Annotated in this window: 53 protein-coding genes and 1 pseudogene (2 of these 54 cut by a window edge); 4 read left to right on the forward strand and 50 right to left on the reverse strand. The window is 71.4% G+C overall.

All coding sequences use genetic code 11. The annotated features are described in order from the left end of the window. From gltB to MXD64_RS09895, 16 genes are all read right to left on the reverse strand, one after another. Nucleotides 1–2,497: the 5' portion of a glutamate synthase large subunit gene (gltB, locus tag MXD64_RS09820; protein WP_396127154.1), read on the reverse strand. The gene continues 2,108 nt to the left of window position 1, outside the view; 2,497 of the gene's 4,605 nt are visible here — the first part of the coding sequence; the start codon lies at nt 2,495–2,497; its stop codon lies beyond the left edge, outside the window. A gap of 160 nt (nt 2,498–2,657) precedes the next feature. Further along, on the reverse strand, nt 2,658–3,644 hold the full coding sequence (gene lgt, locus MXD64_RS09825; RefSeq protein WP_175470759.1) for a prolipoprotein diacylglyceryl transferase: 987 nt from the start codon (nt 3,642–3,644) through the stop codon (nt 2,658–2,660). A gap of 96 nt (nt 3,645–3,740) precedes the next feature. Beyond that, nucleotides 3,741–4,535: a tryptophan synthase subunit alpha gene (trpA, locus tag MXD64_RS09830; protein WP_263136364.1), complete on the reverse strand. Its 795-nt coding sequence runs from the start codon at nt 4,533–4,535 to the stop codon at nt 3,741–3,743. Next, the gene (gene trpB / locus MXD64_RS09835; RefSeq protein WP_017887202.1) at nt 4,532–5,746 is read right to left on the reverse strand and encodes a tryptophan synthase subunit beta; all 1,215 of its coding nucleotides are present in this window, start codon (nt 5,744–5,746) and stop codon (nt 4,532–4,534) included. The genes trpA and trpB overlap by 4 nt, the downstream gene beginning before the upstream one ends. Nucleotides 5,747–5,874: 128 nt before the next feature. After that, entirely contained in the window at nt 5,875–6,660 is a 786-nt protein-coding gene (gene trpC, locus MXD64_RS09840; protein ID WP_042540281.1) for an indole-3-glycerol phosphate synthase TrpC, read from the reverse strand. 19 nt (nt 6,661–6,679) lie between these two features. Continuing rightward, a complete protein-coding gene (locus MXD64_RS09845; RefSeq protein WP_017887200.1) occupies nt 6,680–6,919 on the reverse strand; it encodes an HGxxPAAW family protein in 240 nt (79 codons plus the stop codon). After that, nucleotides 6,916–7,614 (reverse strand): Trp biosynthesis-associated membrane protein, encoded by a 699-nt coding sequence (locus tag MXD64_RS09850; RefSeq protein ID WP_017887199.1) that lies wholly within the window; start codon nt 7,612–7,614, stop codon nt 6,916–6,918. Before MXD64_RS09850 ends, MXD64_RS09845 begins: the two co-directional genes overlap by 4 nt. Continuing rightward, nucleotides 7,611–9,155 carry an anthranilate synthase component I gene (locus MXD64_RS09855; RefSeq protein ID WP_017887198.1) on the reverse strand — a complete coding sequence of 515 codons (1,545 nt, stop codon included), beginning with the start codon at nt 9,153–9,155 and terminating at the stop codon, nt 7,611–7,613. Before MXD64_RS09855 ends, MXD64_RS09850 begins: the two co-directional genes overlap by 4 nt. After that, on the reverse strand, nt 9,152–9,550 hold the full coding sequence (hisI, locus tag MXD64_RS09860; RefSeq protein ID WP_017887197.1) for a phosphoribosyl-AMP cyclohydrolase: 399 nt from the start codon (nt 9,548–9,550) through the stop codon (nt 9,152–9,154). Before hisI ends, MXD64_RS09855 begins: the two co-directional genes overlap by 4 nt. Nucleotides 9,551–9,575: 25 nt before the next feature. Further along, nucleotides 9,576–10,346 (reverse strand): imidazole glycerol phosphate synthase subunit HisF, encoded by a 771-nt coding sequence (hisF, locus tag MXD64_RS09865; protein ID WP_263136365.1) that lies wholly within the window; start codon nt 10,344–10,346, stop codon nt 9,576–9,578. Further along, nucleotides 10,343–11,182 carry an ATP phosphoribosyltransferase gene (gene hisG / locus MXD64_RS09870; protein WP_017887195.1) on the reverse strand — a complete coding sequence of 280 codons (840 nt, stop codon included), beginning with the start codon at nt 11,180–11,182 and terminating at the stop codon, nt 10,343–10,345. The genes hisF and hisG overlap by 4 nt, the downstream gene beginning before the upstream one ends. 70 nt (nt 11,183–11,252) lie before the next feature. Continuing rightward, on the reverse strand, nt 11,253–11,516 hold the full coding sequence (locus MXD64_RS09875) for a phosphoribosyl-ATP diphosphatase (protein WP_031259753.1): 264 nt from the start codon (nt 11,514–11,516) through the stop codon (nt 11,253–11,255). Nucleotides 11,517–11,617: 101 nt separating this feature from the next. Further along, complete coding sequence (rpe, locus tag MXD64_RS09880) at nt 11,618–12,277, reverse strand: ribulose-phosphate 3-epimerase (protein WP_017887193.1); 660 nt, start codon at nt 12,275–12,277, stop codon at nt 11,618–11,620. 35 nt (nt 12,278–12,312) lie between these two features. Then, nucleotides 12,313–13,881, reverse strand: coding sequence for an RsmB/NOP family class I SAM-dependent RNA methyltransferase (locus MXD64_RS09885; RefSeq protein WP_263136366.1), 1,569 nt, complete (start codon nt 13,879–13,881; stop codon nt 12,313–12,315). Next, nucleotides 13,878–14,813: a methionyl-tRNA formyltransferase gene (gene fmt / locus MXD64_RS09890; protein WP_214585015.1), complete on the reverse strand. Its 936-nt coding sequence runs from the start codon at nt 14,811–14,813 to the stop codon at nt 13,878–13,880. Before fmt ends, MXD64_RS09885 begins: the two co-directional genes overlap by 4 nt. A gap of 67 nt (nt 14,814–14,880) precedes the next feature. Next, nucleotides 14,881–17,835 carry a DEAD/DEAH box helicase family protein gene (locus MXD64_RS09895; RefSeq protein ID WP_263136367.1) on the reverse strand — a complete coding sequence of 985 codons (2,955 nt, stop codon included), beginning with the start codon at nt 17,833–17,835 and terminating at the stop codon, nt 14,881–14,883. Between the two features lie 111 nt (nt 17,836–17,946). On the opposite strand from MXD64_RS09895, the gene MXD64_RS09900 reads away from it, so the two are divergent. Beyond that, nucleotides 17,947–18,402, forward strand: coding sequence for a DUF4383 domain-containing protein (locus tag MXD64_RS09900; RefSeq protein WP_017887189.1), 456 nt, complete (start codon nt 17,947–17,949; stop codon nt 18,400–18,402). A gap of 124 nt (nt 18,403–18,526) precedes the next feature. Here MXD64_RS09900 and MXD64_RS09905 read toward each other — a convergent pair whose 3' ends face one another. The 23 genes from MXD64_RS09905 to MXD64_RS10015 form a co-directional block, all read right to left on the reverse strand. Then, nucleotides 18,527–20,509, reverse strand: coding sequence for a primosomal protein N' (locus MXD64_RS09905; protein ID WP_159558025.1), 1,983 nt, complete (start codon nt 20,507–20,509; stop codon nt 18,527–18,529). Between the two features lie 8 nt (nt 20,510–20,517). Further along, a complete protein-coding gene (metK, locus tag MXD64_RS09910; RefSeq protein ID WP_214519318.1) occupies nt 20,518–21,729 on the reverse strand; it encodes a methionine adenosyltransferase in 1,212 nt (403 codons plus the stop codon). 5 nt (nt 21,730–21,734) lie between these two features. Next, entirely contained in the window at nt 21,735–21,998 is a 264-nt protein-coding gene (gene rpoZ, locus MXD64_RS09915; protein WP_017887186.1) for a DNA-directed RNA polymerase subunit omega, read from the reverse strand. 27 nt (nt 21,999–22,025) lie between these two features. Then, nucleotides 22,026–22,949, reverse strand: coding sequence for a guanylate kinase (gene gmk / locus MXD64_RS09920; RefSeq protein WP_017887185.1), 924 nt, complete (start codon nt 22,947–22,949; stop codon nt 22,026–22,028). Continuing rightward, nucleotides 22,946–23,830: an orotidine-5'-phosphate decarboxylase gene (gene pyrF, locus MXD64_RS09925; RefSeq protein ID WP_235517503.1), complete on the reverse strand. Its 885-nt coding sequence runs from the start codon at nt 23,828–23,830 to the stop codon at nt 22,946–22,948. Before pyrF ends, gmk begins: the two co-directional genes overlap by 4 nt. Nucleotides 23,831–23,841: 11 nt before the next feature. Further along, the gene (gene carB, locus MXD64_RS09930) at nt 23,842–27,135 is read right to left on the reverse strand and encodes a carbamoyl-phosphate synthase large subunit (protein ID WP_263136368.1); all 3,294 of its coding nucleotides are present in this window, start codon (nt 27,133–27,135) and stop codon (nt 23,842–23,844) included. Continuing rightward, the gene (gene carA, locus MXD64_RS09935) at nt 27,135–28,334 is read right to left on the reverse strand and encodes a glutamine-hydrolyzing carbamoyl-phosphate synthase small subunit (RefSeq protein WP_263136369.1); all 1,200 of its coding nucleotides are present in this window, start codon (nt 28,332–28,334) and stop codon (nt 27,135–27,137) included. The genes carB and carA overlap by 1 nt, the downstream gene beginning before the upstream one ends. Continuing rightward, the gene (locus tag MXD64_RS09940) at nt 28,331–28,894 is read right to left on the reverse strand and encodes a PH-like domain-containing protein (RefSeq protein ID WP_042540296.1); all 564 of its coding nucleotides are present in this window, start codon (nt 28,892–28,894) and stop codon (nt 28,331–28,333) included. Before MXD64_RS09940 ends, carA begins: the two co-directional genes overlap by 4 nt. Further along, nucleotides 28,891–30,249, reverse strand: coding sequence for a dihydroorotase (locus tag MXD64_RS09945; RefSeq protein ID WP_017887179.1), 1,359 nt, complete (start codon nt 30,247–30,249; stop codon nt 28,891–28,893). The genes MXD64_RS09940 and MXD64_RS09945 overlap by 4 nt, the downstream gene beginning before the upstream one ends. Continuing rightward, nucleotides 30,246–31,220: an aspartate carbamoyltransferase catalytic subunit gene (locus MXD64_RS09950; RefSeq protein ID WP_071251702.1), complete on the reverse strand. Its 975-nt coding sequence runs from the start codon at nt 31,218–31,220 to the stop codon at nt 30,246–30,248. The genes MXD64_RS09945 and MXD64_RS09950 overlap by 4 nt, the downstream gene beginning before the upstream one ends. Next, nucleotides 31,220–31,819: a bifunctional pyr operon transcriptional regulator/uracil phosphoribosyltransferase PyrR gene (pyrR, locus tag MXD64_RS09955; protein ID WP_017887177.1), complete on the reverse strand. Its 600-nt coding sequence runs from the start codon at nt 31,817–31,819 to the stop codon at nt 31,220–31,222. Before pyrR ends, MXD64_RS09950 begins: the two co-directional genes overlap by 1 nt. A gap of 24 nt (nt 31,820–31,843) precedes the next feature. Next, nucleotides 31,844–32,296, reverse strand: a complete 453-nt coding sequence (gene nusB, locus MXD64_RS09960) for a transcription antitermination factor NusB (RefSeq protein WP_017887176.1) — start codon at nt 32,294–32,296, stop codon at nt 31,844–31,846. 11 nt (nt 32,297–32,307) lie between these two features. Next, on the reverse strand, nt 32,308–32,871 hold the full coding sequence (efp, locus tag MXD64_RS09965; protein ID WP_017887175.1) for an elongation factor P: 564 nt from the start codon (nt 32,869–32,871) through the stop codon (nt 32,308–32,310). Between the two features lie 110 nt (nt 32,872–32,981). Then, the gene (locus MXD64_RS09970; RefSeq protein ID WP_159558021.1) at nt 32,982–34,673 is read right to left on the reverse strand and encodes an ABC1 kinase family protein; all 1,692 of its coding nucleotides are present in this window, start codon (nt 34,671–34,673) and stop codon (nt 32,982–32,984) included. Nucleotides 34,674–34,851: 178 nt separating this feature from the next. After that, nucleotides 34,852–35,949, reverse strand: coding sequence for a 3-dehydroquinate synthase (gene aroB, locus MXD64_RS09975; protein WP_017887173.1), 1,098 nt, complete (start codon nt 35,947–35,949; stop codon nt 34,852–34,854). Further along, on the reverse strand, nt 35,946–36,527 hold the full coding sequence (locus MXD64_RS09980; RefSeq protein WP_263136370.1) for a shikimate kinase: 582 nt from the start codon (nt 36,525–36,527) through the stop codon (nt 35,946–35,948). The genes aroB and MXD64_RS09980 overlap by 4 nt, the downstream gene beginning before the upstream one ends. Continuing rightward, nucleotides 36,524–37,744 (reverse strand): chorismate synthase, encoded by a 1,221-nt coding sequence (gene aroC / locus MXD64_RS09985; protein ID WP_031259741.1) that lies wholly within the window; start codon nt 37,742–37,744, stop codon nt 36,524–36,526. The genes MXD64_RS09980 and aroC overlap by 4 nt, the downstream gene beginning before the upstream one ends. A gap of 42 nt (nt 37,745–37,786) precedes the next feature. Next, on the reverse strand, nt 37,787–39,367 hold the full coding sequence (gene mltG, locus MXD64_RS09990; protein ID WP_140448099.1) for an endolytic transglycosylase MltG: 1,581 nt from the start codon (nt 39,365–39,367) through the stop codon (nt 37,787–37,789). A gap of 92 nt (nt 39,368–39,459) precedes the next feature. Continuing rightward, nucleotides 39,460–39,903, reverse strand: a complete 444-nt coding sequence (ruvX, locus tag MXD64_RS09995; protein WP_175470762.1) for a Holliday junction resolvase RuvX — start codon at nt 39,901–39,903, stop codon at nt 39,460–39,462. Between the two features lie 8 nt (nt 39,904–39,911). Then, nucleotides 39,912–42,569, reverse strand: a complete 2,658-nt coding sequence (gene alaS, locus MXD64_RS10000; protein WP_263136371.1) for an alanine--tRNA ligase — start codon at nt 42,567–42,569, stop codon at nt 39,912–39,914. Nucleotides 42,570–42,629: 60 nt separating this feature from the next. Next, entirely contained in the window at nt 42,630–42,812 is a 183-nt protein-coding gene (locus tag MXD64_RS10005) for a hypothetical protein (RefSeq protein WP_017887167.1), read from the reverse strand. A gap of 123 nt (nt 42,813–42,935) precedes the next feature. Further along, nucleotides 42,936–43,565 carry a 30S ribosomal protein S4 gene (gene rpsD, locus MXD64_RS10010; RefSeq protein ID WP_263136372.1) on the reverse strand — a complete coding sequence of 210 codons (630 nt, stop codon included), beginning with the start codon at nt 43,563–43,565 and terminating at the stop codon, nt 42,936–42,938. A 249-nt stretch (nt 43,566–43,814) separates the two neighbouring features. Then, nucleotides 43,815–45,167 carry a replication-associated recombination protein A gene (locus tag MXD64_RS10015; RefSeq protein WP_017887165.1) on the reverse strand — a complete coding sequence of 451 codons (1,353 nt, stop codon included), beginning with the start codon at nt 45,165–45,167 and terminating at the stop codon, nt 43,815–43,817. A gap of 129 nt (nt 45,168–45,296) precedes the next feature. On the opposite strand from MXD64_RS10015, the gene MXD64_RS10020 reads away from it, so the two are divergent. Together MXD64_RS10020 and MXD64_RS10025 are read left to right on the forward strand one after the other, a co-directional pair. After that, a complete protein-coding gene (locus tag MXD64_RS10020) occupies nt 45,297–46,109 on the forward strand; it encodes a peptidylprolyl isomerase (RefSeq protein WP_017887164.1) in 813 nt (270 codons plus the stop codon). 113 nt (nt 46,110–46,222) lie between these two features. After that, a complete protein-coding gene (locus MXD64_RS10025) occupies nt 46,223–47,455 on the forward strand; it encodes a DUF349 domain-containing protein (RefSeq protein ID WP_017887163.1) in 1,233 nt (410 codons plus the stop codon). 152 nt (nt 47,456–47,607) lie between these two features. Here MXD64_RS10025 and MXD64_RS10030 read toward each other — a convergent pair whose 3' ends face one another. From MXD64_RS10030 to MXD64_RS10050, 5 genes are read right to left on the reverse strand one after another with little or no spacing between them, the layout of a single operon-like run. Beyond that, nucleotides 47,608–48,570, reverse strand: coding sequence for a bifunctional riboflavin kinase/FAD synthetase (locus tag MXD64_RS10030; RefSeq protein WP_017887162.1), 963 nt, complete (start codon nt 48,568–48,570; stop codon nt 47,608–47,610). An 8-nt stretch (nt 48,571–48,578) separates the two neighbouring features. Next, nucleotides 48,579–49,031 carry a hypothetical protein gene (locus MXD64_RS10035; RefSeq protein ID WP_017887161.1) on the reverse strand — a complete coding sequence of 151 codons (453 nt, stop codon included), beginning with the start codon at nt 49,029–49,031 and terminating at the stop codon, nt 48,579–48,581. Nucleotides 49,032–49,076: 45 nt separating this feature from the next. After that, the gene (locus MXD64_RS10040; RefSeq protein WP_042540201.1) at nt 49,077–49,442 is read right to left on the reverse strand and encodes a hypothetical protein; all 366 of its coding nucleotides are present in this window, start codon (nt 49,440–49,442) and stop codon (nt 49,077–49,079) included. After that, nucleotides 49,439–50,401, reverse strand: a complete 963-nt coding sequence (gene truB / locus MXD64_RS10045; RefSeq protein ID WP_140448102.1) for a tRNA pseudouridine(55) synthase TruB — start codon at nt 50,399–50,401, stop codon at nt 49,439–49,441. Before truB ends, MXD64_RS10040 begins: the two co-directional genes overlap by 4 nt. Nucleotides 50,402–50,423: 22 nt before the next feature. Beyond that, on the reverse strand, nt 50,424–50,870 hold the full coding sequence (locus MXD64_RS10050) for a hypothetical protein (protein WP_052481889.1): 447 nt from the start codon (nt 50,868–50,870) through the stop codon (nt 50,424–50,426). Between the two features lie 52 nt (nt 50,871–50,922). Here MXD64_RS10050 and MXD64_RS10055 point away from each other — a divergent pair, with 52 nt between their 5' ends. Next, nucleotides 50,923–51,849 (forward strand): A/G-specific adenine glycosylase, encoded by a 927-nt coding sequence (locus MXD64_RS10055; protein ID WP_374101234.1) that lies wholly within the window; start codon nt 50,923–50,925, stop codon nt 51,847–51,849. Here the strand turns inward: MXD64_RS10055 and rbfA are convergent. The 6 genes and pseudogenes from rbfA to MXD64_RS10080 form a co-directional block, all read right to left on the reverse strand. Then, nucleotides 51,846–52,316, reverse strand: a complete 471-nt coding sequence (rbfA, locus tag MXD64_RS10060; protein ID WP_042540197.1) for a 30S ribosome-binding factor RbfA — start codon at nt 52,314–52,316, stop codon at nt 51,846–51,848. The genes MXD64_RS10055 and rbfA overlap by 4 nt on opposite strands. A gap of 114 nt (nt 52,317–52,430) precedes the next feature. After that, the gene (gene infB, locus MXD64_RS10065; RefSeq protein WP_411512245.1) at nt 52,431–55,160 is read right to left on the reverse strand and encodes a translation initiation factor IF-2; all 2,730 of its coding nucleotides are present in this window, start codon (nt 55,158–55,160) and stop codon (nt 52,431–52,433) included. A 53-nt stretch (nt 55,161–55,213) separates the two neighbouring features. Then, nucleotides 55,214–55,282: pseudogene (locus MXD64_RS17850) on the reverse strand (hypothetical protein); the annotation flags it as partial. A gap of 74 nt (nt 55,283–55,356) precedes the next feature. Beyond that, nucleotides 55,357–55,668 (reverse strand): YlxR family protein, encoded by a 312-nt coding sequence (locus tag MXD64_RS10070; RefSeq protein ID WP_042540193.1) that lies wholly within the window; start codon nt 55,666–55,668, stop codon nt 55,357–55,359. 68 nt (nt 55,669–55,736) lie between these two features. Then, entirely contained in the window at nt 55,737–56,732 is a 996-nt protein-coding gene (nusA, locus tag MXD64_RS10075; protein ID WP_263136373.1) for a transcription termination factor NusA, read from the reverse strand. A gap of 259 nt (nt 56,733–56,991) precedes the next feature. After that, nucleotides 56,992–57,671: the end of a proline--tRNA ligase gene (locus MXD64_RS10080; RefSeq protein ID WP_262117627.1), read on the reverse strand. Its footprint extends 1,072 nt past the window's final position; the window shows 680 of its 1,752 coding nt (coding positions 1,073–1,752); its start codon lies beyond the right edge, outside the window; the stop codon is at nt 56,992–56,994.

Here is a 57,671-nt window from a genome sequence, read left to right on the forward strand (position 1 = left end):
CCGGGTTGAACAGGTGCGGCGGACCCTGACGGCGCCACTGGTACTCGCCCCCGATCTGCAGCCGCTCGTGCGACAGCACCGCGCCGTCCTGCGGGTACGCCTGGGCGTGCCGCTCGGCGTTCTCCTTGGCGATGACGTCGATGTCGACGCCGCCCAGGATCGACGAGGTGCCCGTGAAGTACTTGTCGACGAACTCCTGGCTGAGCCCGACGGCCTCGAAGGCCTGCGCACCGGCGTAGCTGGACACCGTGGAGATGCCCATCTTCGACATGATCTTCAGCACGCCCTTGCCGAGCGCCTTGATGACGTTCTTGACCGCCTGCTCGGGGGTGATGCCGGGGATCATGCCCGCGCGGACCAGGTTCTCGCAGGTCTCCATCGCCAGGTACGGGTTGATCGCCGACGCGCCGTACCCGATCAGGGTCGCCACGTGGTGGACCTCGCGCACATCGCCGGCCTCGACGATGAGCCCGACCTTCATGCGCTGCTCGGTGCGGATCAGGTGGTGGTGCACCGCCGCGAGGAGCAGCAGGCTCGGCACCGGCGCCTGCTCGGCGTTGCCGTCGCGGTCGGACAGCACGATGAACTGCTTGCCGGACTCGATCGCGGCGTCGACCTCGTCGCACACGGCGGCGATGCGCTTCTGCATCGCCTTCTTGCCGGCGTCGACGCGGTACAGCCCCTTGATCGTGACGGTCAGGTGGCGACCCGACTCGGTCTCGAAGTGCTGGACCTTGGCGAGCTGGTCGTTGTCGATCACGGGGAAGTCGAGCGTGATCTGCTTCGCGTGCTCCGGACCGGCGGAGAGCAGGTTGCGCTCCGGACCGAGACCCATCCCCATCGAGGTGATGACCTGCTCGCGGATCGAGTCGAGCGGCGGGTTGGTCACCTGGGCGAACTGCTGCGTGAAGTAGTCGAAGAGCAGTCGCGGACGCTCCGACAGCACCGCGATCGGGGTGTCCGACCCCATCGCACCGAGCGGTTCGGCACCCGCCGCGGCCATCGGACGGAGCAGGATGCGGACTTCTTCTTCGGTGTAGCCGAACGCCCGCTGACGGCGGGTGACCGAGGCCGGGGTGTGCACGATGTGCTCGCGCTCCGGCAGGTCGTTCAGGTTGATGCGGCCGGCTTCGAGCCAGTCGGCCCACGGACCCGAGGCGGCGAGCTCGCGCTTGACCTCGTCGTCCTCGATGATGCGGCCGGCCTCGGTGTCCACCAGGAACATCCGGCCCGGGCGCAGGCGGCCCTTGCGCACGACCTTGGCGGCCGGCACGTCGATGACCCCGGTCTCGGAGCCCATCACGATGAGCCCGTCGTCGGTGACGAGGAACCGGCCGGGGCGCAGGCCGTTGCGGTCGAGGGTGGCGCCGACGAGCGACCCGTCGGTGAAGGTGATCGCGGCGGGGCCGTCCCACGGCTCCATGAGCATCGAGTGGTACTCGTAGAACGCCCGGAGGTCCGGGTCCATCCCGACCTGGTTCTCCCACGCCTCTGGAACCATCATCGACACGGCGTGCGGCAGCGTCCGACCGGTCAGGGTCAGCAGCTCGAGGACCTCGTCGAACGAGGCCGAGTCACTCGCCCCCGGGCTGACGATGGGGAGCAGCGGGGCCATGTCGCCCAGCAGTTCGCTCTCGAGCTGCGACTGGCGCGCCCGCATCCAGTTGCGGTTGCCGCGCACCGTGTTGATCTCACCGTTGTGGGCGATGGTCCGGAACGGCTGGGCGAGCGGCCACGACGGGAACGTGTTGGTGGAGTAGCGCGAGTGCACGATCGCGAGCTTCGACGTGAAGCGCTCGTCGCTCAGGTCCGGGTAGAACGGCTCGAGCTGGAGCGTCGTGACCATGCCCTTGTAGACCATGGTGCGGCTCGACAGCGACATGAAGTACAGGTCGTTGTCGTGCTCGGCGCGCTTCCGGAGCCGGAACGCCTGCCGGTCGAGGGCGATGCCGCTCCACGATGCCCCGTGCACGTCGTGCCGGATCGAGGCGACGAACAGCTGCTCGAACGCCGGCATCGCGGCGCGGGCGAGCGTGCCGAGGACCTCCGGACGCACCGGGACCTCGCGCCACCCCAGGACCTTCAGGCCCTCTTCGCGGGCGAGTCGTTCGACGGCGCCCTTCACCGCGTGCCGGGCGTCGTCGTCCAGCGGCAGGTAGGCGGTCCCGACGGCGTACTCCCCCGCTGCCGGCAGCTCGAACGGTACGACGTCCCGCAGGAACTCGTCCGGCACCTGGCACAGGATGCCGGCGCCGTCACCGGTGCCCGCGTCGGATCCCACGGCACCGCGGTGCTCGAGGTTCCGGAGCGCACCGAGCGCCGCGTCGACGATGTCGTGCCCCGGCGTGCCGCGCAGGGTCGCGACCATCGCCAGTCCGCAGGCGTCCTTCTCGTTCGCCGGGTCGTACATGCCCGTGGCGTCCGGGATCGCGGAGAAGCGTCGGTGCGGCGGCACGAGGCTCGTCGGTGCCGAGGGCTGGGTTGGCTGGAGCGCCATGGGGAACCGTCCTCACGAGGAAGTGGAACAGGGACAGCGGTGGCCCGGTGGTGCGTTCCGCCCGAGCGGGCGGGACTGGTGCCCGTGCCCGCCGTCAGTGGTCGTTGCCCTGGCGGCCGGCGAGGTTGCTGGGCCCCGCTTGTGGCGGAGACCGTCTGGTTCAGCGGGTGGTCGTGACCGGTTCGTCACTCGTGACGCCGTCTGCTGCGTCGTCGTCGTGCTCCGAGAAGGTGTCTACGGAGTCTACATCGGAGGTCGGACGAGGCCCGCGACCCGGCAGGTAGGGGCTCGGCTCCTTGCCGGTGTGCCGTCGGCTCTGCACCACGAAGATCAGGATGCCGATGACGACCGCGGCGAGGGCCATCCACACGTTCGTGCGGACGCCGAAGAAGGTCTCGCTCGTGTCGACGCGGATGGACTCGAGCACCGAGCGGCCCGCGCCGTACCAGATCAGGTACAGGCCGAGGACCTTGCCCCACTGCAGCGTGAACTTGCGTGCCAGGAACAGGATGACGACCACGCCGAGGACGTTCCAGATGATCTCGTACAGGAACGTCGGGTGGAACAGCGTGCCCTCGGGCAGGCCCTTCGGGAACGCGGCGTTGCTGGAGTCGATCTCGAGCCCCCAGGGCAGGCTCGTCGGCATGCCGAAGAGCTCCTGGTTGAAGTAGTTGCCCAGGCGTCCGAAGGCCTGTGCGAGCAGGACGCCCGGCACGACGGCGTCGATGAACGACGTGAACCGGAGACCGACCTGGCGGCACCCGATCCAGGCACCGACCGACCCGAGGATCAGCGCGCCGAAGATGGCCAGCCCGCCCTCCCAGATGTACAGGAACGACAGCGGGTCGATGCCGGGGCCGAAGTAGTCGGACACATGGGTGAACACGTGGAAGAGCCGTCCGCCGATGATGCCGGCGGGCACGGCCCAGATGGCGATGTCGATGATGATCCATCGCTCGACGCCCCGGGCGTTGAGCCGACGGTTTGCGAGGACGACCGCGGCGACGATCCCGACCAGGATGCAGATCGCGTACGCGTGGATGCGGAAGTCGAGGGGCAGCGACCAGCCGAACGCGTCGCGGAGCCAGGCGGTCAGGTCGAAGTACTGCCAGGCGGTGCTCGGGCTCGGGATGCTCAGGAGGGGCATGGAGGTGCTGTCGCCTTTCGGAACTGACGGGGCGCGGTCGACGTGGCGTCGGCCTCGCTCACTGTAGCGCGGGTCGCGGGCCCGACAGGAACTGGACTAGCGGCGGCGGGCGCCGGTGGCGAGGTCGGCGGCCCGGTCGGCCACACCCTGCACACCGAGGTCGGCCAGGGCCCGGACGAACGCGGACCCGACGATCGCACCGTCGGCGTACTCGAGCACCTCGCCGACCTGCTCCGCCGTCGAGATCCCGAGGCCGACACAGGTGCGCTCGACCCCGGCGTCACGCAGGCGCGACACGACGGTGCGTGCGGCGACGTCGACCCCGACCCGGGCACCGGTCACGCCCATCGTCGACACGGCGTAGACGAAGCCACGACTGGACTCCACCGCCTGACGCATGCGCTCGTCCGACGAGGACGGCGCGGCGAGGAAGACCCGGTCGAGGCCGGTGCGCTCGGACGCCTCGGTCCACGCGGTGGCCTCGTCGGGGATGAGGTCGGGCGTGATGAGACCGGCGGCTCCCGCGGCGACGAGGTCGTCGGCGAAACGGTCCACGCCGTAGCGCAGCACCGGGTTCCAGTAGGTCATGACGAGCACCGGCACGTCGGCCCGCTCGGTGATCTGCTGCACGGCGTCGAAGACCTCTGCGACCCGGAAGCCGTTCGCCAGGCTCTCCTCGGCTGCGCGCTGGATGACGGGGCCGTCCATGACCGGGTCGGAGTACGGCAGGCCGAACTCGATGACGTCCACGCCGTTCTCGGCGAGGGCGACGGCTGCGTCGACGCTGGTCTGCAGGTTCGGGTACCCGGCGGGCAGGTACCCGACGACGGCTCCGGCGCGCTCGGCGTTGGCGGCGTCGATCGTCTGGGCGACGGTCTTGTTCGTGGTCACAGCTGCACCGCGTTCTCGTCGAGGATGCCGAAGTAGCGACTGGCGGACGCGACGTCCTTGTCACCGCGGCCGGACAGGTTCACGAGCACGACGCCCTCGGGCCCGAGCTCCTTGCCGAGCTTGATGGCACCGGCCAGGGCGTGCGACGACTCGATCGCCGGGATGATGCCCTCGGTCTGGCTCATCAGGCGGAACGCCTCCATGGCCTCGGTGTCGGTGATCGGCTGGTACTTCGCCCGGCCGATCGACGCCAGGTACGCGTGCTCCGGGCCGACGCTCGGGTAGTCGAGCCCGGCGGAGATGCTGTGGCTCTCGATGGTCTGGCCGTCCTCGTCCTGCATCAGGTAGGACTTCGCTCCCTGCAGCACGCCTTCGCGACCGAGCGTGATGCTCGCCGCGTGCCGACCGGTCTCGACGCCGTCACCACCGGCCTCGAAGCCGTGCAGCGCGACGGACTCGTCGTCGAGGAACGCCTCGAAGATGCCCATCGCGTTCGAGCCGCCGCCGACGCACGCCGCGACGGCGTCCGGCAGCCGACCGATGCGGTCGAGGACCTGCTGGCGCGCTTCCTCGCCGATGACCTTGTGGAACTCGCGCACCATCTCGGGGAACGGGTGCGGACCGGCGACGGTGCCGAGCAGGTAGTGCGTCGACTCGACGTTGGCGACCCAGTCGCGCAGGGCGTCGTTGATGGCGTCCTTGAGGGTGCGCGAACCGGTCTCGACCGGGATCACCTCGGCGCCGAGCAGGCGCATCCGCGCGACGTTGAGCGCCTGGCGCTCGGTGTCGACGGCGCCCATGTAGACGACGCACTCCATGCCGAACAGGGCTGCGGCGGTCGCGGTGGCGACACCGTGCTGCCCGGCCCCGGTCTCGGCGATCAGGCGGGTCTTGCCGAGGCGGCGGGCGACGAGGGCCTGGCCGAGGACGTTGTTGATCTTGTGCGAGCCGGTGTGGTTCAGGTCCTCGCGCTTCAGGATGATCCGGGCGCCACCGGCGTGCTTCGCGAACCGCGGCACCTCGGTGATGATCGACGGACGCCCGGTGTAGTCACGGTGCAGCGCGTCGAGTTCCGCACGGAACGCCGGGTCCGCCCAGGCCTGACGGAAGGCGGCCTCGAGCTCGTCGAGCGCGAGGACGAGGGACTCGGGGACGAAGCGTCCGCCGAAGTCGCCGAAGTAGGGGCCGTGCAGGTCGCGGAGTGAGGTCACGATGTGTCTCCCGGGACGAGTCCGACGCGGCCGGTCGGCCGCGTCGGACGGGTGGAACGTGCGGCCGCGGTCGGCGGCCTCGATGCGTGGAGCGGACCGGGCCGCGGTTCGGCGGCCTGGTGAGCCGGTCAGGCCTGGTCGGCGGCGTCGATGAACGACGCGAGGGTCGCGGCGGGGTCGCTCCCCGTCACGAGCGCCTCGCCGACCAGCACGACGTCGGCGCCCGCTGCACGGTAGTGGGCGACGTCGGCGGGACCGGAGACCGCGGACTCGGCGACGCGCACGACCCCGTCGGGGATGCGGTCGGCGAGCGACCCGAACAGGTCGCGGTCGAGCGAGAAGTCGGTGAGGTCGCGGGCGTTCACGCCGAGGATGCGGGCACCGGCGTCCAGGCCACGCGTGACCTCGTCACCGGAGTGCGCCTCGACCAGGACGCGCATGCCGAGTTCTTCGGCGAGCGTGTGCAGCTCGACCAGGCGGGCCTGCTCGAGCGCCGCCACGATGAGCAGCACGACGTCGGCACCCGACGCCCGGGCCTCGATGACCTGGTACGGGTCGGCGATGAAGTCCTTGCGGAGCACGGGGACCCCGACACGGGCCTTCACGGCTTCGAGGTCGGCGAGGCTGCCGAGGAACTTGCGCCCCTCGGTCAGGACGCTGATCGTCGACGCGCCACCACGTTCGTAGTCGGCGGCGAGGCCTGCGGGGTCGGCGATCGCTGCCATCGCCCCGCGGGACGGGCTGGCGCGCTTCACCTCGGCGATGATCTTCACCCGGTCGCCCGGGCTCAGGAACGCGAGGGCGTCGAGGGGCGACGCCACCCGGTCGAGGTCGCGTTCAACGTCCGTGTACGGGCGATCGACACGACGGGCTGCGGCGTCCTCGAGGGCGCCGGCGACGAGGGTCTCGAGCACGTTCGGCATCGGCAGACCCCTACTCGCCGTGGTGCTTGGGGACGAACTTCGGACCGTCGACGCCGTAGCCGGCCTTCTTCATCACGCCACCGACGATGAGGCCGATGAGGACGACGCCAGCGGAGGCCCAGACGCCCCACGGCTGGTCGAACCAGAAGAACAGCGTGCCTGCCGCGAATCCGATCAGCATGATCACGACGGCGGTCCAGGCGGCCGGCGAGTGGCCTTCGCCGAGTTCTGCGGGCTCAGTGTTGCTCACGGTGCTCCTCGTTCTGCTCCGGCGTCGTCGGTCGAGCGACGCCCTGTCGATCCTACCGTGTCGTCACTCGGCGCCCCCGCGCCCGCGCCGTCCACGGTGGTGGGGTCCACGCCCGCGCTCAGGTCGTCCCAGTCGACGACCGCATCGCGCTCGACGGGTGCCGCGGCCCGCGCCGCGGCGGCGGCTCCGGCGGTCGCGGCTCCGTACTTCCTGCTCGGTCCGGGCCAGGCGCGCTGGACCACGATGACGACGACGCCCAGCAGCACGGCGAGCACGCCGCCCGCGATGCCGACTGCGGGCCACGGGCTCACGCTGACGCTCGACACGACGCTCCGGACGGCGCCGAGGTCGCTCACCCCGGCGACCTCGCCCACGGCGCCGCGTGCAGCGGCGATCGGGTCGGCGGCCGCGGTGATGCCGCTGACGACCACGCCGAGGCCGAGCAGGATCTCCACGGCGGCGAGCACGATGCGCAGCACCCGTCCGGCGATGGTCATCGCGAGGAACAGCGCGAGGCTCGCGATCGCCAGCGCGGTGAACTGCGGCACGACCGCTGCGCCGTCGGCGGCGACCGTCGACGTGACTGCCGCTCCCGCGTGCAGGCGGACGGTGAACCAGGTCTGGGTCCACGCGAGCATGATGATGCCGGCGACCAGGAGTCCGGCGACGACGACGATCGGGCGCGACCGCTTCACGAACGGACCTCGCGCATCCGGTTCGCCGTCGCGACGGCACGCAACGGGGCCGCGGCCTTGTTGACCGCCTCGACGTGCTCGGTCTCCGGGTCGGAGTCGGCCACGAGGCCGGCCCCGGCCTGCACGCGGGCGACGCCGTCCTTGATCAGGGCGGTGCGGATCGCGATCGCCAGGTCGGCGTCCCCGGCGAAGTCGAAGTAGCCCACGACACCGGCGTACGCACCACGCTTGGCGGGCTCGAGCTCGTCGATGATCTGGAGCGCTCGGGGCTTCGGCGCGCCCGAGAGCGTGCCTGCCGGGAACGTCGCCCGGAACACGTCGATGGCCGAGGCCTCGGGACGGATGCGGCCCTCGACGCTCGACACCAGGTGCATGATGTGGCTGAACCGCTCGACCGTCATGAACTCGGTGACGGCGACCGTGCCCGGCTCGCACACCTTCTGCAGGTCGTTGCGGGACAGGTCGACGAGCATCAGGTGCTCCGCGCGCTCCTTCGGGTCGCCGAGCAGGTCCTCGCCGAGGCGGACGTCCTCTTCGGGCGTGGCACCACGCGGGCGGGACCCGGCGATCGGGTGGGTGACGGCGTGGTCGCCCTGCACCTTCACCAGCGCCTCGGGCGAGGCGCCGACGATCCAGAACCGCTCGTCGGCGGTGTCCGCCAGCGCCAGGAAGTACATGTACGGGCTCGGGTTCAGGGTCCGGAGCACGCGGTAGACGTCAAGCGGGTCGGCCGTCACCTCGTGGTCGAACCGCTGCGAGATGACGACCTGGAACACGTCGCCGTCGCGGATGAAGTCCTTCGACCGCTCGACGGCGGCCATGTAGTCGGCCGGACTCGTCCGGTGCGTCGGGGTCGGCTCCGCGATCTCGAACGCCTCGGCGACGGTCGCGACGCTCGGCTGCACCAGGTCGCCCTGCATGCGGTCGAGGCGCTGCTGCGCGTCCGCCCACAGGGCATCGGCGTCGTCCGTGCCGTCGTTCAGCACGCTCGCGACGAGCAGCACGAGCCCGGTGCGGTGGTCGAGGGCGGCGAGCTCGGAGACGAACGACAGCGCCTGTCCGGGGACGTCGAAGTCGGACGGCGGCACGTTCGGCAGGTGTTCGAGCTGCCGGACGGCCTCCCACCCGATGAAGCCCACGGTGCCGCCGACGAGCGGCGGCGAGCCGGGCACACGGGGCGTGGCCCAGCGCTCGTGCAGCCGCGCGAGGACGTCCAGTGGGGCACCGTCGAGGGACCCGACGGCCCGCTCGGCGTCGATGCCGGTGTCGATCCACGCCGCGCGGTCGCCGTCCTGCGTCAGGACGCCGAAGCTCCGCACCCCGACGAACGACCAGCGCGACCACAGGCCGCCCTGGCCGGCGGACTCGAGCAGGAACGACCCGGGGCGGCCGTCGGCGAGCTTGCGGTACACGCCGACCGGCGTCTCGCTGTCGCCGTACAGGGCGCGGACGACCGGGATGACGCGGTGGTCGTCGACAAGACCGTCGAACTCCGGCCGGGAGGTCGTGTGCGGGTTCTCGGAGATCGTCGCGGCGGTCATCGGGTCGCCTCCACGGCTGCGTCGGCCGGGGCGGACATGGTCACGGGCGCGAGCGGGTCGACGTCGAAGCACCGGTGCGCACCGGTGTGGCACGCCGCCCCGACCTGGTGCACCGTCACGAGGAGCGTGTCGTCGTCGCAGTCCAGCGCGGCCCCGCGGACGTACTGCGCGTGTCCCGACGTGTCGCCCTTCCGCCAGTACTCGTTCCGCGACCGCGACCAGAAGGTCACACGGCCCTCGGTGAGGGTGCGGCGGAGGGCTTCCCGGTCCATGTAGCCGAGCATGAGGACGTCCTTCGACGATTCCTCCTGCACGATGGCGGGGAGCAGGCCGTCCGCACCGAAGTGTGCGCGGTCGAGGACCGCCTCGGTGTCGGTGCTGGTGCTGTCGGTCATGAGACTCCTAGCCTACGGCGGCGGATCAGCGGACGGCGTGACCGGTCGCGCGGAGCGCGGCCTTGACGTCCCCCACGGTCATCTCGCCACGGTGGAAGACGCTGGCGGCGAGGACCGCGTCCGCACCCGCGTCGACGGCGGGGGCGAAGTGCTCGACGCGACCCGCGCCTCCCGAGGCGATCACCGGGACGGACGAGACCGCGCGCACCGCGGCCACGAGTTCGAGGTCGAACCCGTTCTTCGTGCCGTCGGCGTCGATCGAGTTGACGAGCAGCTCCCCCGCACCGCGTTCGACGGCTTCGCGCGCCCAGGCGATCGCGTCGAGGTCGGACTCGGTCCGCCCCCCGTGGGTGGTGACCACGAAGCCCGAGGGCATCCGGTCCGACCGCTTGACGTCGAGCGAGAGCACGACGGCCTGCGCGCCGAACCGGTCGGCGATCTCGCCGACGAGTTCGTGGCGGGCGATGGCCGCACTGTTCACGCCGATCTTGTCCGCACCGCACTGCTGCAGCCGCGACACGTCGGCGACGCTGCGCACCCCACCACCGACGGTGAGCGGGATGAAGACCTGTTCGGCCGTCCGGGTCACGGTGTCGTACATCGTCGCCCGGTTCTCGACCGTGGCGCCGACGTCGAGGAAGGTCAGCTCGTCGGCACCCTGCTCGTAGTACCGCGCCGCGAGCTCGACGGGGTCACCGGCGTCCTGCAGGTCGAGGAAGTTGACACCCTTGACGACTCGGCCGCCCTTGACGTCGAGGCACGGGATGACCCGCACCGACACGCCGCCGGTGGTCACAGGCGTGCGGCGTGGATCGGGCTGACGAGGATCGCCCGGGCGCCGAGGTCGTAGAGCGCGTCCATGATGAGGTTCGCGTCGTCGCGCGGGATCATCACGCGGACCGCCGCCCACTCGCGGTCGTGCAGCGGCGACACCGTGGGCGACTCGATGCCGGACGCCACCGCCGTCGCCTGCTCGAGCAGTGCCGTGGGGACGTCGTAGTCGAGCATCACGTAGCCGCGGGCGACGAGCACGCCCTGCAGCCGCCGACGCAGCACGTCGATGCCGGCGATGGTCTCGTCGGTGGAGACGAGCACCGCGGTCGACTCGAGGATCACCGGGCCGAAGATCTCGAGGCCCGCCTGTCGGAGCGTGCTGCCCGTCGACACGACGTCGGCGACGGCGTCGGCGACCCCGAGCCGCACGGCGCTCTCGACGGCGCCGTCGAGCTTCACGAGCGTCGAGGTGACCCCGTGCTCGGCGAGGAACGCTCCGACGAGGCCGGGGTAGCTCGTGGCCACGCGGACGCCGTCGAGGTCCTGCAGCGAGGCGAACCGTCCGGGCGTGCCGGCGAACCGGAAGGTGGAGTCGGCGAAGCCGAGCGCGTCGACCTCGTGCGCCTCGGAGCCGGAGTCGAGCAGCAGGTCACGGCCGGTGATGCCGACGTCGAGTGCGCCGGACCCCACGTACGTGGCGATGTCCCGTGGGCGGAGGAAGAAGAACTCGACGCCGTTGCGCTCGTCGAGCAGGTGCAGCGCCTTCGGGTCACGGCGACCGGCGTACCCGGCCTCACGCAGCATGTCGGACGCGGTCTCGGACAGGGAGCCCTTGTTGGGCACGGCGATGCGGAGCATCAGGGGTCTGCTTTCTGGTCGGGGTCGTGGCGGATCGAGGTCGGTGCGCGGGCTGGTGCCCGAGCGCGTCCTACAGATGTCGCCAGACGTCCGCCGGGGTGAGCCCCTTGGCGACCATGAGGACCTGGAGGTGGTAGACCAGCTGCGAGATCTCCTCCGAGGTGCGCTCGTCGCCCTCGTACTCGGCCGCCATCCAGACCTCGGCGGCTTCCTCGACGATCTTCTTGCCGATCTGGTGCACGCCGGCGTCGAGTTCGGCGACGGTGCCGGAGCCCTCGGGGCGCGTGCGCGCCTTCTCGGTGAGCTCCTGGAACAGGTCGTCGAACGTCTTCACGGGGTCCAGGCTACCGGTCTCCGCTGACGCTGCCGACGCACCGTCCGGACGGGAGGCGGTGGTCGCCTCGGCGACGCCGGTACCGTCCGGCGTTCCCCCGGTCACGAGCGTGCCCGGGCGGCGGCCTCGCGCAGGTCGGTGATGCGCGCGGCGGGCTCGCCGCCGAAGACCGCGGACCCCGCGACGAGCGTGTCGGCACCGCTCCGCACGGCCTCGGGCACGGTGTCCACCGAGATGCCCCCGTCCACCTCGAGCCAGACGTCGAGCCCCGAGGCGTCGACCGCCGCGCGCGCGTCAGCGAGCTTCGGCATCACGGACGGCATGAACGACTGGCCGCCGAACCCGGGCTCGACCGTCATCAGCAGGATCATGTCGTAGGCGTCGAGGTGGTGCAGCACCTGGGTGATCGGGGTGCCGGGCTTCACGGCGACGGCTGCGCGGGCACCGTTCGACCGGATCGCCGCGGCGGTCGCCACCGGGTCCTCGGCTGCCTCGAAGTGGAACGTGACGCTCGACGCACCGGTCTCGGCGTACTTCGGCGCGTTGCGGTCGGCGTCCGTGACCATGAGGTGCACGTCCAGCGGCACCGGCGACACCTGCTGCAGGCGCTCGACGATCGGCAGCCCGAGCGTCAGGTTCGGCACGAAGTGGTTGTCCATCACGTCGACGTGCACCAGGTCGGCGGTCTCGATGCGGTGGAGTTCACGCTCGAGGTTCGCGAAGTCGGCGGACAGGATGCTCGGCGAGATGCGGATCGTCACCGGGCAAGCCTACCGGCGTGCCGCGCGTCGGGGCCTCAGTCGACGCGGCGGAACAGCGCGATGAACATCGCGTCGGTGCCGATCCGGTGCGGCCAGAGCTGCGCTGTGTCGCCGTCCGCGATCTCCGGGTCACGAGCGGCGACACCCCGGACGACCGTGGCGGTGTCGAGCTGCTCGAGCCGGTCACCGTGCCGCCCCATCAGCGCGTCGACCTGCCCGCGCGTCTCGGCCAGGTGCGGCGAGCACGTCACGTACGCCAGGGTCCCGCCCGGTGCGAGCACGCGGACGGCGGCGTCGAGCAGTTCGGTCTGCAGCGCCGCGAGCTCCTCGACGTCCTCGGGGAGCTTCCGCCAGCGGGCCTCCGGCCGGCGACGCAGTGCGCCGAGCCCGGTGCACGGGGCGTCGAGCAGGATGCGGTCGAAGGTCATCCCGGTGCCGTCGCGGCCGTACCGACGGGCGTCGCCCTCGACGACCCGCACGTGGTCGCCGAACACGCCGAGGGCGTTCCGCACGAGTCCGGCCCGGGCGGGCACGAGCTCGTTGGCGACCAGGGTCGCCCCGCCCTGCTGCGCCTCGGCGGCGAGCAGCGCGGCCTTGCCGCCGGGACCGGCGCACATGTCGAGCCACCGCTCCCCCGCACGCACGTCCGACGAGCGGCTCAGCGCCAGCGCGGCGAGCTGCGACCCCTCGTCCTGCACGCGCAGGCGCCCGGCGGCGACGCCCGGCACGCGCGCCGGGTCGCCGCTGATGCCGCGGATGCCGACGGGCGACACCGGCGCGGCGTCCGCCTGCACGACGGGCTCGTCGGCCCGGACGGGAGGCACGGTGCCGGTCGCGCCGTCGGCCTCCGGTTCGTCGTCCGCGGGCACCAGGGCCGCGGGCACGTCGTCCGCACCGGTCGCGTCAGCGAACGCGGCGTCGGTGTCGTCGTCCGGCGCGGTGCGCGCGGTCGCGGTGGCGATGTCCTCGTCGGTGGCGAGTCCGGGCAGGGCTGCGAGCTGCACCCGGGGTGCTGCGTTGTCGGCAGCGAGCAGGGCTGCGAGCTCGTCGCGGGAGCGCTCGGCGGCCAGGGCGTCGCGGAGCGCGGAGACGACCCAGACCGGGTGCGACCACCGGGTGGCGAGCAGGGCGTCCCCGGCGCGGCCCTCGGTGATCAGGGCGTCCCACTCGTCGTCGGTGCGGGCGGCGATCTTCCGCATCACGGCGTTGACGAACCCGGTGGCGCGGCGGGCACCGACCTCGCGGGCGAGCTCCACCGTGGCGTCGACGGCGGCGTGCGTCGGCGTGCGCATGGCGAGCAGCTGGTGGGCGCCCAGGCGCATCACGTCGAGGACGTCCGCCTCGATGTTCTCGGCCCGGCGACCGGAGGCCAGCGCGATGATGACGTCGTAGCGGCCGAGCATCCGGATCGACCCGTAGGTGAGCTCGGTCGCGAACCCGGCGTCGCGGGCGGTGAGCCCGGCACGACGGATGCGCGTCGGCAGCAGCAGGTTCGCGTAGGCGTCGTCGACCTGCACGGCGCGGAGCACGTCGAACGCCACGCGGCGGGCACTGGCCGGGCGGGGGCCACGGCGGGCAGCCTGGGGCTTCGTCTGGGGGCTCATGCGAGGACCTTCCCGTCCAGTTCGCCGAGGCCACGGGCCCAGGCGGCGGCGTCCATCGCCTTCTTGCCCGCCGGCTGCACCTCGAGCAGCACGAGCGGGGTGTCGGCGGTCCCGACCAGCAGCCGACCGCCGTGGAGCGCGAGCGCACCGGGCGCGAGCGACGGGGCGGGGTCCTCGGCGCCTCCTGGCTGGAGCGTGCTGCGGAGCAGCTTCACGCGGGTCTCGCCCAGGTGGGCGTACGCGCCGGGCTCGGGCGTGACGCCGCGCAGCCGGGCGTGCACGACCGCTGCCGGAGCGGCGAAGTCGACACGGCCGTCGTCGATCGTGAGCTTCGGGGCGAGGGTGGGCTCGCCGGACTGCTCGGTCGCGACAGCGGTGCCGGCGGCGATGCCGTCCACGACGTCCGCCACGACGTCGGCACCGACCTCGGCCATCGCGGCGAGGACCTCACCCGAGGTCGCCTCGGGGTCGATCTCGAAGGGCCACGCGGCGTAGACCGGGCCGGCGTCCAGCGCCTCGACCAGCTGGAAGACCGTGGCGGCGGTCCGGGTGTCGCCGGCCATCACCGCACGCTGCACGGGAGCAGCACCGCGGTACGCCGGCAGGTCGGAGAAGTGCAGGTTGATCCACCCGTGTCGCGGGGCGTCGAGGGCCGGGCGGCGGAGCAGTGCGCCGTAGGCGACGATCACGCCGAGGTCGACGTCGAGGTCCGCGATCTGGGCGGTGACGGCATCGTCGACGCGCGAGGCCTCGATGACCGGCAGTCCGAGCTCCGCGGCGACGACGGCCACCGGGGTCGGGGTGAGGACCCGCTTGCGGCCCTGCGGGGTGGCCGGCCGGGTGAGCACCGCGACGATCTCGTGGTCGGACGCCGCCAGACGGCGGAGGGTGGGGACGGCCGCAGCGGGGCTGCCGGCGACGACGAGACGCATGGGTCCATCGTCCCACGCGCGTCGCCCGCGGCCGGCACGAGCACCGGCCGACGTCACCAGCCCGTCGTCAGGACCACTGGTCACGCAGGGACGGCGGCGTCTTCGTCGCTCCGGAGTCACGTCGAGCGCGGAGCAGCAGCACGAGCGACGCCGGCGAGTCGATCTCGTGGAGCCGACACGGACCGACCGAACGGTCCCAGTCGGCGGCGAACGCCTCGGCGTCCTCCCGCCGTCGTCCGATCCCCGTCGGGACCGCCAGGAACCGGTTGCCGCGGGTGGTCGTCCGTGCGATCCACAGCGCGAGCGCCAGCAGCGGTGCCCGGCGCAGCCGCGCTGCCTCGCCGCGCCCGGTCTCGAGCAGGAACCGCGGCGTGCGGACCGGACCGAACGCCTCGGCGAGTGCGCTCGTCACCGTGCGGCGGTCCTCCACGGTCCCGCCGAGGGCCTCCATGGTGAACGCCACCGGCAGCCTGCCGACCATCGTCGGGGTGACGCGGATGTCGCCGTCACCGTAGGCGGGGATGCGTCCGGCGCGGTGCAGGCCGTCGATGACGACGCGGACGGCGCTCCGGTAGCCGTGCGCGGTGTCGAACCGCTGTCGCAGCGCCGTGCCGAGCTGGCGGGCGACCGGCCAGGCGACCGCGGTCGCGGCGACCACGGTGAGGACCGCACCGACGACGCCGAGGACGACGCCGGCGCGCCAGAGTTCGACGACGACACGGAACGACTGTGCGACGACCGCGAGCACCAGCGCGAGCACGACGGTCATCACGGCGGCTGCGGTGGGGCCGGTGGTCCACGGCGCGGCATCGGGTTCGTGGAGGACGGCCGCCGTGCTCTCGCGGTCGGCGTACGGCTCGCCGATGCGCCAGGCCGCGTGGGTCTGCTCACGGGACGGCAGCGCCGCCGCGATGTCGTCGTCGAGCGCTCGGACGCTCCGCCGCTTGTCCTTGGCGACGATCGCGGCGAGCCGCAGGGCGTGTGCGTCGGAGAGTGCGGTCCCGGTGCCGCGGACGACCTGGGTGTCGTCCTCGCGGAGGAGTCCCCAGAGCTGATCGTGCTTCCGGTGCATGCGGCTGACGTCCGGCGCTGCGAGGAGCGGGACGTCAGCGGGCACGACGGCGGTGACGGTCCAGTTGTGGGCGACCTTGCGGGGCCAGGCGGGGTCGAGGCGCAGGGTGCGGCCGCGGAGCTGCTGGGTGGCGGAGGACGTCGCGACGGCCGTGAGGTCGATCATGGTGTTCACCGCCGGGCAGTCCCAGCCCTCGCCGAGGAGTCCGCGGGTGCCGACGACGAGACGGGTGGTCGCGTCGGTGAGCAGTGCCGAGACGGCGGCGATGACCGCGGCCGAGCCGGTGCCGGCGGTCTCCACCGCGAGCACCCCCGGTGTGCCGTCCACCGGACTGGCGGGCAGTTCGGTGCCGAGGTGGCGTCGGAGCGCGGGCAGCAGGACGTCGGCGTCGCAGGCGGCGATGCGGAGGTGCTTCGCGGTGACGAGGACGGGGTGCAGGCCGGTGAGGGTCGGGTCCGCGGCGATCGTCGCGAAGGTGCGGAGCGCGCCGGCGTCGCGCCCACCCGAGCCACGGGCGTTGCCGTGCGTGGCGTGGTCCGTGACGACGACGGTGCGCAGGCGGCCCGCGCCCTCCTGCTCGAGTTCGAGCCGGAGGATCTCCCCCACCGCGGTGTCCTTGGCCGCGGACGAGGCGAGGACGGTGTCGACGGGGTCGCGGCCACGCCGGACCCCGCGGTCCGTCAGGGTGAAGCCGAAGTCGACGATGGACCGTTTGATCCGCTGCCACTGTTCCGCTCGGTCGGGATCGGGCAGGAGCCGGTCGAGGGCGTAGCGGGCGAGCAGCCGGAGTCGCTGCTCGGCGTCGGGTGTGCTCCGGGCGGCGTGGTGGACGAAGGCCAGGACCGGGTGGTCCGGACGGACCTCCGCGAGCATGCGCGCGGCGGACTCGGCGACGGCGAAGTCGGTGTCGAACGCACGGGCCAGCCGCGTCTCGGGCGATGCCGTGGCCGAGCGGTCACCGTCGGACTGGTCGACGGGTGGCTGCAGGGTGTGCACCAGCCAGTCCGCGCCGTCGGGGTCGTCGAACGTCGTCGCCACCAGGCTCGCGAGCCGGTCCTCGTGCTCGCGGAGGAACGCGATCTCGTCCTGCGTGGGTTCGACGAACCAGACGTGGTCTCGGTAGGGCGCGAGGTTGCCCTCCTTCACCACGGCCGGTGTCGGGACCTCGTGGTCGACGTCGCCGAGCAGCGCGGTGTAGTTGTCGTGCGCGTCCCGGTCGTCGGTGGACGGCAGGGTGGCGGTGAGCCCGATGAGCAGGGGTTCACGGCCGGCCTGCCGGATGCGTGCGGCGAGGTACGCGACCACGAGGGCCCAGTGGTCGAGCAGGTGGTGGCACTCGTCGAGCACGATGGTGCCGACGCCGTGCGCGACGAGCCGGTCGACCAGGGCCCGGGCGTTCGGGTGCAGCGCGGTCGCGAGGAGCGCCGGGTCCTCGCGGGCGAGTCGACGGCGGATGGCCCGTGAGCGCCGCGCGATCCCCTTCCGGTACGCCGTCGGGTTGGAGCCATCGAGGTCGACGAGCCACGCTGCCGCAGCCTGCTCGTCGCGGCCGCCCTCGACGAGTTCGCGGCGCCAGTCCGCAGCCGCGAGCTCGGTGAGCGGGTTGCCGGTCTCGAGGACCGAGAGCATCTGGTAGGTCAGCGCGGTCAGGTCACCGGGGTGCTCGGGGTCCTCGGACACGCGGACGGCCGGAGCACCGTCGAGCGCGGCAGCCGAGACGGCCCACTGGGAGCGGATCGTCGCGGTCGGCGCGAGGACGAGCGCGCGGGCTCCGGCGCGGCCGGCCAGCAGGAGCCCGAGCAGGGTCTTGCCGGAGCCCGGCGGCGCGACCACGTGCACCGGGTCCCCTGGCACCACGGGCACCCGGTCGAGCACGTCCTGCTGGTAGCGCCGCAGCGTCCCCTGGTAGCGCCAGCCCGTGAGCGGACCGCCCCGTTCCCCCGTCGTCACGCCTCGAGTCTCCCACGGGCCGTGCGCGGCGGGATGCGTTCCGTGGACCGTCCGTGAACCGACTGCGCGGTGGCTGCGTACGGTCTGAACCACATCAGGAAAGGAACCATCATGAGCGACGTCACCACCGCCACCAACCGCTACGCCGGTTCGTCCGTCCAGAAGGCCGCCCTCGTGGTCGGCATCGTGTTCCTGCTCGTCGGGATCGCCGGGTTCGTCCCCGGCATCACGACCGGTGACCTGGCCGGCGCCGGACACGAGTCGATGGGCATGCTGCTCGGCATCTTCCAGGTGTCGGTGCTGCACAACATCGTCCACCTGCTGTTCGGCGTCGTCGGACTGCTCGCCGCCAACCGGGCCACCGGCTCGCGGATGTACCTCGTGCTCGGCGGGGTCGTCTACTTCGTCCTGTGGGTCTACGGCCTGTTCACCGCCGGGCACAGCTCGGGTGCGAACTTCGTCCCGCTGAACAACGCCGACAACTGGCTGCACCTCGTGCTCGCCATCGGCATGGTCGCCCTCGGCGTCGTGCTGCCGCGCGAGCGTCGCCGGCCCGCCAACGCCTGACCGGCGCACACCCGACTGTCGCAGCAACGCGGCAGACCCCGAACGACACCGCCGACGTCCCACGACGTCGGCGGTGTCGTTCTGCGTCGGGGCCACCCAGTCGTGCCCACCCGGTCGGCCGGGCTCAGACCTCGGAGAACGGTTCGGCGTCGTCGAGCCGCACCCGCAGCGTCGGAGCGGCCCGTCGGCGGTTGCCGCCCTTGAGCACCCGCCGGGTCGACGAACGCCGGATGACCTCGGCCTTGAGCGTCGCCGCGACCTCGGCACCGTGGGCGTACGGGAACCGCACGATCGCCCGGACCGTGCCCGGCAGGGCGTCGTCCTCGACGGGGACCGGGCCGAGCACCGGACCGACGACGGCGTCGCCCAGGGCCTCAACCGCAGCGGTGACGGCCTCGTCGGTGCCGGTCATCGTCGCCACCCGGACGGCCGGCGGGAAGTGGAGTTCACGGCGGTCGGTGAGTTCGTCGTGCGCGGGTCCGTCGAGCCGCCACAGGGCCATCGCAGACGCCAGACGCCCACCGATCCCGACCAGGTACACCTCGGCGCCGGGGGCCGACTTCGCCGCCGCGTTCGTCCAGAAGCGCAGCACGTCCTCCTGCACGCGCAGCCCTTCGCGGGCGAGCATCTTCTCGCCGTCGAGCAGCAGCACGCAGGCGTAACCGCCGGGCACCGAGGGTTCCGCCCCGCGGGTGGCGACGACGACCGACGGCTTGGCGGGGACCTCGTCGAGCGGACGGGATCCGTCCGCGACGATGATCCGGGTGCCGGGGAACGCCCGCCCGAGCTCCTCCGCGGTGCGCTGTGCGCCCTGGCCGACCGGCTTGACGGTGCCGTTGCCGCACGTCGGGCAGCGGAACCCGACGGCCAGGGCACCGCAGAACCGGCACTGGGGGGTGGCGCCCCGGTGGGGGCTGCCGAGCGGGCCGCCGCAGACCCGGCAGTGCGCCCGTTCGCCGCACTCGGCGCAGACCAGGCCGGTGCCGAAGCCCGGGCTGGCGACCTGCACCAGGACGGCTCCGTGCTGGCTCGCCTCGCGCGCGGCACGCCAGGCCGAACTCGGGATGCGCGCCTGGGCGGCGAAGCCCTCGGCCCCGGTCTGCTGCACCGTGGGGATGACCTTCGGGGTCTTCACGCGGTACGGGACGACGTCCTGCAGCCAGTGCAGCTCGACCAGGCGTTGCACGTCGGTGCTGCGCGCGTGCGAGACGAACAGCAGCGCGGCACCGGACTGGGCCGCCCGCACCAGGGCGACGTCGCGCGTGTGCACGTAGGGCGCCCGCTGCTCGATGAACGAGGCGTCGCCGTCGTCCCACATCGCGATCAGCCCGAGCTCCGTCGCCGGCGCGTACATCGCCGTGCGGTTCCCGATCGCGACCACCGAGTGCGTGCGGGCCTGCAGCAGGGCCTTCGCACGCTGCCCGTTCGTCTGCTTCGCGTCGAACCGCACCACCCGCTCCGGCGGCAGCACGGCGAGCAGGGCGCGCTCGAGGTCGATGACGTCGCGGAAGTCCGGCACGGCGACCACCGCGGACTGCTCGGCCGCCAGCGTGTGCGCCGCGGCCTGGGCGAGCGTCGCAGCCCATCCCGGCACCCACACCGGTGCGTCCGCGTCACCCACCGCCACGGGCTGGGGGACGGCGGCGACCGCAGCACGTCCGTGCTCCGTCACCACGGCCTCCAGGACGCCGTCGGCGTAGCCGGTGACGGGCGGAGCGGTCACCGGCGGGGGCGACCACGCGGTGTCACGGGCGAGCCAGGCCTTCTCGGCGCGCACCTGCCGCGGTGGGACGGCGAGGCGCAGGACGTCGGAGGCGACGCCCGCCGCCCGGTCCGCGACGGCGCGCGCGAGGGTCCAGATCTCCGGCGCCAGGACGGGCACCGGGGACAGCACGGCCTCGATCTGGCTGAGCTCACCGGGGTACTCACCCTCGGTGACGATCTCGACCACGTACCCGTCGGACATCCGCGCCCCGGTGCGCAGCGGCACCTTGACGCGGACCCCCGCGACGCAGTCGTCCTCGAGCTCGGCCGGCACCCGGTAGTCGAACAGACGGTCCAACTGCGGGAGCGGCGAGTCGAGGACGACGCGCGCGACGGTGGTCACGCGGTGCTTCAGGCGGTCGCGGCGACGAGTCCTGCGGCAGCGCGGAGTTCCTCGACACGGTCGAGCTGCTCCCACGTGAACCCGGGGAGCTCGCGACCGAAGTGGCCGTAGGTCGCGGTCTGCGCGTAGATCGGTCGGAGCAGGTCGAGGTCGCGGATGATCGCGGCCGGACGCAGGTCGAACACCTGGCGGATGGCGGCTTCGATCGTGGCGTCGTCGACGTGTCCGGTGCCGAAGGTCTCGACGTAGAGCCCGACGGGCTTCGCGCGGCCGATCGCGTACGCGACCTGCACCTCGAGCCGGTCGGCGAGCCCCGCGGCGACCGCGTTCTTGGCGACCCAGCGCAGCGCGTAGGCGGCCGAACGGTCGACCTTCGACGGGTCCTTGCCGCTGAACGCGCCGCCACCGTGACGGGAGGCCCCGCCGTACGTGTCGACGATCACCTTGCGGCCGGTGAGTCCGGCGTCGCCCTGGGGTCCACCGATCTCGAAGCGACCGGTCGGGTTGACGATGACGTCGACGTGCGAGGAGTCGAGGTCGACGAGGTCGAGGACCGGACGGATCACGTGCTCGGTGATCGCGGCGGTGAGCTCGTCGAGCGTGACGCTCGGCGAGTGCTGCGTGGAGAGCACGACGGTCTCGACGGTCTTCGGCACGACGCCGTCGTACCCGACGGTGACCTGGGTCTTGCCGTCGGGACGCAGGAACGACAGCTCACCCGACTTGCGGACCGCGGCCAGGCGCTCGGCGAGACGGTGCGCCAGCCAGATCGCGACCGGCATGTACTCGGGGGTCTCGTTCGTCGCGAAGCCGAACATGATGCCCTGGTCGCCGGCGCCCTGACGGTCGAGCGGATCGACCGCACCGGTGCGGGAGTCGAGCGACTCGTCCACACCCTGCGCGATGTCGGGCGACTGCGCACCGATCGAGACCTCGACACCGCAGGTGGCGCCGTCGAACGAGACGTCCGACGAGTTGTAGCCGATGCCGGTGATGACGTCACGCACGAGCTTCGGGATCTCGACGTAGCCGGAGGTCGTGACCTCGCCGGCGACGTGCACGAGCCCGGTGGTCACCATCGTCTCGACGGCGACGCGCGCGTTCGGGTCGACCGTGAGCAGCGCGTCGAGGATGCTGTCCGAGATCTGGTCGCAGATCTTGTCGGGGTGCCCCTCGGTCACCGACTCGGACGTGAAGAGGCGGAGAGCAGCTGCAGTCACCGGGATCAGTCGGTGGGCTGCTGCTGCTTGGTGACGGTGAGCTTGTCCTCGTTGATCTCGTGGAGCGCGACGGACAGCGGCTTGTCGTCGATCGTCGAGTCGACGAGCGGGCCGACGTTGTCGAACAGCGAGCCCTCGTGCAGGTCGGCGTAGTAGTCGTTGATCTGGCGGGCGCGCTTCGACGCGAAGATGACGAGCGCGTACTTCGACTCGACCTTGCTGAGCAGGTCGTCGATGGGCGGGTCGATGATGCCCTGGGGGTTGGCCATGGTGTCTCCTCGAAGTCAGTGCACCCGTCAGGGCGCAGAGAACAAGTCTACGACCTCACGTGCCGCGGTGCCGACATCGGAGTTCACGATCCGCACGTCGAACTCGTCCTGGGCGGCCAGCTCGACCTTCGCGGTCTCGAGACGACGCGCCTGTTCATCCGCGGATTCGGTGCCACGGCCGATGAGCCGGCGCACCAGTTCCTCCCACGTCGGGGGCAGCAGGAACACCAGCACGGCCTCGGGCATGGCGTCGCGGACCTGTCGTGCGCCCTGCAGGTCGATCTCGAGCATGACCTTCTCGCCGGCGTCGAGCGCACGGTCGATCGGCGGCCGCGGGGTGCCGTAGCGGTACGAGTTGTGGACGGTCGCCCACTCGAGCAGCTCGCGGTCGCGGATCATCCGGTCGAACTCGGCGTCGTCCACGAAGTAGTAGTGCACACCGTCGACCTCGCCGGGGCGGGGCTTCCGGGTGGTGGCGGAGACGCTGAGGTTGACGTCCGGGTACTGCTGTCGGATGTGCGCGCTCACCGTGCCCTTGCCGACCGCGGTGGGTCCGGCGAGCACGACGAGCTTCGAGGCACCACGCTTGCGACCGCGCGCGGCGAGCCAGTCCGCCAGCGCGGTCCGCTGCCGGGTGCCGAGGCCACCGAGGCGCTTCGACGGTGCGATCCGCAGGGTCCCCATGATCGCCTCGGCTCGTGCGGGGCCGATGCCCGGCAGGCTGACGAGCAGGTCGCGGACCCGCAGCGAACGCTCGGCCGAGGTCGTCTCGACCAGCGAGTCGTCCCACGCGGCACGGGCGACGTCGAGTGCGGAGCGCTCCCCCGACGCGATCGCCGCCTTCACCGCAGCCCGGGCGCGTCGCGCGGCGACGGCGGCCTTCGCCGCGGCGACGCGGTCCACCTCTGGCGGGGTGCGGTGCGCGGGCAGGCCCTCGGGCGCGTCGGTCACGCTGCCGCCGCCAGTGCCGTGCGGATGCGGTCGGCGCGGTCGGCGACGAGGGCCGCGACCCCGTCCGGACCGTCGGTCAGCAGGCCGCGCGACTCGCTCACGAGCACCTGCTCGGCACGGGCGCCGTACAGCGCCCGGAGGTCCTCGATGCGGGCCCCCTGGGCGCCGAAGCCCGGGGCGAGGACCGGCGCGGAGCCGATCGCGTCCGCGTCGATGCCGAAGTCGTCGAGGTGAAGGGTCGCGCCGAGCACGAGCCCGACGTCGCCCAGGGCCTGATCGCCCACGGACCGGTTGTCGTCTGCCACGTCCAAGACGATACCGGCCGCGACCGTCCGGCCGGTACGCGGTCCCTCGGCCAGCACCGCGGTCTGCAGCACCCGCGCCTCGGGGTTGCTCGTCGCCGCGAGCACGAAGACCCCCGCACCGTTCCGGCGCGCGACGTCGATCGTGCCCCGGAGCGAGCCGTACCCGAGGTACGGCGACACCGTCATCGCGTCGGCCGCGAACGGCCCGTCGCGGTCCAGCCACGCCAGCGCGTAGTCGTCACCGGTCGTCCCGATGTCGCCCCGCTTCACGTCGGCGACGACCAGGAGGCCCGCATCGCGTGCCCGACGGATCGTCGCGTCGAGCGCGCGGTAGCCCGCCACCCCCGCCGCCTCGAAGAAGGCGACCTGCGGCTTCACGATCGCCGCGCGGCCGGCAGCCGCGTCGACCAGGGCCGCGCCGAATGCGGCAAGGCCCTGCTCGTCGCGGCCGAGCCCCCACGCCGCCAGGGTGGCGGCGTGGGGGTCGATGCCGACGCAGAGCGGTGAACGCTCGCGCACGGCGGACGCGAGTCGGTCGCCGAAGGAGGCCGGGCCTCCTGACCGGTTCGTGCCCACGCTGGCAGCCGTCACCAGGTGGCGCGCTCGAGCGCGTAGTCCTGCAGGCTGCGGACGTTGAGCGGCGAACCGATCGTCTCGATCGCCGCGACGGCCGCCCCGATCTGCGCGATCGTCGTGAACAGCGGCTTGTCCGCCGCGACCGTGGCCGCACGGATCTCGTACCCGTCCGCACGACCGGCAGCACCGGACGGCGTGTTGATGACGATGTCGACCTCGCCGGTGGCCAGCAGGTCGACGACGCTCTCGCCACCCTGGCTGTACTTGCCGACGATGCCGACCTCGATGCCGTTGCGCCGGAGGATCTCCGCCGTGCCCTCGGTCGCGATGATCGTGAAGCCGAGCTGCTGCAGGCGGTGCACCGGCAGCACGATCGCGCGCTTGTCGGTGTCGGCGACGCTCACGAAGACCGTGCCGCTGGTCGGCAGGCCGCCGTACGCGGCGTCCTGCGACTTGAGGAAGGCCCGCGGGAAGTCGCGGTCGATGCCCATGACCTCGCCGGTGGAGCGCATCTCGGGGCTGAGCACCGAGTCGACGACCTGGCCCTCGCGGGTGCGGAAGCGACGGAAGGGCAGCACGGCTTCCTTGACGGCGACCGGCGACTGCGCGGGCACGAACGCACCGTCACGCTCGGGCAGCATGCCCTCGGCGACGAGCTCGGCGACCGTGGTGCCGGTCATGATGCGGGACGCGGCCTTGGCCAGCGGGATGCCGAGTGCCTTCGAGACGAAGGGCACCGTGCGGCTGGCGCGCGGGTTCGCTTCGAGGACGTAGAGCACGCCGGCGCCGATGGCGAACTGGACGTTGAGCAGGCCCTGCACGCCGATGCCGCGGGCGATCTTCTCGGTCGCGTCGACGACGCCCTGGATCTCCGCGCGGCCGAGGCCGACCGGGGGCAGGGTGCAGGCCGAGTCGCCGGAGTGGATGCCGGCCTCTTCGAGGTGCTCCATGATGCCGCCGATGTAGAGCCGCTCGCCGTCGAAGAGCGCGTCGACGTCGATCTCCACGGCGTCGTCCAGGAACCGGTCGACCAGCAGCGGGAGCTCCGGGCCGATGATCGCCTGGTCGGCCATCCGGTCGAAGTAGTCCGCGAGCGACGGGGAGTCGTAGAGGATCTCCATGCCGCGGCCGCCGAGCACGAACGACGGGCGGACGAGGACCGGGTACCCGATCTCCTCGGCGACCGTGGTGGCGCTCGTCAGGTCGTGGGCCGTGCCGTTCCGCGGTGCGAGCAGCCCGGCCGCGTCGAGGATGGCGGAGAACTGCCCGCGCTCCTCGGCCGAGTCGATCGCGGTGGGGCTGGTGCCGAGGATCGGGATCCCGGCGGCCTCGAGCGGCTTCGCCAGGCCCAGTGCGGTCTGACCACCGAGCTGCACGACGACACCGACGAGTTCGCCGGACGCCGCCTCGGCCTCGATGACCTCGAGGACGTCCTCGGCCGTGAGCGGCTCGAAGTACAGGCGGTCCGAGGTGTCGTAGTCGGTCGACACGGTCTCGGGGTTGCAGTTGATCATGATCGTCTCGAACCCGGCGGCGCTCAGCGCGAAGGACGCGTGCACGCAGGAGTAGTCGAACTCGACGCCCTGCCCGATGCGGTTCGGACCGGAACCGAGGATGACGACCTTCTTGCGGTCGCTCGGCGTGATCTCGGTCTCGGTGTCGTACGACGAGTAGTGGTACGGCGTCAGGGCGGGGAACTCGCCGGCGCAGGTGTCGACCGTCTTGAAGACCGGCCGGATGCCCTGGGCGTGCCGCTCGTCACGGACCTGCTGCTCGGAGACCGGTGCCGCGTCCGTGCTGCGCAGGCTCGCGATCTGGGTGTCGCTGAAGCCGTGCTCCTTCGCCCAGCGCATCGTGTCCGCGTCGAGGGTGTCCGCGGCACGGACCTCGTCCGCGACCTCGTTGATGAGCACGATCTGGTCGATGAACCAGGGGTCGATCTTGGTGGCCTCGAAGACCTCGTCCGCGGTGGCACCCGCGACCAGGGCCTGCTGGACCGTGACGATGCGGCCGTCGGTCGGGATCGACGACTTCGCCAGCAGGGCGTCCTTGTCGAGCTCGGACGCCGGGGTGTCCCAGTGGAAGCTCGACCCGCGCTTCTCGAGCGAGCGCAGCGACTTCTGCAGCGCCGTGGCGTAGTTCCGGCCGATGGCCATCGCCTCGCCGACGCTCTTCATCGTCGTGGTCAGGGTGGCGTCGGCCGCCGGGAACTTCTCGAACGCGAACCGCGGGGTCTTCACGACCACGTAGTCGAGCGTCGGCTCGAAGCTCGCCGGGGTGACCTTCGTGATGTCGTTCTCGATCTCGTCGAGCCGGTAGCCGATCGCGAGCTTCGCGGCGATCTTCGCGATCGGGAACCCCGTGGCCTTCGACGCCAGGGCCGACGAGCGGGACACGCGGGGGTTCATCTCGATGACGATGACGCGGCCGTTGGACGGGTCGACGGCGAACTGGATGTTGCAGCCACCGGTGTCGACGCCGACGCGACGGATGATGTCGATGCCGATGTTCCGCATGTTCTGGTACTCGCGGTCGGTCAGGGTCAGCGCGGGGGCGACCGTGATCGAGTCACCGGTGTGGACACCGACCGGGTCGACGTTCTCGATGGAGCAGATGACGACCGTGTTGTCGTAGTTGTCGCGCATCAGCTCGAGCTCGTACTCCTTCCAGCCGAGGATGGACTCCTCGAGCAGGACCTCGGTCGTCGGGCTGGACTGCAGCCCGTCGCCGACGAAGCGGACGAGTTCGGCCTCGTTGTAGGCGAAGCCCGAGCCGAGGCCGCCCATGGTGAAGGACGGTCGGACGACCAGCGGGTACCCGAGGTCCTTCGCGAACTCCTTCGCTTCTTCGAGCGTGTGCGCGATGTGGCTGCGGGCGACGTCGGCGCCGGACTCGAGCACGAGCTCCTTGAAGAGCTGGCGGTCCTCGCCGCGCTGGATCGCCTCGACCTTGGCACCGATGAGTTCGACGCCGTGCTTGGCGAGGATGCCGGCCTCGTCGAGCGCGATGGCCGCGTTCAGGGCCGTCTGACCACCGAGGGTCGGCAGGACGGCGTCCGGCTTCTCGATGCGGATGATCTCCTCGAGCGACGCGTTCGTGATCGGCTCGATGTAGGTCGCGTCGGCGAAGTCGGGGTCGGTCATGATCGTCGCCGGGTTCGGGTTGACCAGGATGACCCGGACGCCCTCGGCCCGGAGGACGCGGCACGCCTGGGTGCCGGAGTAGTCGAACTCGGCGGCCTGACCGATCACGATCGGGCCGGAGCCGATGACGAGGACGGAGTTGATGTCTGCGCGCTTGGGCATCAGTTCGCTTCCTTGGTGATGTCTGCTGCGGGGGTCGTGGCGTCGGCGGTGGCCGCGTCGAGCGGCTCACCGTCGCGACGCTCGCGCACCATGTCCGCGAACCGGTCGAAGAGGTACATGCTGTCGTGCGGCCCGGCGGCGGCCTCGGGGTGGTACTGCACGCTGAACGCCGGCAGGTCGAGCGCTCGGAGACCCTCGACCACGTCGTCGTTCAGCGAGTAGTGCGAGACCTCGACCCGACCGAACCCGGCCGGCGAATCTATGACCTCGCCCAGGGGCGCGTCGACCGCGAAGCCGTGGTTCTGGCTCGTGATCTCGACCTTGCCCGTGGTCGTGTCGAGCACCGGCTGGTTGATGCCGCGGTGGCCGAAGGGCAGCTTGTAGGTGCCGAAGCCCAGGGCACGGCCGAGCAGCTGGTTGCCGAAGCAGATGCCGAAGAACGGCCGGCCGGTGCGCAGGCTGCCCTGCAGCAGTTCGACCTGCGCGTCCGAGGCGGCGGGGTCACCGGGGCCGTTCGAGTAGAAGAGGGCATCCGGTGCGAGGGCTTCCAGCTCCTGGGCGGAGATGTCCTGCGGCACGACGTGCACCTCGAAGCCGCGGGCGGCGAGGTACCGGGTGGTCGACGCCTTCACACCGAGGTCGAGGACGGCCAGGGTGCCGATCTGCTCACCTTCGGCCGACACCACGTACGTCTCCGGGGTGGACACCAGCGACGAGAAGCTCGCGCCCGCCATGGTGGCCTGCGACCGCACGGCGTCCAGCTGCTCCGACTCCGGCAGTGCCGCGTCGGCGCCGCTGAAGACGCCGCCCTTCATGGCGCCGGCGTCGCGGATGCGGCGGGTGAGGGCGCGGGTGTCGATCCCTGCGATGCCGACGATCCCGTCGCGCACCAGGTGGTCGTCGAGCGTGGCGTTCGCGCGGTGGTTCGACACCACGCGGCTGGGGTCGCGCACCACGTACCCGGCGACCCAGATGCGACGGGACTCGGGGTCCTCGTCGTTCACCCCCGTGTTGCCGATGTGCGGCGCGGTCTGCACCACGATCTGCCCGGCGTAGGAGGGGTCGGTCAGCGTCTCCTGGTAGCCGGTCATGCCGGTCGCGAAGACCACCTCGCCGAGCGTGCGCCCACGGGCGCCGTAGGCCCAGCCGTCGTACCGGGTGCCGTCTTCGAGGACCAGGACGGCCCGTTCGCCTGTCATGCTTTCTTCCCTTCGCCCGCGGTTCGCGGAGCATCGGCCGCAGTCGCCTGCGGCCCGGTCTCGGTCAGTCCCTGCAGGGCGTGCAGCGCGGCTGCGTCGCCCTCCGGGAACCGGAAGTAGGTGTCCAGGTCCGTCGCACCTGCGGCGCCGGTCGCCGTCCATCGCAGACGGACCAGTCCCCCGGGTTCGACCACTCGGTCGATCGCCCACGTGGAGCGGTCGGCGCCGCGGACCGCGTCACGCGCGATCCAGCGGTCGTCGGTACCGGCGAGGCGCATCACCACGCCGGTCGCGTGGACCGTCACCCCGCCGCGGCCGCGGAACCCGAGGCCGCCTGCGGTGATGCGTTCCAACGGCTGGTCGGCGCGGGTCGTCGCGACGGTGAACCCGTCCCACGACCCGACCGCCGGTGCCAGGTCGGCCGGCACCCGGACCGGAGGCACGGCTTCCGCCTGCTTCCTGGTCCGCGTCCGCCAGGTGCGCGCCATCGCGACGAACAGGGCGGCGACCGCGAGCAGGATCACCGCGCCGAGGAGCCAGCGCTGCGTGTCGCCGCTCATGCGCGCGCCCCTGTCCGGAGCGCCGCGGCGTGCGCCGCGATCGTGTCCGCGTCGACGACCCGGCCGTCGAGCACCGTCGCGTACCCCTGGTGGAAGGTCGCGACGACCCGGCCCGGCAGGGTCATGCCGAGGTACGGCGAGTTCTGCGACTGGCCGGCGAGGTCGGTGACCGCGAACTCACGGCTGGCCGACGGGTCGTAGAGCGTGATCTCGGCGGGCGCGCCCTCGGCGATGCGCTGCCCGTGCCCCTCGACCTGACCGATCCGCGCCGGCGCCTCGGACAGCACCCGGGCGACGTCGGCCCAGTCGAGCCGGCCGTCGTCGACCACGGCGGACTGCACCACGCTCAGCGCCGACTCGAGACCGACCATGCCGTTCGCGGCGGCCGGCCACTCGCAGCACTTCGCCTCGGCGGTGTGCGGCGCGTGGTCGGTCGCGACGATGTCGATGGTGCCGTCGGCCAGGGCCGCGCGGAGCGCCTCGACGTCCTCGCGGGCGCGGAGCGGCGGGTTCACCTTGTAGCGGGCGTCGTACCCGGGGGCGCCGTCGTGCCCGGCGATGAGGTCCTCGGTGAGCACCAGGTGGTGCGGCGTGACCTCGGCCGTGACGTCGATGCCACGGGACTTCGCCCAGCGGATCACCTCGACGCTGCCGGCCGTCGAGACGTGGCAGACGTGCAGCCGCGCCCCAACGTGGTCGGCGAGCAGGACGTCGCGGGCGATGATCGCCTCTTCCGCGACGGCGGGCCACCCGGCGAGGCCGAGCTCGGAGGACAGCCGGCCCTCGTTCATCTGCGCGCCGATGGTCAGGCGTGGCTCCTGGGCGTGCTGCGCGAGCACCCCGCCGAACCCCTTGATGTACTCGAGTGCCCGGCGCATGAGCAGCGGGTCGGCCACGCAGGAGCCGTCGTCCGAGAACACCCGGACCTTCGCCCGCGAGGTCGCCATCGCACCGATCTCGGACAGGTGCGTGCCCTGCAGCCCCTGCGACACGGCGCCGATCGGGCGGACCGTGACGTACCCGGCGTCGTCACCGAGCGCCTGGACCTGCTCGACGACGCCCGCGGTGTCGGCGACGGGGCTCGAGTTCGCCATCGCGTTCACGGCGGTGAAGCCGCCGGCGGCCGCGGCACGCGAGCCGGTGAGGACCGTCTCGGACTCCTCGTGGCCGGGCTCGCGCAGGTGCGTGTGGAGGTCCACGAGACCGGGCAGGGCGATGAGCCCGTCCGCGTCCACGGTGGTGGCGCCGACCGCGTCGAGACCGGACCCGATCGCGGTGATGCGCCGGCCCTCCAGACGGATGTCGGCACGCGAGCCGTCGACCAGCTGCGCGCCACGGATCAGGTGAGCGGTCATGCGGCGGACTCCTTCGCGTCGGTGCCGTTGCCGGCGCTGCCCGTCAGGGCGAGGTAGAGGACGGCCATCCGGACCGAGACGCCGTTCTCGACCTGCTCGACGACGGTCGAGCGGGGGTCGTCGGCGGCGACGCCGGCGATCTCGAGCCCGCGGTTCATCGGACCGGGGTGCATGATCAGCGTGCGCTCGGACAGCCGTCCGAAGCGCGCCGCCGTCAGGCCCCAGTGCCGCGTGTACTCGCGCGGGTTCGGGAAGAAGGCGTCGTTCATGCGTTCCTGCTGGATGCGCAGCGTCATGACGACGTCCGGGTCCTCGGCCAGGGCGGTGTCGAGGTCGTGGTGCACCGCGGCGCCGAACGGTGTCGTCGTGGCGGGCAGCAGGGTCGGTGGCGCGGCGAAGGTCACGCTCGCGCCGAGGGTGCGGAGCAGCCAGGCGTTCGAGCGGGCGACACGGCTGTGCAGCACGTCGCCGATGATCAGGACCCGCACGCCGTCGAGGCCCTGGCCGCGCGAACCGGTGCCGTGCAGGCGGCGGCGCATCGTGAAGGCGTCGAGCAGCGCCTGCGTCGGGTGCTCGTGGGTGCCGTCGCCGGCGTTGACCACCGGCACGTCGATCCAGTCGGCGTCGGCGAGCACCCGCGGGGCGCCGGACGCGCCGTGGCGCATGACGATGCCGTCGATGCCCATCGCGCCGAGGGTCTGCACGGTGTCCTTCAGGGATTCGCCCTTCGAGACGCTCGAGCCCTTCGCGGCGAAGTTCAGGACGTCGGCGGACAGGCGCTTCGCGGCGGCCTCGAACGAGATGCGCGTGCGCGTGGAGTCCTCGAAGAACAGGTTCACCACGGTCTTGCCGCGCAGGGCCGGGAGCTTCCGGACCTCGCGCGTGTTGACCTCGGCCATCTCCTCGGCGACGTCGAGGATGTGGACGGCCTGGTCGCGGGACAGGTCGGCGGTGGAGAGCAGGTGCCGCATCACGCCACCCCCTGCTCGATGAACACGGTGTCGTCGCCGTCGGTCTCGGCCAGGTGCAGGGTGACCCGCTCGTCGGACGCCGTGGGCAGGTTCTTGCCGACGTGGTCCGCGCGGATCGGCAGTTCGCGGTGGCCGCGGTCGACGAGCACGGCGAGCCGGACGGCACGCGGCCGGCCGATGCCCTGCAGCGCGTCGAGCGCGGCGCGGACGGTGCGGCCGGAGTACAGCACGTCGTCGACGAGCACGACGACCTTGCCGTCGATGCCACCGGCGGGGATGACCGTCCGGTGCGGGGCTCGACCGATGCCGTGGCCGAGGTCGTCGCGGTGCATGGTGACGTCGAGCGTGCCGACACGCTCCGTCCCGATGCCACCGGCCGCCGAGGACCACTCCGGCTCGATGCCGGCCAGGATCCGGCCGAGGCGTTCCGCCAGGACGGCGCCGCGGGTCGGGATGCCGAGGAGCACGAGGTCCGAGCCCCCGTGGTTGGCTTCGAGGATCTCGTGCGCGATGCGTGTCAGGGCACGCGTGATGTCGGGCTGTTGCAGGACCGTTCTGGTTCCCACGTCGACCCCCTTCCCCGCCTCACTGGACGGCATTAAAGGATGCTGACGTGGCCAACCCTACCGGGACTCCTGGTCTCCTGCGACCGTCCGACCAGACGGTGCACGACCGCCGGCGACGGCCCCGAGCACGCCGTTGACGAAGCCGGCAGAGTCCTCGGTGGACAGCGACTGCGCGAGCTCGACCGCCTCGGCGATCGCGACGGCGTCGGGGACCTCGGGGTTGAACCGGAGCTCCCAGACGGCCATCCGCAGGATGCAGCGGTCGAGGACCGGCATCCGGGCGATCGACCAGCCCTGGGCGTGGTCGACGATCACGGCGTCGATCTCGTGACGGGCGTCGTCGACACCCGTGACGATCTGCCGGGCGTAGTCCCAGCTGGAGGCACGCTCCGGCTGGTCCAGGTGCCGGACCGTCTCGGTGGCGAGCACGTCCGCGATCGGCAGCTCGCGCACCTCGGCGACGTACAGCATGTCGAGGGCGCGCTTGCGGGCCTTCGAACGAGCACTCATACGGTCAGCGCCTAGGAGTTGACGCGGCCGAGGAAGCTGCCGTCGCGCGTGTCGATCTTCACCAGGGTGCCGCTCTCCAGGTACAGCGGGACCTGGATGCGGTGACCGGTCGCGATGATGGTCGCGTCCTTGGTGCCACCGGACGAACGGTCACCCTGCAGGCCGGGCTCGGTCTCGACCTCGGTGACGATCGACGTCGGGAGCTCGACGTACAGCGGGTTGCCCTCGTTCATGGCGATGGTGACCATCGCGGACTCGAGCAGGTAGTTCTTGGCGTCGCCGACCACGGTCGCGGAGACCGGGATCTGGTCGTACGTGTCGGTGTCCATGAACACGTAGGAGTCGCCGTCCTCGTAGAGGAACTGGTAGTCACGACGGTCGACGACAGCGGTGTCGATCTTCGCGCCGGCGTTGAACGTGCGGTCCACGACCTTGCCGGAGACGACGTTCTTGAGCTTCGTGCGGACGAACGCGCCGCCCTTGCCCGGCTTGACGTGCTGGAACTCGACGACCGACCACAGCTGGCCGTCGATGATGAGAACGGCGCCGTTCTTGATGTCTGTGGTACTGGCCATGAGTCGTCGGTGTCCCGTTCGGTCGTGTTGTGAAGTGTCCTCGGGCCGCGGACGGCCCCGGACGAGTGTAGCGGACGCCCGCCCGGCGGCCGGAGCGGTGCCCGTCGCGCTCAGCGCCGTCGTCGGGCGAGCCAGGCGTCGACCGCCGCCCAGGCGAGCAGCACCACCGCCGCTCCCCCGAGCAACGCACCCGCGACCCCGGTGGACAGGGTCGCCGTCGGCCGCGCCGGCAACGACAGGTACACGATCGCCAGGACCCCCGCCCCGGCCCCGAGGAGCACGAGCAGGATGCGCCGGATCATGCCGGACACGAGCTGCCGGTCGCGGCTGTCCGCGAAGAGCCGGATGTTCACCGTGAACCGGCCGGTCTCGATCGCCTCGCCGATGCGGTCCACCCGGCGCGGCAGCCGGCGGGCCGCGGACACGACCCCGAGCAGCTCCTTCGCCGCCAGGTCGCGGAGCTTGCCCGGCCGGAGTTGGTCGGTGATCTGCTCCCGGGCGAGTCCGCGGGACTCCTCGAGCAGGTCGAAGGACGGTGCGAGCGTGCGGAGTGTGCCCTCGAAGATCGCCAGGGCACGCGCCGCAGCGACGAAGTCCGGCGGCGGCTTCAACCGGTACCGCCCGAAGACCTCGACCGCGTCGTCCACGGTGTCGACGCCGATGCGTGCACCCGGGCCGAGCTCGTCCGCGACGAAGCGGGCGATGTCCCGACGGAAGTCGGGCTCGTCGTGCGCATCGCGCACGGGCGCCATCCGCAGGACCGCATCAGCGATCCGCGACGTGTCGTCCTGCAGGTAGGCGGCCAACAGGTCCTGGACCGTGTCCCGGAGACCCGGGTCGAGCCTCCCGACCGATCCGAAGTCGATCAACGCGGGCCGCCCGTCGGGCAGCACCAGGACGTTCCCCGGGTGCAGGTCCGCGTGGTACAGGCCGTCGAAGACGACCTGGCGCAGGAAGGCGCGGAGGATCGCGCGCATCGGCGCGTCGAGGTCGCGCTCGGAGCGCTCGGCGCGGATCACGCTGAGCGTGTCGCCCTCCAGGAACTCCATCACCAGCACGCGCCGGCCGGACAGGTCCGGGTACGGGTCCGGGAACCGGACCTCGTCCGGACGCGCACTGCGGGCCTGGGCCGCACGGAGCGCAGTGAGGTTCCGCAGCTCGGACACGAAGTCCACCTGACGGATCAGGTCGTCCGCGTACTGGCCGGCGATGTCCTGCACGCCGACCTGTCGCGCCTCGGTCGACCACCTGGCCATGAACCGGACGACCCGCAGGGCGATGTCGACGTCGCGGCGCACGGCGGCGTCGATGCCCGGCCGCTGCACCTTCACGGCGACCGCGGTGCCGTCGGGCAGCCGGGCGCGGTGCACCTGCGCGATCGACGCAGCCGCCACCGGCACCGGGTCGAACGTGGCGAAGACCTGGTCGACCGGCGCACCGAGCTCCTGCTCGAGCAGCGCACGGACCTCGTCCGCCGGCGCCGCCGTGACGTTCCGCTGCAGGTGCGCGAGTCCCTCGGTCCACTCCTCGGGCAGCAGGTCGTCGCGCGTGGAGAGCAGCTGGCCCATCTTCACGAACCCGCCGCCGGCTTCCTCGAGCGCGCGGCGCAGGTGCTCGGCCTGGTCGCGACGCAGGTCCGAGGTCGCCGGGTCGTGCGAGAAGTCGAGGCGGCGGAAGGGGACCAGGTGGTGTCGGCGGGCGATCGAGAGGAGTTCGGTGAAACGCCGGCCCCGGGAGCGCAGCGTGCCGGTGTCGGCGTCGCGCGGGCCGGAGAGGTCGCTCAGTCGGGGTGGGGTGGGCACGCCCGTCAGTCTGCTCCCCGCTGCTGGGTCCGCCGCGTGCGGGTGGTGCCGTCCGTCACGTCGTCCCATCCTCCTCCACAGCCTGGAGGCCCGGCGCGGCTTCCACAGGTCCGCGCGGGCCCGGCGCGGGGCTCGGTCTCTGCAGTGGATTCGTCGGGGCCTGCGCTGACCGAGCAGGCTAGACGCCGACCTCCTGGTAGGCGGTGAAGAGCAGGTGGTCCTCGGGGCCCTCGAGCACGACGGGTTTGCCGACGCCGTCCAGGATGATGAACCGCAGCATGCCGGCACGGGCCTTCTTGTCGCGACGCATGGTTGCGAGCAGCCCCTGCCACCGTCCGACGCCGTACGAGGTCGGAAGCTCGAGCGACTCCAGGATCGTCCGGTGACGGTCGACCGTGGCGTCGTCCAGGTGTCCGGTCAGCCGGGCGAGTTCGGCGGCGAACACCATGCCGACCGACACCGCCGCGCCGTGGCGCCACTGGTACCGCTCGGCGTGCTCGATCGCGTGCCCCAGGGTGTGCCCGTAGTTCAGGATCTCGCGTCGGCCCTGCTCGGTGAAGTCGTCCGACACGACCTCGGCCTTGAGCGCGATGGCGAGCTCGACGACCCGGCGGAACTCCGGCGTCGTCGGGTCGGTCACCCGGGCGACGTCGGCCTCGACGATGTCCAGGATCTCGGGCACGGCGATGAACCCGGCCTTCACGATCTCGGCGAACCCGGTCAGGATCTCGTTGCGCGGCAGGGTGCGGGCGAGGTCGAGGTCCACGACGACGGCGCGGGGAGCGGAGAAGGCGCCGACCAGGTTCTTGCCCTCGTTCGTGTTGATGCCCGTCTTGCCGCCGACGCTGGCGTCCACCATGCCGAGCACGCTCGTCGGGACGGACACGTACGCGACACCGCGCAGCCAGGTCGCGGCGACGAAGCCGGCGAGGTCGGTGACGGCACCGCCGCCCAGGCCGATGACCGCGTCGGTGCGGGTGAAGTCGGCCTGCCCCATGATCTGCCAGCAGAACGCCGCGACCTCGACACGCTTGGCGCCTTCGGCATCGGGGACCTCGGCGATCAGGGCCTCGAGGCCTGCTTCGACCAGGAGTGCTCGGAGCTCGTTCGCCCGGGCGCCGAGCGTCGGCGAGTGCACGATCAGGACCTTCGCGACGCGCGGGCCCAGGATCCCGGGCAGGGTGCCGAGCAGGTCCGTGCCGACGGCCACCGTGTAGCCGTCGTCACCGCCCACCCGGATCTCGGTGGTCCCGGCGGGCAGGGTCGGCTCGGTCACGGTGCTCCTTCGGTGCTGGTGGTGCTGCTGGTCGTGCTGCTGGGCGCGGCGTGAGTGCCAGCGTCGCTGCGCACCCACGTGACGACGTCGTCGACCACACGGGACATCGACCGTCGGGACGTGTCGACCACGACGTGCGCGAGTTCGGCGTAGGTGGCCGCTCGCTCGTCCATGATCGTCTGCCAGGCGTCGATCCCACCGTTCGCCAGCAACGGCCGGTCGGACCCGGCGATGCGCTCGGCGACGGCCTCGGGCGAGACGGTGAGCAGGACGATGCGCGCTCCGGTCAGGGCCCGCCGGGTGTCCGCGTGGGTGACGGCTCCCCCGCCGACGGCGACGACGCCGCCCGTGGACAGCGCTGCCCGGACGGCTTCGGCCTCGAGCGCACGGAACGCCGGCTCACCGCGGTCGGCGAAGATGCCGGGGATCGGTCCGTGCTCGCGGACGATGGCCCGGTCGGTGTCCGTGAACGGCACACCGAGGGCCTTCGCCACCCGCTTGCCGACGCTCGACTTGCCGGCACCCATCGGGCCGATGACGACCACGGGCGCGTCGGCGCGTCGGACGTCGGTGCTCACAGGTCGGTCGAGGTCGCCGAGGGCTCGGTCCGGCGCGTGCGCAGGGTCTCCGGGATCGCGGCCAGGTAGGCGTCGAGGTTGCGCTTGGTCTCGACGACGTTGTCGCCGCCGAACTTCTCGAGCACCGCGTCGGCGAGCACCAGGGCCACCATCGCCTCGGCGACGACCCCCGCAGCCGGCACAGCGCAGACGTCCGAGCGCTGGTGGTGCGCCGCGGCGTCCTCACCGGAGACGACGTCCACCGTGTGCAGGGCGTGCGGGATCGTGGCGATCGGCTTCATGCCGGCTCGGACGCGCAGCACGGTGCCCGTGGACATCCCGCCCTCGGTCCCACCGGCACGGTCGCTCGTGCGGTAGATCTCGCCGTCCTCGCGGTACAGCTCGTCGTGGGCCGCGGAGCCACGGCGACCGGCGGTCGCGAAGCCGTCGCCGACCTCGACACCCTTGATGGCCTGGATGCCCATGATCGCCGCGGCGAGGCGGGCGTCGAGCCGGCGGTCCCAGTGGACGTGCGAGCCGAGGCCGGGCGGAACACCGTAGAACAGCACCTCGACGACACCGCCGAGGGTGTCGCCGTCCTTCTTGGCGGCCTCGACCTCGGTGACCATGCGCGCGGAGGTCTCGGCGTCGAAGCAGCGCAGCTGGTCCTCGTCGAGGCGGTCCACGTCGTCGGGCAGCGGCAGGTCGGTGCCGTCCGGCACCCGGACCGTCCCGACCTGCAGCGTGTGCGCCACCGAACGGATGCCGAGTTCGGCCAGGAAGGACTTCGCGACGGCTCCGAGCGCCACGCGTGCCGCGGTCTCACGGGCGCTCGCACGCTCCAGGACCGGGCGGGCCTCGTCGAAGCCGTACTTCTGCATGCCGACCAGGTCGGCGTGACCCGGACGCGGTCGGGTGAGCGGGGCGCTCCGGCCGCGGGACATCTCGGTGGACTCGATCGGCTCGGGGTTCATGACCTCGACCCACTTCGGCCACTCGGTGTTGCCGATGCGGATCGCGATGGGGCTGCCGAGCGAGTAACCGTGTCGGACGCCGCCGGACACGTGCAGCTCGTCCTGCTCGAACTTCATCCGCGAGCCGCGGCCGTAGCCGAGCTTGCGGCGTGCGAGGTCGGCACGGATGGACTCGAACGACACCGGGACACCCGCGGGCAGGCCCTCGAGCATGGCGATCAGTTCGGGTCCGTGGGACTCACCAGCGGTCAACCAACGAAGCATGCGGCAATCCTCCCACAGCGTTCGTCCGTGCGACGTCGGCGCCTACTGGTAGTCGGGGTGCGCTCGCAGCCAGGCCTGGAACTGTTCGACCGCGACCAGGTGCTGGTCGTAGGTGTCCGAGAAGACCGTCTTGCCCGACTCCAGGTCGACCGTCACGAAGTACAGCCACTTGCCCGCGGCCGGAGCCGTGACCGCCTTGATCGCGACGTCACCCGGGTTCGAGATCGGTGCGGGCGGCAGCCCCTCGTGCACGTAGGTGTTGTACTCGTTCGAGGCGTCCGCGCGCTCCTCGTCGGTCGTGGTCACGGTGTGCGTGTTGCCCGTGCCGTACGCGACCGTGGCGTCGGACTGGAGCTTCATGCCCTGGTCGAGCCGGTTCTGGAACACCCGCGCGACCTTCGGGTAGTCGGCCGCGAGCCCGGCTTCCTTCTGCACCAGCGACGCGAAGACGATGGTGCGCTCCTGGTCGGCCTCCTTGACGCCGGCGGCGGCGAGGTGCTCCTTCATCGTGTCGACCATCGACTTGAAGTACTGTTCGGCGGACCAGCCCGGGTTGATCGGGTAGGTCGCGGGGAAGAGCCAGCCCTCGAGCGTCGTGACGCCTGCCGGCAGGTCGTACGCCGACAGGTCCTTCGCGGCCGCGTCGACCTGCTTCTTCGTCAGGCCGGCCTTCGAGACCATGCCGGCCTCGATGTCGGCCAGCGCGGTGCCCTCGGGGATGATGATCGACGCCTGGACCCGGTTGTCCTTGTCCTGCAGGGCGGCCAGCGCGGACTTCGAGCTCATCTGCTTCTTCAGCGCGTACGAACCGGGCTGGAACTGCACGTCCGGCGAGGCGAGCAGGAGCTTGTAGAACACCTTCGAGTCCTTGACGACGCCGCTGCGCTGCAACGTCGCGGCGACGTTCTCGCCGATGTCCCCCTGCTTGATGGTGATGGTCACCTTCGAGGTGCCGTCACCGGTGTAGTCGTCGGGCTCCTGCGCACCGCTGATCGCGCCGATCAGCTGCTGGATCTTCGGGGCGGCGAACGTGTAGGCCCCGACACCCGCGGCCAGCACCACCGCGACGATCACGAGCCCGGCGACGAGCGGTCCGCGTCGACGCTTCGGTCGCGGGTCGCGCGGCTGCCTGGAGGAGCGTCCTCTGCCGCCTCGTCCGCCGCGTCCGCCGCCTCCCGCGGCGCCACCTCCGCCGGTCGCGTCGCCGTGGTCCGTCCCGTCGGCACCGGACCCGCCGCCCGCGGCGGTCGCCGCGGACCCGGTCGGCAGTTCGCCGGTCAGGAGTGCTGCGACCTCGGGGTGCAGCTCGTCGGGGCTGGTGGCGATCGGTGCGTCGGCGGGAGACGCCGGGCGTTCGTCGCGTGTGGTCGCCGGAGCATCGTCGGCCGGCTCGGGGGCCTGCGGCTCGTCGGTGGGCTCCGGGGCGGGTGAGCCGGCGACGCGGGCTCGTTCGGCCTCGAGTGCGCGGGCTTCGCGTCGGGACATCGGAGGCGCGGGCGGTGGGGTCACCCGACCAGCGTCGTCGCGGTCATCGGTGCCTGTCGTGCGGTCGGAAGTCGCCTTCCGCCGCTCGGCGTCGTTGCCGGGCGCGATGATCGCGTTCCAGTCCAGATCGTCTGCCAACGTCCTCGGTCTCTCGGTCGGGAACTCCACCTGGGCACCGTCGTCCGCGGACTGACGACGGGAGCACCCTTGCGCGGTACCGGGCAGCCCTGTCAGGGAAGCGTGGTGCCCGGAGGGGCACCTGCACTGCGCTCGTGGTCGAGCGCGTGTTGCAGAATGATAACAGCGGCTGCTTGGTCGATCACGGCCCGGGACTTCTTCGTGTTCTTGCCGGCCTGGTGCAGCCCGCGCTGGGCGGTCACCGTCGACAGTCGTTCGTCCACCAGGCGCACCGGACGACGCGCTGCGATCCGGGCGGCGAACACGCGGGCGTCCTCGGTCGAGGCGGTGTCCCCGCCCGACATCGACAGGGGCAGACCGACCACGACCTCGACGACGTCGTACTCGTCCGCGAGCTCGAGGATGCGCCGGAGGTCCTTCGAGTCGTCGCGACGGACGGTCTCGACCGGCGTCGCCAGCAGGCCGTCACGGTCGCACACCGCGACCCCGATCCGGGCGCGCCCGACGTCGACGCCGAGCCGCCGCCCGGACCGGATGCCCACGGTCAGCCCGCGAGCCGTGCGGTCACGGCACGGAGCGCCGCGGGGAGCGCGGCCGCGTCGGTCCCGCCGCCCTGCGCCAGGTCCGGCTTGCCACCGCCACCGCCACCGAGCACGCCGGCGGCCTCCTTCGCCAGGGGGCCCGCCTGCACGCCCGCAGCACGAGCGGCGTCGTTGGTCGCGACGATCACGATCGGCTTGCCACCGACGACCGCCCCGAGCACGACGACGGCAGCACCGTCACCGAGCTGGCCCCGCACACCGGTGGCGAGCGAGCGCAGGTCGTCGCCGGACTGCAGTCCGTCGACCGTCTCGGCGACCACGGTGGTGGCACCGACGGTCGTGGCGTTGCGGGCGATGGCGGGCACGCGCTGCTGCAGGTTCGCCGACTCGTACTCGGCGAGCTTCTTCTGGGCGCTCCGCAGGTCCTCCATCAGGTTCTGCACGCGGGCCGGCAGGTCGGCACGGGGTGCCTTGAGCGCGCTGGAGAGCTGCGACACGATCGTGCGCTCGACGGCGAGGTCGCGGAACCCCTCGAGCCCGACCAGCGCTTCGACGCGGCGGTTCGTCGAACCGACGCTCGACTCCCCCACCAGGTTGACCAGTCCGATCTGTGCACTCGAGGCCACGTGGGTGCCACCGCAGAGCTCGCGGGACCACGGGCCGCCGATGTCGACCATGCGGACCTCGGCGCCGTACTTCTCACCGAACAGGGCCTGCGCGCCGAGGGCCTTCGCCTCGTCGATGGGCAGGATGCGCGTGGACACCTCGAGGTCTGTGCGGATCGCGGTGTTCACGACCTCCTCGATCTCGGAGCGGGTCTCGAGCGACACGGGCTGCGACCACGAGAAGTCGAGGCGCATGTAGCCGGACTTGTTGTACGAACCGGCCTGCAGCGCCTCCGGCCCCAGGATGTCGCGGAGCGCCGCGTTCACCAGGTGCGTCGCGGAGTGTGCCTGGGTCGCGCCACGGCGGTACTCGGCATCGACGACGGTGCTCGCGGCGTCGCCGACCCCGACCTCGCCGGAGCGGACCTGCACGGTGTGGCTCCAGAGCCCGGAGACCGGTCGCTGGACGTCGAGGACCTCGAGGTCGAACCCGTTGCCGACGATCGAGCCCTGGTCGGCGTCCTGGCCGCCGGACTCGGCGTACAGCGAGGTCTCGCCGAGGATGACCTCGGCGATGTCGCCCACCACCGCGCGGTCGACGCTGACGCCGTCCACGATGATGCCGAGCACGCGCGTCTCGGTCTCGAGTGCGTCGTAGCCCAGGAAGGTCGTCTCGCCCTTCGCCCGGAACGCGCTGTAGACGCTCAGGTCGGCGATCGCGGTCTTCTTGCTCTTCGCGTCGGCCTTCGCCCGGGCGCGCTGCTCGGACATCAGGGTCTCGAAGGCTGTGCGGTCGACGTGCACGCCGGCTTCCTCGGCCATCTCCATCGTCAGGTCGATGGGGAACCCGAAGGTGTCGTGCAGCAGGAACGCCGTGTCGCCGCCGATCGACGGGGCACCGTCCTGCTTCGCGCGCTCGACCGCGACGTCGAGGATGGTCGTGCCCTGCGCCAGGGTGCGGAGGAAGGTCTCCTCTTCCGCGTAGGCGATGCGGGAGATCCGGTCGTAGTCGGACGCCACCTCGGGGTAGGCGTCGCGCATCGCGTCGCGGGACGCCGGGAAGAGCTCGGGGAACGTGGCGGCCTCGACGCCGAGCAGGCGCATGGCGCGCACGGTCCGGCGGAGCAGGCGACGGAGGATGTACCCGCGGCCCTCGTTCGACGGGCTCACGCCGTCGGCGATGAGCATCAGCGAGGAACGGACGTGGTCGGCGATGACGCGCATGCGCACGTCGTCCTCGTGCACGGCACCGTAGCGACGGCCGGAGATCTCGGCCGCGCGGTCGAGCACCGGGCGCACCTGGTCGATCTCGTACATGTTGTCGACGCCCTGCTTGATGAAGGCGACGCGCTCGAGCCCCATGCCGGTGTCGATGTTCTTGTTCGGCAGTTCGCCCGTGATCTCGAAGTCGTACTTCGACCGCACGTCGGCGATCTGGTACTGCATGAAGACGAGGTTCCAGATCTCGACGTAGCGGTCGTCGTCGGTGGCCGGGCCGCCGTCGATGCCGTGGTCGGGGCCGCGGTCGAAGAAGATCTCGGAGCAGGGACCCGCGGGTCCGGGCTGCCCGGTCGACCAGTAGTTCGTGTCCTTGCCCAGACGCTGGATCCGCTCGTCGGGCAGCGACGAGTGCTGCTTCCAGAAGGCGATCGCCTCGTCGTCCTCTTCGTAGACGGTGACCCAGAGGTCGTCGGGCGAGAAGCCGAGCCCCCCGTCGGTCTCCGACTTGGTGAGGAACTCCCAGGCGAACTGGATCGCCTGCTCCTTGAAGTAGTCGCCGAACGAGAAGTTCCCGTTCATCTGGAAGAACGTGCCGTGGCGAGGGGTCTTGCCGACCTCTTCGATGTCGTTCGTCCGGATGCACTTCTGCACGCTCGTCGCCCGCGGGAACGGCGCCGGGATGAGCCCGGTCAGGTACGGGATGAACGGCACCATGCCGGCGACCGTGAAGAGGAGCGACGGGTCGTCGGAGACGAGGGACGCGGACGGGACGACGGTGTGGCCGCGGTCACCGAAATGCTGGAGCCAACGGCGGCGGATCTCTGCGGTCTGCATGGTGCTTCCTGGGTTCAGGTCGTGGGTGGAGGAGAGTCGTGACAGCTCGAAGCGGAGCGCTCAGACGTCCGTGCGGAGCTCGGCGTCGCGCGATCGGTAGCCGTCCGCGACGGCACCCGTGAAGGCCTTCGTCTTGGCGTTCACCTCGGCGAAGAGCCGGGCGCCACCGGAGGTCTGGGCGACCCGGTGTGCGACGGCGAAGCCGATGACGATGCCGACGGCGACGAAGAACAGCTGCTTCACGGTGCCTCTCCCTCTGTGCACCCGGGCGGTGCATGCCCGGACAAGCTTAGCCGCCGGTGCCGGAACGCCGAACGGCGGGTCGCCCTCGAGAGGACGACCCGCCGTTCGGGTGTGTTCAGTGGATCAGCGAGCTGCGTAGTGCTCGACGACGAGCTGCACTTCACAGGTCACGGGGACCTCGGCGCGCTTCGGGCGACGCACGAGGCGGGCCTGGAGCTTCTCGATCTCGACCTCGAGGTAGCCCGGGACCTTCGGGAGGACTTCCTGGTGGCCACCGGCAGCGGCGACCTGGAAGGGCTCCATCGACTCGGACTTCGCCTTGACGTGGATCAGCTGGCCCTCCTTGACGCGGAAGGAGGGGCGGTCGACGAGCTTGCCGTCGACGAGGATGTGACGGTGCACGATCAGCTGACGGGCCTGCGCGGTGGTGCGGGCGAACCCGGCACGGACCACGAGGGCGTCGAGGCGCTGCTCGAGGAGCTCGACCAGGTTCTCACCGGTCAGGCCCTTCGTCTTGCGGGCCTCTTCGAAGACGATGCGGAGCTGCTTCTCGCGGATGCCGTACTGGGCGCGCAGACGCTGCTTCTCACGGAGACGGACGGCGTAGTCGCTGTCCGCACGACGGCGCGTACGGCCGTGCTCACCGGGCCCGTAGGGGCGCTTCTCGAGGTAACGGGCCGCCTTCGGCGTCAGCGGGATGCCGAGCGCGCGCGACAGGCGGGTCTTGCTGCGGGTACGTGACTTGGTAGACACAGGGTCCTTTTCTCTGTTCGGACTGAATACTCGCCGGGCACTCCAACAGCACGCTCAGTGGTGCAGCACGTGCTCGGTCCCGACGACGGGATCCAGAGGGATGAGCCTGTGGGATCGGACGGCTACAGTCCGAACCTCTGCCCCCGTACCACCGGAGTGGCACTCTGTCCTCGACGCAGCCGTGCTCGAGGACCAGGACGTAGGCCCGGCAATGCTAGCAGCATCCAGCCCGGCGCAGAAGCACCGACACTAGTGACCGCGTGTGATCTTCCGGAGTCGTTCGAGCCGCGGCCCGACCTCTCGCTCGTACCCGTTGGCCGTCGGGGTGTAGTACTCGGTGCCCTCGAGGGCGTCCGGCAGGTACTGCTGCTCGGCGACCCCGTGCTCGGCGTCGTGCGAGTAGACGTACCCCTTGCCGTGCCCGAGTCGCTTCGCCCCGGCGTAGTGCGCGTCGCGCAGGTGCATCGGCACCGTGCCCATCCGCCCCGCCTTGACGTCGGCCATCGCCTGGTTCACCCCGTTGTAGGCGGCGTTCGACTTCGGTGCCGTCGCCAGGTAGACGACCGCCTCGGCCAGGGGGATGCGACCCTCGGGCATGCCGATGAGCTGGACGGCCTGCGCCGCGGCGACCGCGATGGACAGCGCCTGCGGGTCGGCCATGCCGATGTCCTCGGACGCGGAGATGATGATCCGCCGCGCGATGAACCGGGAGTCCTCGCCGGCCTCGATCATGCGGGCGAGGTAGTGCAAGGCTGCGTCGACGTCGCTCCCCCGTACCGACTTGATGAACGCGCTGATGACGTCGTAGTGCTCGTCGCCCTGTCGGTCGTAGCGGAGCAGGGCCCGGTCGACGGCGGCGGCGACGGTGTCGGCGTCGACGACCGGCACGGTGTCGTCGTCGTCGTCCTGCGCCGCGGTGGCCGATGCCGCAGCGGCCTCGAGCGCGGTGAGGGCGCGTCGGGCGTCACCGGAGGCGAGCCGGATGATCGCACTGCGGGCTTCGTCGCCCAGGACGACGGCGCCGCCGAGGCCCCGGGGGTCCTCGACCGCACGGTCGACGAGCATGCCGAGGTCGGGATCGGTGAGTGGTTTGAGCGTCAGGAGCAGCGAGCGGGAGAGCAGCGGCGAGATGACCGAGAACGACGGGTTCTCGGTGGTGGCGGCGATCAGGATCACCCACCCGTTCTCGACGCCGGGCAGCAGGGCGTCCTGCTGGGCCTTGCTGAAGCGGTGGATCTCGTCGAGGAACAGCACCGTGGTCGACCCGTACAGGTCGCGGTGGGTCAGTGCCTTCTCCATGACCTCGCGAACGTCCTTCACGCCGGCGGTCACGGCGGAGAGCTCGACGAACTCGCGGCCGGACTGGCGTGCGATGGCCTGCGCCAGCGTGGTCTTCCCGGTGCCGGGCGGACCCCAGAGGATCACGGAGACCCCGCCGGGGTTGTCACGCGTGCCGGTGGCGAGCTGCACGAGGGGTGAGCCCCGCCCGAGCAGGTGCTGCTGGCCGGCGACCTCGTCGAGGCTGGTCGGTCGCATCCGGACGGCGAGCGGGACGGAACCCTGCGCGAGACCGGCGCGACCACCCGTGGTGGGCGCGTGCATGCCCGAACGATCCGCTGCCATCCTGCAATCGTAAGCCGCACCACCGACGCACGCCGCGCCTCCGAGCCGGTGGCGGTGACCGTTCGGCTACGCTCGTTGCACACTGCGACGAGAGGGCAGACCAGCACCGTGGCACCGAAGAACCCAGCGCGTGACAACCGTGAGGCGCGCGAGCGGCTCCGCCTCTACCAAGCCCGTCAGGGCCTGCACGAGCGGCAGCGCAGCCGCCGTGTGCGCGACAACCTGATCGGTGCAGGCGCCCTCGTCCTCGTCGCGGCCCTCGCCACCGGGTCGCAGCTCGCCTTCGCCGGGTCGCGGGGGTCGGACGCCCCGACACCGAGCACCTCCGCGTCGTCCACGGCGACGCCGTCGGCCAGTGCGACGGCCGGCAACACCGGCGACGTGCCGAGCAAGTCGATCGCGAAGGGCGCGACCTGGACGGGCACGCTCACGCTCAACAAGAGCATCGACCTCGGCATCGAGCTCGACGGGGCGAAGGCACCGCAGGCCGCGAGTGCCGAGATCTCGTTGATCCGCGACCAGTTCTACAACGGCACCACGTGCCACCGACTCGCCGACAGCGCCGGTCTGAAGTTCCTGCAGTGCGGATCCGCGAACGGCGACGGTACCGGCGACGCGGGCTTCGAGTACGGCCCGCTCGAGAACGTGCCGAAGGACGGCGTCTACGAGAAGGGCACGATCGCGATCGCTCGGTCGGACTCCCCCTACTCGCAGTCGACGCAGTTCTTCATCGTCTACGGGGACACCACGCTCGACGGCTCCACAGGCGGCTACACGGTCGTCGGGAAGGTCACGAGCGGCCTGTCCGAGCTCGAGTCGGAGATCGCTGCGAAGGGCATCGCGTCCCCCGGCAGCGACGGCACCGGCGAGCCGAAGGTGGCGACGAAGATCACCGACGCGACCATCGCGGAGCAGAAGTAGTCCACAACCCGTCGCACCGGTCGGGCGGCGGAGCCCGTCCGTGCAATAGGCTGACGACCTGACCGTGCCGACGGTGACGTCGGCGATGCACGACCACGATCGAGGCGAGACCTGTGGGATCTGACGAAGCAACGACCTGGGGGCGGGTCGACGAGAACGGGACCGTGTACGTCCGGTACGAAGAGACCGAACGTGCTGTCGGTGAGTACCCGGACGCCACCCCTGAAGAAGCACTCGCCTACTTCGCGCGGAAGTACGCCGACCTCGAGGGGCAGGTGAAGATCGCCGAGCAGCGCGTCCAGCGCGGCGCGTCGGCGAACGACGTCGCCCGGACGGTCGAGCACCTGACGGCCCTGGTGGCCGACGCACGGGTGGTGGGCGACATCAAGTCGCTCGAGACCCGCGTGGGTGTCCTGGCCGAGCAGCTCGGCTCGCTCACCAAGGAGCAGGCAGAGCAGGCGCAGCAGGCCCTGCAGGACGCGCTGGCGCACCGCACCGCCCTGGTGGAGGAAGCCGAGGCACTCGCCGCGGTCGACCCGGCGCGCGCGCAGTGGAAGCAGATCACGGCGCAGCTCGACGACGTGTTCGCACGCTGGCAGCAGCACCAGCACGACGGGCCCCGGATCCCCAAGAACGAGGCGAACGACCTCTGGAAGCGGTTCCGCGCAGCGCGATCCACCGTCGACCAGCACCGTCGTGCCTTCTACTCCGAACTGGACGCACAGCACCGTGACGCCCGGACCCGCAAGCAGGAGCTCGTGGCGCAGGCCGAGGCCCTCGCACCCCGCGGCTCCGACGCGATCCCGGACTACCGTCAGCTCCTCGACGACTGGAAGAACGCCGGGCGGGCGGGCAAGCGGCACGACGACGCACTCTGGGCGCGCTTCAAGGCCGCCGGTGACGTGCTGTTCGAGCAGCGCCACGCCGAGAGCGCGGCCGAGAACGAAGAGTTCTCCGCCAACCTCGAAGCGAAGCAGGCCCTGCTGACCGAGGCCGAGCCGCTCCTGCAGGCGACCGACCGGGTCGCCGCGCGCAAGACCCTGACCGGGATCCAGCGCCGGTGGGACGAGATCGGCAAGGTCCCCCGCGCCGATGTCCGTCGTGTCGAGGACCGCCTGCGCGCGATCGAGGACCACGTCCGTGGGCTCGAGGACGCGCACTGGAAGGAATCGAACCCGGAGCGCAAGGCCCGTCAGAACGGTCTCGCGAGCCAGCTCGAGGACGCCATCGGCAAGCTCCAGTCCGAGCTCGCCGCGGCCCAGGCCACCGGTGACGCCCGGAAGATCAAGGACGCGCAGGAAGCCCTCGACGCCCGCAAGATCTGGCTCGACGCCCTGGGCGGCTGAGCCGCAGCACCACCCACGACGCCCCCGCGACCGGAACGGTCACGGGGGCGTCGTGGTGCGGGCCGAGCACAGCGTGCAGGCCGACTCAGCGTGCAGGCCGGATCAGCGTGCAGGCCGGATCAGCGTGATCGCGGGGACGGCGGACACGCGGCTCAGACCGGCGCGGGCAGCCCGAGGAGCAGTCGGATGTCCAGGTCGTCCTGGCGCATCTGCGCGGCGAGCTCGTCCATCGACGAGAACTTCACCATGCCGCGAACGTACGACACGAAGAGCACCGAGATCCGGTCGCCGTACAGGTCGATGTCGACGTCGAGCAGGTGTGCCTCGATCTGCTTGGCCGGCACGCCCTCGAACGTCGGGTTGTTGCCGACCGACACCGCGGCCGGGTAGACCGTGCCGTCGTGGAGCACCCGCGCAGCGTAGACACCGTCGGCGGGGACGAACCCCTCGCACGCCGGATCGAGGTTCGCGGTGGGGTACCCCATCGCGCGGCCGCGCTGGTTGCCGTGCACCACGACGCTGCGGACGGCGTGTTCACGCCCGAGGAGCCGTGCGGCCTCGGCGACGCGGCCCTGGCCGAGCAGCTCACGGATCCAGGTGGAGGACACCCGGCGCTCGTCGTCGGGTCGGACGTCGTCGATCAGGTCCACGTCGTCGATGAGCTCGACCGTGAACCCGTGCTGCTCCCCCAGGACACGCAGCAGGGAGACGTCACCGGCGCCCTTCGCGCCGAAGCGGAAGTCACTGCCGACGAACACCAGGCGGGCGTGCAGGGTGTCGACGAGGATCTCGGACACGAACGCCTCGGGCGACTTCGACTGGAGTTCCTGGTCGAAGCGGAGCAGCAGGGTCGCGTCGACCCCGGCGTCCTCGAGCAGTTCGCGGCGTTGCGCGGTGCTCGTCAGGGCCGGCGGGACGTGCGGTGGGTCGATCACGTTGAGTGGGTGCCGGTCGAACGTGACCACGGTCGCCACGAGGTCGTGCTCGCGCGCGGCACGCTCCAGGTGCGCGATGACGGCTCGGTGCCCGACGTGCACACCGTCGAACTTGCCGATGGTGACCGCACTCGGCCCGAACCCGTCCGCCACGTCGGCGGTGTCCTCGTAGAACTGCACGGCGGCCCCTACTCGCTCGCCGGGGCAGTGGACGAGGACGCAACCGGTGTCGGCTCGGCGACCGCGGTGCGGTGGTGCTTGCGGAGCCACCAGAGCCCGGCGATCGGGAGCACGAGCGGCGCGAAGGCGTAGCCCATGCCGTAGTACGACCAGATGGTGTCGTCGGGGAACAGCTGACGGTCGAACAGCGACAGGGTGCCGATGACGAGCACCCCGGTCATCTCGAACGCGATCGTGACGCAGGCGACCCGGTACCAGAACCGACCGGGCACGATGAGGGCGATCATCGCGACGATGTACACCACCGCGGCGACGGCGCTGAGCGTGTACGCGAACGGTGCGAACGAGAACTTCTCGATGATCTGCACGACGCTGCGTCCGGTCGCCGCCAGCGCGAGGATGCCGTACACGGCGATGAGGACGCGGCCGATGCCGGTCGCGAGTGAGGATCTGGTCGCCATTGCACCGATTCTACCGACGCGCGGCTGCGCGCATGACCTGCGACGTCAGTTCAACGCGAACCAGATCTGGTACATCCGGTAGACCATCACCGCGACGGTGAAGGCCCCGGCGCCGAGCACCACGGTGCTCCACTTCGTCCGGTCGATCAGCGCCCACACGACCGCGGCCGGTGGGACGAGCAGCACCGACACCGCGTACACCCCGAACTCGAGTGCGTTGCCGTCGGGCGGGCTGCCCGTCGCCGGCAGCACGATCGAGATGACACCCTGCACCAGGAGCAGCAGCTCGATCAGCACGAGTGCGCCGACGGTGTAGTCGTTCGGCTTCCAGCCGACGAACCCCACGACGACCGCGAAGAGCCCCACCACGACCGCGAGCACCAGTTGCACCCACATGAACCACTCGATCACGCGCGCGCTCCGGTCTGCGAGGAGGACGACGCACCGGGCGCCGGGAAGTTGGTGATGACCCGGAGCAGCCCGCGCCGGACGGACACCAGGCCCACGAGCCGGTCGTCGGAGGCGGTGACCGCTGCCACCGGCCCGTCCGAGTCGGGGTGCTCCGCGGCGACGCGCTTGCCGTCGGTGAGGTCCTTCGCCGACGCGGCATCGAGGGTGACGGAGGAGAACAGTCGGCGGGCGATGTCCGCCGGACGTGCGAGCGCGGCGCGGACGTCGACGGCATCGTCCTCGAGGTCGATCGCGTCCTGCACGTCGAACGGTCCGACCCGGGTCCGACGGAGCGCGACGAGGTGTGCGCCGGTGCCGAGCGTCGCGCCGACGTCACGGGCGAGCGCACGGACGTAGGTGCCCGAGGAGCAGGTGACGACGACATCGAGGTCCACCACGGCGACGTCCGTGCCGTCCACGGTGACGGTCCGGTCGTTGCGGTTCGTGACGTCGAACTGCGAGACGGTCACCGTGCGGGACTTGAGTTCGACCGCCTCACCCTTCCGCGCCAGGTCGTAGGCGCGGCGCCCGTCGACCTTGATCGCACTGACGGTGGACGGGACCTGGTCGATCACACCGCGCTGTTCGGCGACGGCAGCCTCGACGGCGGCCTCCGAGACGTCGGCAACGGCCACACCGGGAGCCGTGGTGGGCGTGCCGTCGGCGTCGTCGGAGTCCGTCGACACACCGAGCCGGATGGTCGCCGTGTACGTCTTGTCGAGCCCCACCAGGTGCGTGAGCAACCGGGTCGACGGCCCGATGCCGAGCAGGAGCAGCCCGGTGGCCATGGGGTCGAGGGTGCCCGCGTGGCCGACCTTCTTCAGGCCGAGTCGCCGGCGGGCGATGGAGACCGCCCGGTGGCTGGAGATCCCCTGCGGTTTGTCGACGAGGAGGATGCCGTCCGGCGCGGTTTCGAGCACCAGGAGAGATTACCAGCGCCGGTCAGCAGGCGTCGTTCCACTCACGGCGGGGGTGCTCGGGATCGGTGACGTCGAGCACCGCGGAGGCCGCGATCTTGACGTCGGCCCGGCGCTCGAGCCGCCCGGCTTCCTGCTCCACCCACAGCGACCAGCGCCACAGGGTGCGGACCCCGGGGGCGAGGAGGCCCCGCCCGTGCACGATCAACACGCCGTCGCCGGCACCGGTCGTGCGGAAGGGCGTGACCAGATCAGCCCGGAGCGTGTCCTGGTCGGCCGACGGCGCAGCGGCCGCCATGGCGGAGACCCCGTGCTGCTCGAACCCGGAGACGAGCGCGGCGGCGACCCGTTCGAGGTCGGTGCCGTCCTGCCCGTCGATGCCGATGACGGTGCGGTTGGTGCCGACCTGCGCGATCGCCTCTGCAGCGATCGCGGCCATCGTGTCGGTCTCTTCGGGTGCCCAGCGTGCCATGCGTCCACCGTAGGCTGTCGTGGTGAACGCGAGTCGGGCCTCCAGACAGAATGTGGACAACCCGACCGCGGGAGCCGGTGTGCAGGAACCGGCCACGCCGGAACGGCCCGACATCGCCACCCCGCTGATCGCGTGGTTCCGGCAGCAGGCGCGGGACCTGCCGTGGCGCCGCCCCGGCTTCCCCGCCTGGGGCACCCTGGTCAGCGAGATCATGCTGCAGCAGACGCAGGTCGCGCGCGTGATCCCCCGTCTGGAGGCGTGGCTCACCCGGTGGCCGACGCCTCGCGACCTCGCGGACTCGCCTCCGTCCGAGGCGGTGCGCGCCTGGGACCGGCTCGGCTACCCGCGACGCGCGCTCGCGCTGCACGCGGCGGCGACCGCGATCGCGACCGACCACGGCAACGTCGTGCCGCGCGACGTCGACGCCCTGCTCGCGCTGCCGGGCATCGGCGACTACACCGCTCGCGCCGTCGCGGTCTTCGCGTACGGCGACCGGCACCCGGTCGTCGACGTCAACGTGCGCCGCGTGCTCGCACGGGCGGTCCTCGGCCAGGGCGAACCCGGGCCGGCGAAGGCGAAGCAGGACCTCCCGCTGATGGAGTCCGTCCTGCCGGTGGACCGTGACGACGCCGCGGCCACGAACGCCGCCGTGATGGAGCTCGGCGCCCTGGTGTGCGTCTCACGCTCCCCCGCGTGCGACGCCTGCCCGATCGCGGACCGCTGCGCCTGGCGTGCTGCCGGCTACCCGGAGCACGACGGACCGCGGGCACCGCGCCAGGCGAAGTTCGCCGGCAGTGATCGGCAGGTCCGCGGCCTGATCATGGCCGAGCTGCGCGCCAGCGACGTGCCGGTCACCCGGTCCGAGATCGAACCGGTGTGGCCGGACGCAGACCAGCGCGACCGGGCGCTCGCGTCGCTGCTGCGTGACGGACTCGCCGTCGGCGACGACGCGAGCGGCTACCAGCTGCCCGGGGTCTAGGAACGGGCTTCGGCGGCGCCGTCGTCCTCGGAGTCGTCGTCCTCGTCGTCCTCGTCGCGCTTGTACGGGTCGGCGTCGCCGGCGTACGTCGCGCCGACCGAGGCCGCACGGACCTGCTCGTCGCGCACCTGGGCCTGCACGAGCAGGTCCTCCATGTGCGCCGACGTCTCGGGCAGGGCGTCCGCGATGAACTCCAGCGACGGCGTGAGCCGGGCGGTGATGTTCTTGCCGACCTCGGACCGGAGCATGCCGGTCGCGGCCTTGAGCGCCGCTGCGGAGTCTGCGCGCTCCTCGTCGGTGCCGTAGACGGTGTAGAAGATCGACGCGTGCTGCAGGTCACCGGTCACACGGACGTCGGTGATCGTGACGAACCCGAGTCGCGGGTCCCGCAGACCCTTGTCGAGCCGGCGTGCGACGACTTCCTTGATGCGGTCCGCCATCTTGCGTGCGCGCTGCGGATCGGCCATGTGGGTGCCTCCTGAGGCAGTGGCGGGACGCTTCCCGCCGGTGGTCCTGCGTGGGAAAGGGGTCGGGCCCCGGCCTCCCGCGTGGGGAGGCCGGGGCCCAGAGGAGTCACGCGATCAGTCGCGCGGCTTCTCGACGAGTTCGGTCGTCTCGACCTCGTCGCCGATCTGGATGTCGTTGAACTTGCCCAGACCGATACCGGCTTCGAAGTCCGTGCGGACCTCGGTCACGTCGTCCTTGAAGCGACGCAGCGACTCGATGGCCAGGCCATCGGCGACCACGACGCCCTCGCGGATGACGCGCGCTTTGGCGTTGCGCGTGATCGTGCCGGAGCGGACGATGACACCCGCGATGTTGCCGAACTTCGAGGAACGGAACACCTCGCGGATCTCGGCGACGCCCGACTGGACCTCTTCGTACTCGGGCTTGAGCATGCCCTTGAGGGACTGCTCGATGTCGTCGAGTGCGTTGTAGATGACCGAGTAGAAGCGCACATCGATGCCTTCGCGCGCCGCACGTTCACGGGCCTTGACGTCCGGACGGACGTTGAAGCCGATGACGATGGCGTTGTCGATCGTGGCGAGGTCGATGTCCGACTCCGTGATCGCACCGACACCGCGGTGCAGGATGCGGAGCTGGACGCTGTCGTCGACCTCGATGTCCAGGAGCGACTGCTCGAGTGCCTCGACGGCACCGGAGACGTCACCCTTGATGATGAGGTTGAGCGACTCGACCTTGCCCTCTTCGAGCGCACGGGTGAAGTCCTCGAGCGAGATGCGCTTGCGCGACTTCGCCAGCAGGGCGTTGCGCTCGGCCGCTTCACGCTTCTCAGCAATCTGACGGGCCGTGCGGTCTTCTTCCGTGACGAGGAAGGTGTCACCGGCGCGGGGCACCGAGGACAGACCCTGCACCTGGACCGGGCGGCTCGGCGTCGCAGCCTTGACCGCGACCCCGTTCTCGTCCGTCATCGCACGGACACGGCCGTACGCCGTGCCGGCCACGATGGCGTCACCGACGTGGAGCGTGCCGGACTGGATGAGCACCGTGGCGACTGCACCGCGACCCTTGTCGAGTCGGGCTTCGATCGCCACACCACGTGCGTCCTTGTCGGGGTTGGCACGCAGGTCGAGACCGGCGTCCGCGGTGAGCAGCACGGCGTCCAGGAGCTCCTGGATGCCGATGTTCTGCCGCGCCGACACGTCGACGAACATGACGTCGCCGCCGTACTCCTCGGCCACCAGGTTGTACTCGGTGAGCTGCTGGCGGACCTTGGCGGGGTTCGCGCCTTCCTTGTCGATCTTGTTGACCGCGACGACGATCGGCACACCGGCCGACTGCGCGTGGTTCAACGCCTCGATGGTCTGGGGCATGATGCCGTCGTCCGCCGCGACCACGAGGATCGCGATGTCCGTCACCTGGGCACCACGGGCACGCATGGCCGTGAAGGCTTCGTGACCCGGGGTGTCGATGAAGGTGATCGGGCGGTCGATGCCCTCGTGCTGGGCGACGATCTGGTACGCACCGATGTGCTGGGTGATGCCACCGGCCTCGCCCTCGACGACCTTCGAGTTGCGGATCGCGTCGAGGAGGCGGGTCTTGCCGTGGTCGACGTGACCCATGACGGTGACCACCGGCGGCCGCTGCTGCAGCACGTCGTCGTCTTCGTCCTCGAGTTCTGCTTCGAGGTCGATGTCGAAGCCCTCGAGGAGCTCCTTGTCCTCGTCCTCGGGCGAGACGATCTGGATCTTGTAGCCCAGCTCGTCGCCCAGGACCTCGAACGTGGCCTCGTCCAGCGACTCGGTCGCGGTCGCCATCTCACCGAGGTGGAACAGCACCGTCACGAGGTTGCCGGGCATGGCGTCGATCTTGTCCGCGAAGTCCGAGATGCTCGCACCACGACGGAGTCGGACGACCGTGTTGCCGTCGCCGCGAGGGACCTGCACACCGCCGAGCGACGGGGCCTGACGCATCTCGTACTCGGCGCGCTTCGTCCGCTTCGACTTGCGGGCACGGCTCTTGCCGCCACCGCGACCGAACGCACCGGCGGTACCACCACCGGGGCCACGACCACGGCCACCGCCACCGGCGGGACGCGGGCCGCTGAAGGCCGGACGCGGGAAGCCGCCACCGGCACCGCCGCCGGCACCCGGACGTGCACCGGGGCCGCCACGGCCACCACCCTGGCCCGGGCGCTGCCCGAAGCCGTTGGGACGGTTGCCCTGACCGGGACCACCCGGACGCGGAGCACCCGGACGGGGCGTGCCCGGACGCGGGGGCTGCGGACGTGGGATGCCACCGCCACCGGCTGCGCCGGCGGCCGGGCGCTGGCCCATGCCCTGGTTGGAGGAGTACGGGTTGTTGCCGGGGCGCGGCGGGCGCGAGCCCATGCCCTGGTTCGACGAGTACGGGTTGTTGCCCGGACGTGCACCCGGCTTGGGGCCACCCGGCTTCGGACCGGCCGCCGCGGGAGCCTTCGGGCTGCTGCCCGGCTTCACCGCGTCGGACTTCGGTGCCTCGTCGGTCGAGTCGCCGGCCTGCGCGGCGGCCTGCTGCTCAGCGGCCTGCTTCTCGGCACGGGCCTTCTGCGCGGCCTCGGCCTCGGCCTGCCGCTGGGCGACGGACTTCGGTGCGGCCGGTGCCGGCACGTCGGCAGCGGGTGTTGCCGGGGCCTCGGGCTCCGGCGCGGGGGCCGGACGAGCCGGACCCGGACGGGGGCCGCCGGGCTTGGGTGCACTCGACTTCGGCGCGCTGGCCTTGGCGGGTGCGCTCGGCGCGGACGCCGAGTCGGCGGGCTTCGACGCGGGGACGCCGTCTGCCTGCAGGGCGGCACGGAGCTTCCGTGCCACGGGGGCTCGATGCTCGAGCTGGCACCCCGGACGAACTCGCCGAGCTCCTTGAGCTTTTCGAGTGCGGTCTTGCTGTCGACGCCGAGTTCGCTTGCGATCTCGTGTACGCGTGGTTTAGCCACTGTTCTCCTTCACGGGTCCCACCCCGTGAAGGGGCAGGACTCAATGGATGACGGGTCTCACTTCGAGCCGCTCATCAGTTGTCCATAAGCCGTTCAGCCTGTTCTGTCATGTCCGGGCGCTCGGCCGGTTCCTGTGGGAGACCGGCGATGTGGTCGAGCACCGCGGACGTGTCGGGATCGCGATCCAACCGGAGCGCACGGCGGAAAGCCCTGCGCTTGACGGCCAGATCGTAGGCATCGACGGTCGGTGTGAGCCATGCTCCCCGGCCCGGCATGACTGCCTTCGGATCCGCCACGACACGGCCATCGCTCAGGGCGACGACTCGGAGGAGGGAGGATCGGGAAGCGCGACGGCGACTGCCGATGCACGTTCTGACGGGAACCACTCTACTCCTTGCCTCGGACGTGCGCGATCCGGCGCGCCCTCGAGGGGCACGCCGGGGGCGAAATCGTCCTAGTCCACGCCGTCCAGGATGGAGTCCGGCTGGATGTCGATGCGTGCACCGGTGAGCTTCGCGGCGAGGCGGGCGTTCTGGCCTTCCTTGCCGATCGCGAGCGACAGCTGGTAGTCCGGCACGAGTGCGCGGACGGCCTTGGTCGAGGCGTCGAGCACGAACGCGCTCGTCACCTTGGCCGGCGACAGGGCGCTCGCGACGAACGACGCCAGGTCGGACGAGTAGTCGACGATGTCGATCTTCTCGGCACCGAGCTCGTTCGTGACGGACCGGACACGTGCGCCGAGCTCGCCGATGCAGGCGCCCTTCGCGTTGACACCGGGCTCGTTGGCCTTGACGGCGATCTTCGTGCGGTGACCAGCCTCGCGGGCGAGGGAGGTGATCTCGACGACGCCGGACGCGATCTCCGGGACCTCGAGCGCGAAGAGCTTCCGGACCAGGCCCGGGTGCGTGCGCGAGACGGTGATCTGCGGACCCTTGTTGCCGCGGGCGACACTCGTCACGTAGACGCGGATGCGGGAGCCGTGCGTGTAGGACTCCCCCGGCACCTGCTCCTCGGGCGGCAGGATCGCCTCGATCGTGCCGAGGTCGACGTGCACCATCTTCGGGTTCGGGCCTTGCTGGACCACGCCGGCGACGATGTCGCCTTCCTTGCCGCGGAACTCGCCGAGGATCTTGTCGTCGCCGATGTCGCGCAGGCGCTGGTTGATGACCTGCTTCGCCGCGAAGGCCGCGATGCGCCCGAAGTCGCTCGGCTGGTCGACGGCTTCACCGATGACGGTGCCCTCGTCGTCGAGCTCGGGGACGTAGACACTGACCTCGCCGGACTTGCGGTCGAGCTCCACACGCGACTGCGCGTGGGCCGGCTCGCCGTTCTCGTCGGCGTGCTTCTGGTAGGCGGTCAGGATGGCAGATTCGATGATCTGGACGAGCTCGTCGAACGGGATCTCCCGCTCGCGCTCCATGAGTCGCAGGACTGCGAGATCGATCTTCACCGAGGTGCCTCCGTATTCAGATGAGTCGCTCCTGCGGGGTGGAACTGCGCAGAAGTCGGCCACAAGCGTACCCCAGAACCAGACGGCGGACAGGAGGCCCGTGGCGGCGTCGCCACGGGCCTCCCGTCCGTCAGGTGGTCACGTCCAGGTCGTGACACGCCGTCGTCTCGCCGAGACGCCGCCAGATCCGACGAGACGCCGCCCGATGGGGCGGCGTCTCGTCGGATCGGGGGTGTCCAGCGGACACGACGGCGTCGTGTCAGATCGCGCGGACCGCGTCGAGCAGTTCGGCCACCGGCACGTCGCGGCGGTCGCCCGTCGCACGGTCCCACAGCTCGACGACGCCGTCGGCGGCGCCGCGACCCGCGACGACGACGATCGGCATGCCGAGCAGTTCGGCGTCACGGAGCTTCACGCCGGGCGACACCTTCGGGCGGTCGTCGTAGAGCACGTCGAACCGTTCGCCCTCGAGCTCGGCGACGACCGAGGACGCCAGCTCGTAGGCGACCTGGTCGCGACCCGTGGCGACGATGTGCACGTCGAACGGTGCGACGTTCTTCGGCCAGACCAGGCCCTTCTCGTCGTTGTGGGACTCGGCCAGGATCGCGAGGATGCGGGTCACGCCGATGCCGTAGGAGCCCATCGTCACCGTGGCGAGCTTGCCGTTCTCGTCCTGCACCTTGAGGCCGAGCGCCTCGGCGTACTTGCGACCGAGCTGGAAGACGTGCCCGATCTCCATGCCGCGGGCGGTCTCGAGGGGGCCGGAGCCGTCCGGGGACGGGTCGCCGGCACGGACGTCGGAGACCTCGACGACACCGTCGGCCACGAAGTCGCGGCCGGCGACGAGGCCGGAGACGTGCACGCCGCGCTCGTTGGCGCCGGTGATCCAGCTCGTGCCGTCGACCACGCGCGGGTCGACGAAGTAGCGGATGCCGGTGG

The sequence above is a fragment of the Curtobacterium sp. Arg-1 genome (assembly GCF_025643395.1).
GTDB lineage: Bacteria > Actinomycetota > Actinomycetes > Actinomycetales > Microbacteriaceae > Curtobacterium > Curtobacterium poinsettiae.

Coding starts and splice junctions, on each gene's coding strand:
- lgt (WP_175470759.1), bottom strand. CDS start 3,644: ATGCCCCTCCTGAGCATCCCGAGCCCGAGCACCGCCTGGCAGTACTTC.
- MXD64_RS09855 (WP_017887198.1), bottom strand. CDS start 9,155: ATGACCGCCGCGACGATCTCCGAGAACCCGCACACGACCTCCCGGCCG.
- hisI (WP_017887197.1), bottom strand. CDS start 9,550: ATGACCGACAGCACCAGCACCGACACCGAGGCGGTCCTCGACCGCGCA.
- hisG (WP_017887195.1), bottom strand. CDS start 11,182: ATGCTCCGCATCGCCGTGCCCAACAAGGGCTCCCTGTCCGAGACCGCG.
- MXD64_RS09885 (WP_263136366.1), bottom strand. CDS start 13,881: ATGAGCCCCCAGACGAAGCCCCAGGCTGCCCGCCGTGGCCCCCGCCCG.
- fmt (WP_214585015.1), bottom strand. CDS start 14,813: ATGCGTCTCGTCGTCGCCGGCAGCCCCGCTGCGGCCGTCCCCACCCTC.
- MXD64_RS09900 (WP_017887189.1), top strand. CDS start 17,947: ATGAGCGACGTCACCACCGCCACCAACCGCTACGCCGGTTCGTCCGTC.
- rpoZ (WP_017887186.1), bottom strand. CDS start 21,998: ATGGCCAACCCCCAGGGCATCATCGACCCGCCCATCGACGACCTGCTC.
- carB (WP_263136368.1), bottom strand. CDS start 27,135: ATGCCCAAGCGCGCAGACATCAACTCCGTCCTCGTCATCGGCTCCGGC.
- carA (WP_263136369.1), bottom strand. CDS start 28,334: ATGACAGGCGAACGGGCCGTCCTGGTCCTCGAAGACGGCACCCGGTAC.
- MXD64_RS09940 (WP_042540296.1), bottom strand. CDS start 28,894: ATGAGCGGCGACACGCAGCGCTGGCTCCTCGGCGCGGTGATCCTGCTC.
- MXD64_RS09945 (WP_017887179.1), bottom strand. CDS start 30,249: ATGACCGCTCACCTGATCCGTGGCGCGCAGCTGGTCGACGGCTCGCGT.
- MXD64_RS09950 (WP_071251702.1), bottom strand. CDS start 31,220: ATGCGGCACCTGCTCTCCACCGCCGACCTGTCCCGCGACCAGGCCGTC.
- pyrR (WP_017887177.1), bottom strand. CDS start 31,819: ATGCCGTCCAGTGAGGCGGGGAAGGGGGTCGACGTGGGAACCAGAACG.
- nusB (WP_017887176.1), bottom strand. CDS start 32,296: ATGAGTGCTCGTTCGAAGGCCCGCAAGCGCGCCCTCGACATGCTGTAC.
- efp (WP_017887175.1), bottom strand. CDS start 32,871: ATGGCCAGTACCACAGACATCAAGAACGGCGCCGTTCTCATCATCGAC.
- aroC (WP_031259741.1), bottom strand. CDS start 37,744: ATGCTTCGTTGGTTGACCGCTGGTGAGTCCCACGGACCCGAACTGATC.
- alaS (WP_263136371.1), bottom strand. CDS start 42,569: ATGCAGACCGCAGAGATCCGCCGCCGTTGGCTCCAGCATTTCGGTGAC.
- MXD64_RS10015 (WP_017887165.1), bottom strand. CDS start 45,167: ATGCACGCGCCCACCACGGGTGGTCGCGCCGGTCTCGCGCAGGGTTCC.
- MXD64_RS10035 (WP_017887161.1), bottom strand. CDS start 49,031: ATGGCGACCAGATCCTCACTCGCGACCGGCATCGGCCGCGTCCTCATC.
- MXD64_RS10050 (WP_052481889.1), bottom strand. CDS start 50,870: ATGGCACGCTGGGCACCCGAAGAGACCGACACGATGGCCGCGATCGCT.
- rbfA (WP_042540197.1), bottom strand. CDS start 52,316: ATGGCCGATCCGCAGCGCGCACGCAAGATGGCGGACCGCATCAAGGAA.